This window comes from Bacteroidales bacterium, assembly GCA_035299085.1.
GTDB lineage: Bacteria > Bacteroidota > Bacteroidia > Bacteroidales > UBA10428 > UBA5072.
The window spans coordinates 1-47,586 of sequence record DATGXG010000040.1 but is presented as its reverse complement, the minus strand read 5'-3'; the positions used below and the strand labels follow the sequence as shown (position 1 = coordinate 47,586).

Here is a 47,586-nt window from a genome sequence, read left to right as displayed (position 1 = left end):
TTATAAATTTAAATACATAAACCTATCCCGAATAAGCATATGGATCGCAGAAGTTTCATCAAGGGTGCTGCCGTAACGGCAAGCGTGGCCGCAATGGCTCCAATGAGTTTAAAGGCTGTTCCTGAACCCGGTAAAAAGTATATATCCGATAAAGTTATTCTTGGCGATACAGGTATCCAGGTTTCAAGAATGGCCATGGGAACCGGAACAAACGGCTGGGCACAGAATTCAAATCAGACCCGCCAGCTGGGTGTAAGCGGTGTGGCTGATTTGCTGCAGGCTGCCTATGACAGGGGAGTGATCTTCTGGGATTCAGCTGATCAGTACGGCTCACATCCGCACCTGAAAGAGGCTCTGAAAAGGGTCCCCCGTGAAAAGGTTGTGATCCTTTCCAAAACCCACGCTTCCACCGAAGAAGAAATGAAGGCAGACCTCGACAGGTTCAGAAAGGAATTGGGCACCGATTATATTGATATACTCCTGCTGCATTGCATGGTGAACAAGGACTGGCCAAAAGAAAAAGCAGGTGCCATGGAAGTGCTCGAACAGGCACGCCAGAAAAAGATAATTAAAGCACACGGCGTTTCATGCCATACGTTGGAAGCCCTTAAAACCGCCGCTGAAACTCCCTGGGTTCAGATTGACCTGGCACGGATCAATCCGGCCGGCGTTTCCATGGACGATAAGGTACCCACTGTTGTACCCATCTTAAAGCAAATGAAACAATCCGGTAAGGTTATCATGGGTATGAAAATATTCGGTGTGGGTAAACTGATCGACCGCAAGGATGAATGTATTAAGTACGCGCTGGCACAGGATTATATGTCGTGCTTTACAATAGGTATTGAAAGTCTCGACCAGTTCCTCGATCTCGAAAAACGTTTTCCCGAATTATCCTGACGATTAAAAAATAGTTTATTTTTACGCTGTTTCTCCGAGTTTTCATTTCTAAATGTCAATCACATGAACTGAAAACCGATGGGTTCAGACGGAAACGACTGAGCCTCCCGATGGAGTCATTCCTGAATTTGGAAAGGAGATCAGTATGGAATACCTGTTTATTGCATTGCTATTTGTAATAGCATTCCTTTATTCTTCCGTGGGCCACGGCGGAGCCAGTGGTTATCTTGCTTTAATGGCACTATTCAGTGTTGCCCCGGTACTTATGAAATCCACTTCACTTACCCTCAACATCTTTGTTTCAGCTATTTCTTTCATAGCCTTTACAAAGGCAGGCTATTTTAAGTGGCGGCTCGTGTTGCCGTTTGTTGTATCATCTGTACCCATGGCCTTCCTGGGTGCATCTTTTCCTGTCCGCCCACAGGTATATGAAATGATACTGGCGGTATTCCTTCTGTTTGCAGTAGCCCGTATGTTGTTTGTGCCCGGCGCGATAACCGATAAACCTTCGGAACCTCCGGTGTTCATAGCGCTATTAATCGGAGCCGTGCTTGGCTTCTTTTCAGGTATGATCGGTATAGGAGGGGGAATTATTCTGAGTCCTCTGCTGATTCTTTTTCATTGGGCGAAAGTAAAAGAATCTGCTGCCGTTTCATCGTTGTTCATCTTTCTAAATTCTTTATCCGGTATGGCAGCCATTATGATGAAAGGTTTTCAGTATGATGAAAGGCTTGTTGTGTGGATTATTACAGGAATTCTCGGCGGAATAGCCGGCTCCTGGATGGGAAGCAAAAAGCTTCAGCAGGGAAAACTGAAATATATTCTTGCAGCCGTGTTGCTCATGGCCAGTATTAAATTGTTTGTATACTGAAAATGGAAGATTATTATTTTCCCCGGATTCTTTTGATTGCAGGTAACGGACGTGAATCAGGCAAAACAACGCTTGCCTGCCGTCTCATCAGCCGGATTGGTGCTATTGCCCCGGTTGTTGCAATCAAGATAAGTCCGCATAAACATGAAGGTTCAAACGGAATTTCAATAGTTGAGGAGGACAGCCGGACTTCAGGAAAAGACAGCGCCAGGATGCTTGCTGCAGGAGCACTCCAATCATTATATATCATGGCGGATGATAAGGAACTCACTGAACTGGTTCCGTTGCTGTCAGAATTGTCGGTAAACCATTATATCATTTGTGAATCGGGAGGGCTAAGACATGTGATTAAACCCGGGCTTTTTGTGATAGTGAATGAAAGCGGCCGGAAACAAATCAAAGCCTCACTGGAACCGTTAACAGCATATGATCATTTGTGGATGGATTTTAACGGGACGGCTTTTATTCCGGAAGAAAAAAACATATATACAGAAAACGATCAATGGCAGTTCAGAAAATGAGATCATACGAAGAAGCGCTTGAAATAATTAACCGGCTCCCGGTATCGCTTACAGCTGAAATGGTTGATTTAACCGCCTGTCTGGGAAGAGTGCTGGCAAAGAATGTATTGTCGGACACCGATATGCCCCCGTTCAATAAGTCGGCAATGGATGGTTACGCCTGCCGGTTTTCCGACCTTTCCGGGATTCTCAAGATAGTTGAGGAGCTTCCTGCCGGCAAAAAACCTCAGAAGAAAATCGGCCCGGGGCAGTGTGCGCGTATCATGACGGGTGGGATGATTCCGGAAGGTGCCGATTTTGTACTGATGAAGGAGCATGCCGTTATCCAGGGTGACCTCGTTCGGTGTGTTGTCGAACCGGGCAGCAGCAATATCTGCTGCCAGGGTGAAGATGTGAGAGAAGGTGATGTGGTTGTGCCTGCCGGTGCAAAGCTTCTTCCTGCACATGTTGCCATGCTTGCAGCAACCGGATGTATCATGCCTGAGGTGTATAAAACTCCTGAAGTGGCCATCATATCAACCGGAACGGAACTCACCGAACCGGATGTAAAACCCGGTTCCGGCCGGATCAGGAACAGTAACGGGTACCAGATTCTTGCACAATGCATCCAGTATGGCGCTATAACGAGTTACCTGGGAATTGTGGAAGACGAAAAAGATAAAATCTCCCATATCATTTCATCCGCCCTTGAATCATTTAAAGTAATCTTAGTTTCAGGTGGTGTGTCGGTGGGCGATTATGATTATATTCCTGATGTGCTGAAAGAACTGGGTGCCGAAACATTGTTTCACGGACTTAATATGAAGCCGGGCAAACACTTTTTGCTTGCCCGCAAAGAGGACAGGTACATTGCCTGTCTTCCCGGAAACCCCGTTTCGTCATACGTTATATTTGAAGTTTTTGTAAGACCTCTTCTGAACCGTCTTACCGGATGCATAGAACCGCTCAGAAGAATGCTGATGCCCCTTGAAAGCTCTTACAAAAGGAAAAAATCGGATAGCCTGTTTTTTATTCCTGTAAGAATCACCTGGCAGGGAACCGCCCTGCCGCTTGAATACCACGGTTCGGCTCATATCCAGGCTTACACTATGGCTGATGGAATTATGGAAGTTCCTGAAGGCATTTCAGAGTATTATAAAGGTCAATTGGTTTATGTACGACCAGTATAACCGACATATTCATTACCTGAGGATCTCGGTGACCGACCGCTGTAACCTGCGTTGCCGGTACTGTATGCCTGAAGATGGGATTCAGCTGATGAACCATGAGGATATCCTTTCCTTTGAAGAAATCAGGAATGTGGTTGAGGTGGCGGTATCAATGGGTATTGATAAAATCAGGATCACCGGGGGTGAACCCCTCGTCAGAAAAGGAATTGTTGATCTGGTTGCCATGCTGGCGTCGGTTAAAGGTATAAACGATCTGGCCATGACGACAAACGGCGTGCTGTTGGACAAATTCGCCGGGCCGCTTAAAATGGCAGGTTTGCAGAGGGTTAATATAAGTCTGGATACGACCGATCCTGAGCGGTACAGCTATATCACCAGGGGTGGAGAAATTGCCGATGTGTACAGGGGAATAGATAAAGCCCTTGAAGCAGGACTGACACCAGTGAAAATAAACTGTGTTACAGGCCTCAGTTCAACTGAAGAAGACGCACATCTGGTAAAGGAATTTGCCCATAAAAAGGGATTGGAAGTAAGGTTTATACGGCAAATGGACCTGAAATCGGGTGAGTTCTCAATTGTTGAAGGCGGTGAAGGCGGTAACTGTTCTGTCTGCAACCGATTAAGGCTTACTGCCAACGGAAGGATCAAGCCTTGTCTTTTCAGTGAAAATGAATATTCAGTGAGAGAACTGGGTGCTGAGAAAGCTTTTTCAGAAGCGCTCAATGCCAAACCACTGAAAGGCTGCTTTAACCGTAAAGGGGCATTTTATAATATTGGGGGATGAACACTGCCGTCATTGCGAGGAGCCAGAATATTGAATTCATTATGAAGTATGTAAATGCGACGAAGCAATCTGCACGAACAGGAAGGGCGATGCCAAAAGAGTCACACTTAGCAAGGGTTTTCCTGTGCTGGCAGATTGCTTCGTCGCCATAAATATTATTATAATCAAGAATCAGTCAAGCTCCTCGCAATGACGGCTTTTACTAACACTAACAGACAAACAGACTATGAAGCTATCCCATACAACCGAAACAGGAAAAGCCCGCATGGTGGATGTGGGCAATAAGGTTGTGGTAAAGAGAATTGCCAGGGCCACGGGATTTATCAAAATCAGTGATGAAGCCCTTGCTCTTGTCAAAGATAATGCCATGATAAAAGGCGATGTACTCACTGTTGCTGAAATTGCAGGCGTTCAGGCTGCCAAATCAACGTCATCACTTATTCCCCTGTCGCACAACATCAGTCTGGATCATATTTCGGTGATCGCCTCCGTTGAAGAGGGCGGCGTGCAGATCATCAGCGAAGTTTCATGCACGGGCAAAACGGGTGTCGAAATGGAAGCCCTTTCTGCCGTTAGCGTGGCACTGCTTACCGTTTATGATATGTGCAAAGCAGTGGATAAGCAAATGGAGATTGTTACCATACGGCTGATTGAAAAGAAAAAATCCGCAATCATTGCATAACATGGAACCTATCAAAGTTGTTTCGGTAAACATTTCGAAACAGAAAGGAACGGTCAAAGAACCGGTTGAAAAGATTGAGCTTAATGATAAAGGCATAGTGAGCGATGCCCATGCCGGTTCTTGGCACAGGCAGGTCAGCCTGCTGGGGCTCGAAAGCATTGAAAAAATGAATCAGGCCTTCGGCAGACCTTATCATTTTGGTGAATTCGCAGAGAATATCACCACGTTGGGTTATCCGTTGTTTTCAATGCACCCCCTCGACAGGCTGACAAGCGGTGACCTCGAATTACAGGTAACCCAGATAGGGAAGAAATGTCATGGCGACAACTGTGCCATATTCAGGCAAACCGGGGATTGCGTGATGCCCCGTGAAGGCATATTCTGTCGTGTAATCCGTGGTGGTACCCTGAGGCCGGGTAATGAGCTGATTTACGAGCCCAAAACTCTTGTTGTTAAGATTGTCACTCTGAGTGACCGAGCATATTCCGGAGAATATGCCGATGAAAGCGGACCGGCAATTCATGAAATGATGCGGAAATATCTTGAATCAACCGGCAGGCCTGTATCTTTCGAACTTAAAATTATCCCGGATGAAGCGGATGTACTAAAAGAGCTTTTAAGCGGGCATATTACAGGCAAAGCTGATTTCATCATTACTACAGGTGGTACCGGCATTGGTCCACGCGATATCACACCTGAAGTGCTAAAGCCGATGCTCGTTAAGGAAATACCGGGTATCATGGAACTGATCCGAGTAAAATACGGCATGCAGTTTCCAAATGCCTTGCTGAGCCGCAGTATTGCCGGTGTGGCAGGGAAAAGCCTTATCTATGCCCTTCCGGGAAGTCCCAAGGCCGTACGTGAATACATGGCCGAAATATTGCCGACAATGGAGCACTCACTGATGATGCTTTATGGAATTGACAAGCACGGGAAATGAAAGGATAACCGGTATCGTTCTTGCCGGTGGCAAAAGCAGTCGCATGGGAACCGACAAAGCCCTGTTGCTATACAAGGGGATGCCTCTTGTAACTCATGCTGTTTCATTACTCAGTCAGGTATGTTCAAAAGTTATCATCAGTGCAAATAAGACCGAATATGCATTCACAGGTTGTGAAGTATTCCCCGATGAGTTTTCAATAAACGCATCAATGGCTGGGATCTGGACGGCCCTTTTACACTCTATAACAGAATGGAACCTTGTTTTATCGTGCGATATGCCGCTCATTGACCCGGGTTTCATGCGCAGTATGCTTGACAGGAAAGCCGGTTACGATGTAGTTGTTCCTGTACATGAAGACGGAAGCCTCGAGCCATTGTGCGCATTATATAATAAAAGAGTTATAGATGGATTAAACCGTTGTTTGTCGGAAGGACAATACAGCATGCGGGATTTCATTATGCAATCGACATACACGTTGATTCACACGGGAAGCAGCCGGCCGATGTTTTTGAATGTTAATACCGAACAGGATTTTATCTTGCTTAACAAATCCTGACGACGTATCTTTATAGGCAAAACCACGCATTATGGAACTCGGCCTTCTTAAAGCCATAGTGATCATCTTTGCTCTCTCGACCGTGGTGAATTATGTATTCTCGAAAATTAAAGTTCCCACCATCCTTGGTTACCTGATGACGGGCATCATTGCCGGCCCATATGCCCTTGGTATCATAGGTGAACATAACAATATCAAGCTTGTATCCGAAATCGGAGTGGTAATGCTCCTGTTTAGCATCGGAATAGAATTCTCACTGAACCATCTTCTGAAGATCAGGAAAATAGTCTTTCTGGGTGGTTTCCTGCAACTTGTTTTTACGGTTGTGGTTACCATGTTCATAGCCCGGATGTACGAATTACAATGGAAGGGCTCTCTTTTCATGGGTTTCCTTGTGGCGCTGAGCAGCACCGCCATAGTGCTTAAAATATTGCAGGAGCGTTCGGAGTTAACCTCCAATTACGGGCGCACTGTTCTGGGCATCCTGATCTTCCAGGACCTGCTGCTTGTTCCGCTGCTTTTGTTTACACCTATCCTTGGCGGACAACATGCTGAAACGGGTTCTTTGTGGTTTCTGGCGCTGAAAGCTGTGGCTATTGTAGTATTTATTTATGTCGGGAATCGCTGGTTGATGCCAAGGCTTCTTCATGCCATAGCGCTTACGAAAAACCAGGAACTGTTTATGATGGCCCTGCTCCTGATTTGTCTCAGCGTAGCTTTTCTTACGGCAAAGATGGGTATGTCGCTTGCTTTCGGTGCGTTCCTTGCCGGGTTGATGATTTCTGATACCGATTACAGTCAGAGCGCATTCGGAAACCTTATACCACTCAAAGATCTGTTTGTAAGTTTCTTTTTCATTTCCGTCGGTATTTTGCTTGACCTGCGGTTTGTGGCTGATCATCCGGGCCTGGTTATTCTGACCGTCTTCCTTGTTGTGTTTTTTAAGTCAATTCTGGCTTCAACCACGGCATTTCTGCTGGGACATACATTCAGGGGTACCATCATGGTGGGTATTGCACTGAGCCAGGTCGGGGAATTCTCATTTTTGCTGGCCTCACTAGGATTGACATACAGTTTGCTAACCCCATTCCATTACCAGTTATTCCTTGCAGTGGCGGTGATTTCAATGGCACTTACCCCGCTGCTGATGAAATTTTCACGACCTTTTTCCGAATTCCTTCTCAGGCGTCTGAATCTTCCGAAAAAGGTGGTGGAAGGAATTTTTCCGTTGCCGGAAATCGATATTCCTGAAATCAGGGGGCACCTTGTTTTTATTGGAAAAGATTCAAGAGCATTGAACCTGGCAAAAATGGCGAGACAGTTTAAACTCCCCTACGTTTCAGTAATTTTTGATCCCGAAGAGGTGCGGAAACGCCAATTAAAAGGTGAACATGTGGTTTATGGCGATGCAGTAAACGAGCCGATTTTACTGAAAGCGTATACCGATAAAGCAGATATTGTAGTCATTTCAATAGGGAATATGATAACGGCGATGGCTGTGATTGAAAATGTAAGGACTCTTAATGCCAATGCCTATATAATAGTTCGCACCAAGCGGGTTGAAGACATTGAAGATCTATACGCAGCCGGTGCCAATAAAGTCATACCCGAGGAATTTGAAACCTCAATCGAGTTGTTCGACAGGGTGCTGGCAAAACTGCTGATACCACGCCGTGAGATCGATCAGCTGATTAACCGCATCCGCAATGATAATTACGGGATTTTCCAGGAGAAAAACGGCAAATCGGACCTGGCAACGTTGAAAGACCTGGCGAACATTGAAATCACCGCGGTAAAGGTGGATGACAGATCTCCGGTTATAGGAAAAAGTCTTGTTGAAATGCAGCTCCGCAATACATACGGGGTAACCATAGCAGCCATGGTGCGCCGGAAAGAACTGTATGACAATCCCGACCCGGAAACACTGATTGAAAAAGGAGATCTTGTATATCTGATGGGAAGGCCGGAAAACATCCTGGATGCTGCCACGTTATTTGAAAAGAAGAGACCGGTATCAGAAGTAATGACTAAATCAATTGAATCATGAAAGTCACAGTGTGTCGTGAAGCGCATTTCAATGCGGCTCACCGGATCTATAATAAATCATGGGATGACCGGAAAAACGAGGAAATATTCGGATTATGCAGTCTCCCCAATTACCATGGCCATAATTATGACCTTGTAGTGAAACTCACCGGGGAAGTGGATCCTGAAACGGGTTACGTTTTTGATATGAAGAAACTGAAGGATATAGTGGATGAACATGTTGTAAACCGGTATGATCACAAGAACCTTAACCTGGATGTACCCGAATTTGCCGATACCATTCCATCCGCTGAAAATATTGCCGTAAGCATATGGAACATAATCCGGCAGCAAATCAGCAAAGCCTACACCATACAGGTTGTGCTATACGAGACTCCCCGTAATTTCGTGGAATATTCAGGCGATTAGTATGAAAATACTGAATAACCTGCAAAAGGGTATTATCTGGTTAATGATCATTCCGATCCGCATTTACCAGTATGCGATTTCGCCTTTGTTGCCCAAGACCTGCAGGCATATCCCCTCCTGTTCGTCATATGCCATTGACGCTCTGAAGATTCACGGCATTTTCAAGGGCAGCCTGCTGGCCATCTGGCGCATTTTACGATGTAATCCCTGGGGCACACACGGGTATGACCCGGTGCCACCGAAGGGGAAATGGTATTCAGCAATCGGGCGGCAGAGACTTTAGGGACGATTGTGACGATAGGGCCTTAAGGACGCTCCGTTGTCAGCATCCGGCATCCAGTCACCAGCCACCAGTCACCAGTCACTAATCACTAATCACTAATCACTAATCACTCTTCTTACATCCCTGAAAGGCGAGTACGCTTAAAATGCCCAGCAGGAGGAAGCTGTTGGCGACAATGAAAAAGTTGGCTTCATGCCTTACGCCGAGTAAATTATTGCCGAGAAGAAGGGAGACTGCTCCGAGAATCATTAGCATCAAGGCCAAAATAGCACAAATCCAGGCTGACAGTTTTAATAATTTCATGGTGTGAAATGTTAAGGTGAATATTAGGATATTGTGGTTGCAATTCGTTTTAATTCGGTCACAATTTGTTCCATGGCTGCAGGATTCAGCCTGGCTCGTTCTATACTGTCGATTATCACTTCGTCATTATCCTGTAGAAGCGGGTACCAATCGCCCGGTCTTTTCAGATCGCCCTTCAGCCTTGGAACAATGTGAAGATGAAGGTGCTCAATCGTTTGTCCCGCCTCAGGTTTTTCCTGTATTGACCAGTCGAATGAATCGGTATTGAAGGCTTTCATCAGGATTTTCACTGCTGTCCGGGCTGTTTCAAAAAAACGGTTAAGAGCCGTGTTATCTAGCGCCATAATTGATGTATAATGTGTGGCAGGGATAACGAGTGAATGACCGGGGAGTACAGGAGCGATGTTATATATTGCAATGAATTCGCCGTTCGAATAATAGGCAGATTGTCTCACTGATTCACTACAGAACGGGCAGCCGGTCATTTTTGATTCTTTCATCATTTTACTGCGAACAAATTCAGAAAAGGCAAGTTACATTAAAAAACGATATTTTTGTAATTACCTGTAATTTAAACTGTAGAATGCCTGTAAAACAATTTGATGCCATTATTTTCGATCTTGACGGGGTTATCATAAACAGTGAAGATCTGCATGCAGAAGCCAAGAGAATTACTCTGAACCGGTATGGCATTGATTATCCAGAAGGCATCTTCAATGAATTCAAGGGTAAAACCGACATGGCCTTCTGGAAATATGTATCGGCTGAACTTACGATCCATAAATATACAGCGGAAGAGATGGATGCATCCAAGAGAAAAACCTATTTCGGAATCATCCATGGGATGAGGCTTGTGGATGGGGCAATGGACTTCCTGGAACACGCCAGGAAAATGTTCAGACAAACGGCTGTCGTTACTTCAGCCACCAAAGCTGATCTGATGGCGGCGGAAGAAAAATTCGGGTTCCTTAAGTGGTTTGATGTGGTGCAGATGGGAGAGGATACGCAAAATCACAAACCTCATCCCGATCCCTATCTTATGGCCATCAGGAAACTTAATATAAAGCCTGCACAAGCGTTTGTTATCGAAGATTCTCCGAACGGGGTGCTTTCGGCAAAGGCAGCCGGCTGCTATGTGACCGGCATAACAACCGGATTTACAGAGGCCGAACTTACAACCGCCGGCGCTGATTTAGTAGTCGGATCATTTGCGGAGATCATCATCAACCTGAAATAACCTGACAGCGTCCGGAGGACCTGTCAGCGTTAGTTTCTTAGCATTATCTTGATACAGAAATCACTCTGATAGGTCTTTAAGATTCTGTCAGGTCATACTTAAACGACGCTGACAGGTCCTCCGGACGCTGTCAGGTCTTTCGTAACGTTTCTATTCCTCAGTTTCAGCTTCTTTCGGTTTCAGGAGCATGAAATCATTAAGCACCACTTCCGTAATAAATCTTTTCTTCCCTTCCTTATCCTCCCAAACCCTGTGTATAAGTTTTCCTTCAAGTGCAATGCCGGTTCCTTTCAGGAAATGCTTTTCGATCGTTTTCACAATCGGTCCCCATGCGACAATATTATGCCATTGCGTTTCGAGGATTTTCTTGCCGCTTGAATCACGATATGATTCACTGGTGGCCAAAGAAAACTTTGCCATCGACCTTCCGTTATCAAAGGTCCTGATTTCGGGGTTCTGACCGAGGTTACCGATCAACTGAACTTTGTTGCGTAAATTGTTCATAATACGTAAATTTAGATGTTAAAAAACTGTTGGTTTTAAGAGTTCAATTTGACAGTTCAAAGTAACCTACAGCCGGCGCGGTTATTCGGTTAATACGAGTTTATTGTCGTTTATAAGCGAAAGTAAATGTTTGTACACGTGTACAAACGATTATATATCAGAAATCCAATATGTTGCGTTATGGAGAAACACTGTCTTGAATGCGGCGAAATCCTGCATGGCCGCACCGATAAGAAATTTTGTTCCGACGCTTGCCGGAATACTTACAACAACAAGCTGAAAAGCGTGGCAGGCAGCCAGTATGTAAGAAAAATAAATGGTATTCTGAAGAGGAACAGGAATATCATGGCCTCCCTGAACCCTGAAGGGAAAATCAGGCTACACAGGTCACGGCTTGTAAAAAAGGGTTTTGACTTTGGCTTTATAACCAATATCTACACCACACGAACCGGAACCGTGTACTATTTCTGTTATGACCAGGGTTATTTACCCCTTGAAAATGACTTTTATATGTTGGTAAGCAGGAAGGAAGATTAGGGTTTGAAAAGTCTTACCGGAGCTCTTCCAGCTTTATGCTGGAATTCGGCAAAACATTGCGGGGCGCCGGCTTGCCCAGTATCCTGTATGCCAGGTAACGTTTGCAGTTTTTATATTTTTTGTTAACCTGCAGGCAATACAGATCGCGGTATGTGAGACCTACAATTTCGTTATGAGTGAGATCGTTGACGTACACGGTACAATCTTCAATTATTGGACAAGTACAAGTTTTTTCCATAGTGTAATTTTAAATTAAACTCCTGTAAGTTCCTTGAACAGGAACCTGGCATTCTTTAATCGTTCTTCCAGGATTTGGCCTTTGAACAGGACGTCTTCATCATCTTGTTCAAAGCCCCAATATACAACAAACTCCTTCATGTTGTTCCGGGAGTCCAGCATTTTTAACATTTCCATCAGTCTTTTCATGGATGCCGTATTGAAATAATCCACTTCAATTGAAAAGTGAATGGTTTCAGCATCAAGTTCTTGTATCCACCGGATGAGAGGTTCATAAAAACCGGCAGCATCAATCATAAGAGATCTTCCTTTTATTGAAAGCACGCCCGAAGGATTGAAATCCACAAGGGGTGAGTAATTGGAAGGGGGCAATGAAATGATCTCCATGGGATAATGAAATGTTCAATACAAGTATATGAAATAAATGTATTCTGCACTTTTTTTTCTGATGAAACGAACGATTTCAATGATAACAGATTTATTATCGTTGAGTAATTGATGAATAGGGAATGAAATATAAAAAAACCCCGGTATTTCCGGGGTTCTTTTTTTACTTTTTCAGAAGGTCTCTGATTTCTGTAAGCAGTTTTTCCTCGGTAGTGGGTGCCGGAGGAACAGCTGGTGCTGCCTCTTCTTTCTTTTTAAGGCTGTTCATACCTTTAACCAGCATGAAAATAGCAAATGCCACTATGATAAAATCAATAATGGTTTGTACAAACACACCGTAATTCAGGGTAACTGCCTGTACTGCATTGCCGGCCGCATCGAGGGTTGCAGGTTTCAATACGGCTTTGAGTTCTGTGAAATCGACTCCGCCAATGGCAAGGCCGAGCGGTGGCATAAGCACATCATTTACGAGAGAACTCACGATTCTGCCAAAAGCAGCACCGATAATGATACCGACAGCCATGTCAACTACATTGCCTTTCATGGCAAACTGCTTGAATTCCTGTAAAATTTTCATTGGTTGTTTCTATTTAGGTTTAAAATTGAACGGACAAACCGATTGCAAGCACTTCCTTGAACTGGACTTTGGAATTGTATTCCTCGAAAACACCCGGATCAACTTCCTTTCTGATCGTTATATCCTGGTCGTATAACAGCTGTGTAGAAAGCGTGGCGGATATGTATTTATTTACCTTGAAAGAAAGCATGGTTTCCCAGTTCACATCCACAACACCGAAGTCCTTCAGGTAATTGGTGAACAGATCAATCTTGGTCTGCAGGGCTACGTTTTCCATCAGGTTTTTCTGATAGGATGCCCTTATATATCCTCCGAATTCAGCCTTTGTGTGGTCACCCGGGTCTACGCCGAATGCACCGGCTTCGGCCGGTACGTCATCACTAACAATTGTCAGCTTATAGGTGAGCGGGGCAAAGAACAGGGTAAAATTGGGCAGCGGTACATAATCGAGTCCGACTGCAAACAACAAATATCCCGGCGAAAGGAAGTCGGAGATTTTTACACTGTCGTTCGGGTAATTGTAACCGGTTGCCATTTGTGTTCTGAAATTGAACAGTCCGGCTGCATATAGTTTGTTTGTTAATTCCCGGCCATACTTGGATGTAAGATCGATCCGGTCATCGGTTTTCCACCAGCCGGTTGACTTCTGTTTTAATGTTCCGTATCCTAAAATCAAGTAATTTTCCCAGAGTGTTTTTTCCTGTTTATTGTGTGCATATATATTCAGCAGGCCGTTAACAGCCATAGAACTCTGACCTCCGGCGGCCCAGTTTGTCAATGAAGTCTGCGCGGTACTTATATTTACCACACCTCCTTTTTTCCATCCGATAAGGGTATCGGCTGTTCTTGTTTTAAGTGTTTTTTCGCCGTCTATCACCTGGCTGAATGTCACTGAAACAAAACATAACAGGATAAATAAAACAATAGATTTTTTCATAGTTGATTAGCTTGGTTAGTAACTTGTGATTTCCGAGTAATCAAAAATACCTAATTTCTGAGATATGTTAATATGCATTCCCGAAAACATCCGGAAATCCTTAACCTTCCTTTTCTATCAATAACGTAAGTCGCACAAAATCACCCACCCCAAGTTGTTCAGGCCGATTCTGCAGAATAGGATCTCCCGGATCATCGGGTAACAAACTTTTAACTGAATTCCGGAGGGTCTTGCGGCGCTGGTTAAACGCCGTTTTCACCACTTTCTTAAATAACTCTTCGTTGCAACCGAGCTGGTTGTTTTGATTGCGGGTAAGCCTGATTACAGCCGACTGCACTTTGGGAGGAGGGATAAATACCTGGGGAGGAACTGTAAACAGGTATTCGATGTTGTACCAGGCTTGCAACAGAACACTCAGAATACCATAATCCCTGCTTCCTGGTGGTGACGCCAGTCGCACTGCCACTTCTTTCTGGATCATGCAAACGGTTTCCTTAACAAGGTCTTTATTTTCAAGAATTTTAAAGAACAGCTGACTTGAAATGTTATAGGGAAAATTGCCGATCACTGCAAAAGGTTCATCGTAAATCGAACTCAGATCGGTTTTCAGTGCATCAGCCCTTATTATTTTATCAGCGGAACCAGGAAACCGGCCCTGCAGGTAGTCAATTGATTCGTTGTCAATTTCAAGAAAGCGGATTTCTTTATTTTGCAATTCAAGCAAAAATTCAGTGAGCACTCCCATACCCGGACCAATTTCGATCAGATTATTGTAGCCGTTCCATGTTAATCCGGCAATAATTTTCCGGGCTATGTTTTTATCGGTCAGAAAGTGCTGACCAAGGCTTTTCTTAGGTTTAACAGGGATCACGCAATGGTTTTGTACAAAAATACCTAAATTAGTGAACTGAATCCGAAGTGTATGCATTATAATTTTGATGAAATCGTTAACCGCGAGCAAACCGATTGTGTAAAATATGATCTGCGAAAAGTTGTATTCCGGAATGATTCGGTGATTCCGATGTGGGTGGCTGATATGGATTTCAGGACACCTGATTTTGTTATCGGGGCGATTCAGAAAAGGCTTGAACATGAAATTCTCGGTTACAGCATTACTCCGCATTCCTATTTCGATTCCATAGTTCAGTGGAACCTGCGCCATCACCAATGGAAGATCCAGCCGGGATGGATATCCTTTTCCCCGGGTGTGGTTCCGGCCCTGAGTCTGCTGATCATGACATACACCAACCCGGGCGATGGCATTATCATTCAACCGCCGGTGTATTTCCCTTTCTTTTCAGTAATCAGGAACCAAAACAGGCTGCTGGTTGAAAATCCGCTCCGCCTTGAAAACGGCCGGTATGAAATGGATTTTGATGACCTTGAAAGTAAGATCGGCAAAAATACCCGGATGATGTTTCTGTGCAGTCCCCATAACCCCGGAGGAATGGTCTGGCCGGCTGAAACTCTTAAAAAAGTGGCCGAAATCTGCATCCGCCACAATGTGCTTCTGATTTCTGATGAAATACATTCCGACCTGGTTTATCCAGCTTACAAGCATATTCCCACTGCCGGGCTTTCCGGTGAAATAGCAGCAAACACAATCACCTGCATGTCGCCCAGCAAAACGTTCAACCTGGCAGGGCTTTCATCGGCATATCTTGTCATTTCAAATCCTGAACTGAGAGAGCGTTATGAGAAAATGCTCGACCTGGTGCACGTGGGCGCAGGTAATATCTTTGGTTATGTTGCCACCGAAGCCGCCTATAATTACGGTGACGACTGGCTCCGGCAGCTGATGCAATACTTGCAGGGAAACCTCGACTTCCTTTCGGCATACATAAAAAGGCACATCCCATTGATCAAAGTGATGGTGCCTGAGGCCACCTATCTGGTGTGGCTTGATTGCAAAGGATTAGGGATGGGACCGGAAAAATTGAAATCGTTCATGATTCACGAGGCCGGGCTTGGTTTTAATGATGGACCCCAATTTGGCAGGGAAGGAGAGGGGTTCCAGAGGATCAATATCGGTTGTCCCCGTGTTATCCTTGAGCAGGCACTGCAAAAATTATCCTGCGCTATCGACAAGTATTTAAAAAAATAACAAACCTTTTTTTGAAAAAGTAGTAAGAGAATAGGTCAGTCATTTTTTTATTTTTTTTAAATTTCTTAAAGAAATAAAAACAGTCATCACCATGAGACTAAAAATCGCTGCCAAAATCGGATTGGGTTTTGGTATCATAACCGTTGCTGTTATCATCAATGCATGGGTTACAAGTAAAACACTTGAGAAGAGCCGGAATATCAATGAAACCATAATGAACGTGTACACTCCTTCGCAGGAGTATATTTCGGAATTGTACACGAAGATCAGCGACTCCCGTATGCTCATCAAATCATGGGTTTCAATTGATCATATTTCGGATACACCCGATAAGCTCAAACTGAAATCCCTCCATGAAACCGATTACAAAATGGTGATGGATACCCTTAAACAGTTAAGTCAGTTATGGGATAGTGTCAATTTCAGAAAGCAATTGTATCATATCGACTCGGTGATCGTGGATTCGTTGTTCCCGAAGCATCAGTACATCATGAGCCAGTTGAATTCACTTGAAAAATATGATGATACCTTTATCGTATTTGAGGTAACCCCCATGACTGAAGAAGGTGGCGATGTTATGGTTCTGACGCACAGAGTTCTTCAACAAATTGACAAGTTAAGAAAATCACAGGATGCCATCGTTGAAAAAGGCCGCCAGGAAATGCTTTCTACTTTCAACAGGTTTCAGAACTGGATATTCATTATGGGTTTGATCCTTGTTGTGGGCGCCATTATTGTAGGCGTACTGGTTATTAATTCACTTGTGGTTCCGATCAACCGCACCAAAAACATACTGCAGTCAATGGGCCGTGGTGTTCTTCCCAAAGACAAGCTTGAAGAAGGTACCGATGAACTGGGCCAGATGGCCGGTGCGCTGAATAACCTTGTAAAAGGCCTGACAAACATTTTCAACTTTTCTGTCGACATTGGTAAGGGCAACTTTGATTCTCATTTTGAACCGTTGAGTGATGAAGACGTATTGGGTCATTCTTTGCTTGAAATGAGAAACGAACTGAAAAAAGCCGCCGATGAAGAAGATCGCCGCAAAGAAGAGGATGAACACCGGAACTGGGCAGCACAGGGCGTTGCTAAATTCAGTGATATACTCCGTACCAATACAAATGACCTGGGCGAACTTTCCTATAATATTATAAGCAATCTCGTAAAATACACGAATTCCAACCAGGGCGGACTTTATATCGTCAATGACAACGATAAGAACGACTTGTTCATTGAAATGAAAGCCAGTTATGCTTTTGACCGCCGGAAATTTATAACAAAGCGCATTGAAATCGGTGAAGGACTTGTCGGCCGTTGTTACCAGGAAAAAGAGAGAATCTATCTTACTGATATCCCGCATGACTATATGAAAATCACTTCAGGTCTCGGCGAAGACAGTCCGAAAGCCCTGTTGATTGTTCCTCTTGTATATAATGATGTGATTTACGGTTTGATTGAAATCGCCTCTTTCGAAAATTACCCGGCTCATGTTATTGAATTCATTGAGCGAATCGGTGAGAGCATTGCGGCAACCATTTCGTCAAGCAAAGCCCAGATACAGACTGCTCTGTTACTTGAACAGTCGCAGCAACAGGCCGAGGAAATGTCTTCACAGGAAGAAGAAATGAGGCAGAATATGGAAGAGCTGAGGGCTACACAGGAGCAATCAGCCCGACGTGAAGAAGAATTGAGCCGGGAAGTGAATGATTTAAGAAAACGAATTAAAGAACTTACTCAATAAAAACAGGGATGCGTCCTACACTTTTAATCCTGGCTGCCGGGATGGGCAGCCGTTATGGAAGTCTGAAACAAGTTGACCGATTTGGTCCGTCAGGGGAAACCATAGTTGAATATTCAATTTACGACGCCATCAGGGCAGGATTTGAAAAAATCGTGATGGTAGTGAGACGTGAATTCGTTGACGACTTCAGGGAAATTGTTCTTAAGCGGGCTTTTAAAAAGGCGGATATTCAATTTGTTTACCAGGAACTCGGTAATCTGCCGGCTGGTTTTGCGCTTCCCGCTAACAGGGTAAAGCCCTGGGGAACCGGCCATGCTGTGCTCATGGCCGCAGATGCCATTAACACACCGTTTGCAGTGATCAACGCGGACGACTTTTATGGCGCCGGTTCATATGAAGTGATGGGTAAATTCCTGTCCGCAGAACAAAAGGGCCCTATTGAGGAATATTGCATTGTGTCATACCAGCTCGACAATACCTTATCGGAATCAGGATCGGTATCAAGAGGCGTCTGCCATGTTGATCATGACGGGTACCTGACAACCATTGCAGAACATAAAAAAATAGCAAGGAACAGCGACCAGATCACCGGCGACCTTGAAGGAAAAGCTGTCTCATTTAACGGGAAGGAACCTGTTTCCATGAATCTTATCGGGTTCAGGCCAAGCATGTTCACTCATCTTAAAAAGCAGTTCTCAGAATTCCTGAAAAATAATATTGAAAAGCCCGATGCAGAGTTTTATATTCCTTTTGCCATGAACGAAGTGATTCGTTCGGGTGATGCAAAAGTTAAAGCCCTGCATACAGATGAAAAATGGTTCGGAGTTACCTATAAAGAAGATAAACCCCTTGTGATGAACAGTCTTCAGAAGCTGGTTGAAAAAGGAGTTTATCCAATGGACCTTTGGGCATAGTTATAGGTAAGTCGTGAGCTCAGCGTAAACGCTCAGCAAGACATAACTGAAGTGTTGTTCTGCCAAACCCGGTAATCGCTTGAAACACTCAAACGTTATATATTATGTTCCGGAAAAAGGTATGCTGGATGTTTCTCTTTGCAGCATTATACTTGGGTTCAGGTAACACATGTCATGCCCAGGAGGAAAAGCTGAAATCAATTTTTGTTTATAATTTTACGAGGTATCTCGACTGGCCTCAGAAACCAGGAAATTTCCTGATTCTGATCTTAGGAAAAACCCCTTTGGCAGCTGAGTTATCCGATATTGCCCTTAAGAAAAAAGTTGGCAATTCCCAGATTGAAATCCGCACAATTAATTCAGTACATGAAATCGAAGACTGTCACATTCTGTATGTAACCGCTTCTAAGACTGATAATTTACCCTTAATCGTTCCTTTATCAAAAAACAAGAATTTCCTGGTTATAACTGAAAAAGACGGAAGCTGCAAAGAAGGATCCGGTATCAATTTTATTAATAAGGACGGAAAACTAACTTTTGAAATATCAAAAACGAATGTAGAGAGCTGCGGGCTTACGGTTCTCTCGTCCCTGTTTTCTTTAGGCAAGGTTGTAAATTGAAAGACTATGAAAAACAGCATAAAATCACTCATTCAATACGGTTTCTGCATACCTGCATTTATTCTGATTCAGGGCTTAAGCAGTGTCTCGGCCCAAACGCTTGACAGTGCACAAATCGCAACGATGACAAGAGAAGAAATCCGGCTTCTTACAAAGGACCAGTTGCTTGATTTAAGTATGGAAAACCTGGTGTTCCTTGCTGAAAAAATGGGAATTTCAATAGATGAATTATTGAACCTGAAAACCAGTGTGGCATCCAAAGTGATATTAACACCGCGTGAAACTCCCGGTATTGTTTCCTTTATTACAAAAGAAGAAATTACCAATTCAGGAGCCAGGGATCTGATTGATGTATTGCGGATGGTTCCGGGATTTGATTTCGGCTATGATGTGCAGGGAGTAGTCGGGGTCGGATTAAGAGGAAATTGGGTGCATGAAGGTAAGATCCTGATGATGATTGACGGTTTACCGGTTAATGAGTTAAGCTATGCAAACATTCCGTTCGGTAATCACTTTCCGGTGGACCAGATTAAACGGATTGAAATCATACGCGGGCCCGGATCAACTATGTATGGAGGCACGGCTGAATTGGGTGTTATAAATATTATTACAGATGAAGGATCGGATCTGAATGGAACAAGGGTTACAGGCACATATGGCATTAGCGGAAATAATACAGCGAGGGACAATATAAATGTAAGCACCGGTTTCAATATCGGAAGCTGGGACATAGCAGCACATGAATTTATCGGCAAAGCCAACCGCAGTGATCAGCCTTTCATTGAGTATATCAGCAATCATGATAATATAATTGACCTTTCCGAAGGAGGAAGTGAGATTAACACAAGGCAGATCAATTTTTCAGCAACGAATGACACTTTCAGTTTCCGGTTTATTTATGATGATTATAAAACACAATATAATTATTTTGAAGACAGTGCTACAGGTAATAAAGCTTCGGTAAACGAATTCAGGAGTGCGCTGGGTGAGATAAAATACAATTATCACATCAATAATAAACTCAATATAATTCCCTCATTAAAATACAAATACAACAGGCCTTATTTTGAAAAAGACTACTGGAGAAATTTCAGAATCAACAGGCTGGCAGGTTCGTTAATGTCGAATTATTTACCCGATGATAAAACAACCCTTGTAGCAGGTATAGAATATTATTCTGATTACGGTCACTGTATAGAGGATTCAGGTTATTTCTTTTCGGATTCAAGCCGCAACCTGAGACTGAACAACCTGATCCTGTATGCCGAAGGAATCCGGAAAATGGGTAAAGTTAATATGGTAGCCGGTATCCGGGCGGAACATAACAGTAAATACGGATGGGCTGCAGCCCCGCGAATAGGTCTGACGGGTGTTTTTGGTAAATTTCATTTTAAGGCTCTTTTCAGCAGTGCATTCCGGTCACCCGCCATTGGCAATATTGACGTAGCAAACAGTATCAGGCCTGAGAAATCGTATATCACCGAAGTTGAAATGGGTTACAGGTTGAATAACAGCATGTTCATCACAGCCAATATTTTTGATATAGCCATTAATAAAAGCATCATGTATTTTGATAATGGCGGTTGGGATCCGGGAACCGACTGGGGGTACAAAAACACCGATAATTCAGGAAGTGACGGAATGGAAATTGAATGGAAGGTTATTCATTCAAAGGGCTATTTAACCCTTAACTATTCATATTATACACAGGCTTTCCGCAAAATTCCCGAATTATATGCAGTGCCGGGTCACAACAATGATGCACTTGCACTGGCAAGGCAGAAACTGGCACTTAATACAGGCATAAACCTTGGCCCGCACATGACTTTGAATCCATCCGCAGTCCTGATCGGAAAGAAATACGCATATACGGATGTTGACAGCGAAGAAAATCCATTGGTTAGTCCGGTTGGTCCTGACTATCTTATCAATTTTTCACTCGTTTATCATGATTTACTGGTGAAAGGATTAGATATTTCATGTGCAGTTTTTGACATACTGAATGAAAAGCCACCGTTCATACAGCCCTATGATGGCGGATTCTATCCCTTTCCGGGAAGTTCAAGAGAATTAGTGTTCAGGATTATGCTGAACAGCCAGATGCTCGGGGATCGCTGATCTACAATCCCAATTCGTTCTGAATCTGCTCGAGCGCTTTTCCTTTCGTTTCAGGGAACAGGAAATAAACGACAAAGAACTGAAGCAGCATCATCAGGGCGAAAAATATAAAGGCGAAGCCTGTATTTAATGGATTTCCCGAAGCAATTACAGGGAATACCCATGAAATCAGGGCGGCAAAAAGCCAGTGGGTAAGACTTCCGAACGACTGTCCTTTAGCTCTTACTTTATTGGGGAATATTTCGGATATGAAAACCCATATAACGGCACCCTGTGAGGCGGCGAAAAAGGCTATGAAACCGATAAGTCCCGCCAGTACTGCAGCACCTCCGAAACTCTTTACAAGGAATCCTAGCGACACCAGCAGGAGCATAAACACCATGCCAACAGAACCTGTAAGAAGAAGTTTTTTACGCCCGATCTTATCAATGATCATCATGGCAATCAGTGTAAATACAAGGTTTGTAAAACCTACCGATACTGAACGGAATAATGACGAAGTGCGGTCAAGTCCAGCCATTTCAAATATCCTGGGTGCATAATACATAATGGCATTGATACCTGAAAACTGGTTAAAAAAGGCGATCAGAAAAGCAAGCAACAGGGGTAATTTTAGTTTCGCGGAAAACAATTTCTCTGACCGGATATGTTTTTCAGAAGTGATGGACTCTTCGATAGCAGCTATTTGAGCATCGATATTTTTCTCTCCCAGTTTTCCCAGCGTTTCAACGGCAAGGGCTTTGTTCTTTTTCATCATCAGCCACCTTGGAGTTTCAGGAATCAGGAATAACAGGAGGAAAAATATGGCAGCCGGAAACGACTGAACGCCCAGCATCCAACGCCAGCTTGTCTGATCGGAGACGATGGCGATAATATAATTTGAAAGGAAAGCAAGGAGGATGCCGGTTACCACATTAAGCTGGAATAACGCCACAAGCCTGCCACGCTTTTCAGCCGGTGAAATTTCGGCAATATACATAGGACCGATAACCGATGACGCACCTACTCCGAGTCCTCCAAGGAACCTGAAGATCACTATGCTGATCCACTGGTTAGAGAGGGCGGCTCCCAACGATGAAAACAAAAAGAGAATAGCTATGAAGGAAAGTACTTTTTTACGTCCGAAATGATCAGCAGGCTTGCTGGCAGCAATGGCACCGATAATGGTACCTATAAGTGCGACAGCAACAGTAAAACCGTGCCAGAAGCCGGTAAGTTGAAATAATTCCTGGATTGCTTTTTCAGCACCTGATATCACTGCAGTATCAAAACCAAAGAGAAATCCGCCTAATCCTGCGATCCAGGCGTTTCGGGCAAGGTAATTATTTTTCATCCGGTTGTATTTTACCGGAAAGATAGCAAAAAAAAAAGACTGTAGACTATAGGCTGTAGACTATAGGTGATTGCTCATCCCAAAGCCTACAGCCTATAGCCTACAGCCTACAGCCTATATTGTCATTCCCTGGTAAACCTTTGATCGTTCGATCGGTTTTATAATGCCGTGATAATTCAGCTTACCGTGACTCAGACCGGATATGGAAGCGTTAGTATTTGAACCCGGCGAGATATTAAGTGAAATATCATAGGTTCCAAGAGTTGTATTTGCCATAAGTCTTATCCAGTACCCATTTTTATTGCGTCCGGTTTTCTGAACATCAAACCGGGAGATATGTCCCCTTGTGGTTACACCGCCCATACCGTTTGTACCGCCGATACCGGTAGTTGAAGCAATCTGCATCACAATGTCGGATGAATCCACTATAATGAAATTGATCAGGCTGTTTACCATGATACGTTCCCCTGTCTGATTGCTTAAGTAATCCGCTTCGAGTACAAACCTCTTTTTTGCCACAAGAGAATCAACCATGCGGGCGACTTCCACGTCGTGAATGCGCCGTAATTCAGTTTTTTCCTCCTTTGTCAGTTTCCTGCTGCTTTTTGTTTCAAGAGCTTCTTCCTGCTGTGCAAAAGTAAAGACAGCCAGGAATGACAACAATACAGAAACTATTATCTTTTTCATACTTCAATCTGTTAATGTAATTCGAAATAAATACATGAAAATGAGAACGACATATATGATAATCAAAATATATGCCACTAAAATAGTCTGAAGCTACATTTTTATAGGTACTAATAAGTACCTTTGATGACTTCGATTATTACCCGTAAATGGCCGATATTATTCATTTATTACCTGAATCTGTTGCTAACCAGATTGCTGCCGGAGAGGTTGTGCAACGGCCTGCTTCGGTGATTAAGGAACTGGTTGAGAATTCAATTGATGCAGGCAGTTCACAGGTAAAGGTAATTACAAGGGACGGCGGAAAATCACTAATCCAGGTTGTCGACAACGGATGCGGCATGTCGGAGACCGATGCCCGTATGAGCTTTGAGCGCCATGCCACTTCAAAAATACGTGAGGCCAATGACCTATTTGCCATCCGCACCCTGGGATTCAGGGGTGAAGCCCTTGCATCGGTTGCTTCAGTGGCCCAGGTGGTGCTCCGGACCCGCAAACACGATAGCGACCTGGGTGTAGAACTGGTAGTTTCAGGTTCTGTAGTTGAATCGCAGCAACCTGTAAATTGTGCGCCGGGAACCAGCATGGCTGTCAGAAATCTGTTTTTCAATGTTCCGGCCAGGAGGAAATTCCTGAAAACAAACAACGCGGAACTAAAGCACATTATTTATGAATTTCAGCGTGTAGCTCTTGCCAACCCTGATATTGAATTCGTTCTTGAACACAATGAGGATGAAATATACAATCTTCCTAAAAGCAACCTCAAACAGCGCATTGTTCATATTTTCGGAAAGGCGATCAACCAGAATTTAACCGATATCAATACGGACACAACCATAGTGAGAATTTCAGGTTTTATCGGGAAGCCTGAATTCGCCCGCAGATCACCCGGAGAGCAATTTTTCTTTGTCAATGGCAGGTATATGAAGCATCCGTATTTTAATAAAGCGGTTCTCAGTGCATATGAAAAAATATTGCCTCCTGAAACCATTCCTTCGTATTTTATATTCCTTGATGTGGATCCCGACACCATCGATATTAATATCCACCCTACAAAAACAGAGATCAAATTTGAAAATGAACTGGCCATTTTTCAGATCCTGATGGCTGCTACCAGGGAGTCCCTTGGAAAATTCAACCTGATGCCTTCCATTGATTTTAACACGGAAAGTTCGATGGATTTCCCTGTTTTCAGAAACGACCGACCCCTTGTAAGTCCCGAAATAATGTTCAACCATTCGTATAATCCCTTTACCGAAGAGCAAAAACGGACGAGGGTCGGCAATGACGAAGATAACCTGCGAAACTGGGAAACCCTGTATGTACAGAAACCTTTACCTGCAGAAGAACAGCAGGTTCTGCCTGTGGAGGACGGCAGTCATACAGATTCACTGATTCAGTTAAAAAACCGGTTCATACTCACACCGGTAAAATCGGGACTGATGATGATTGATCAGAAGCGGGCCCATGAACGAATCCTCTTCGAGCAATACCTCAGGTCATTTGCCATGAATTACCCGTTGGCGCAGCGAACCTTGTTCCCTGAAACCATTGAGCTTGACCAGGCGGATTACCTTGTACTTCGTGAAATCATGGAAGACCTCCACACCATTGGTTTCGATATCCGTGATTTTGGCGGAAATACAGTGGTTCTTGCGGGTTATCCGGCCGACAGCAGTTTTGAGAACGCCCGTGAACTGCTCGAAGTATTTCTCGAACAGTTTAAAAGCACCGCAAGCGATATTAAAGTCAATGTCCGTGAGAGAATTTCACGATCAATGGCCATAGCCGGCTCAGTTGGCTATGGGGAGACTCTTACACGCAAGGCTATGCAGGAACTTGTTGATGCGTTATTTGCCTGCGAAAGTCCCGGCTACTCTCCCTCCGGCAAACCCATAGTGGTGATTACCGAAATGGAAGAGATTGAGAAGAGGTTTAAATAATTATCTTTTTGTTCACCACGGTATTGCCTGTGTTCAGCCGGATGATGTATACACCCCGCGGTAAAGACGGCATCTTAATATTCCCTGTATTCTTTCCCGTCATTTTTAACCGTTCGTTCATTACCAGTTTTCCATCAACTGAAAAAATAGAAACGCGTTCGGGTAGATTCCGTGTTGTATTGAAAACAAAGAATATTTCCCGATCTTTAGTGTATACCGTGAAGTTCATATCCTGATCCATCACCTCATCAGTACCTGTTGAAAGCGTCGATTGAACTACCGGTCCGGCAATTTCCGAAAGTCCGCTGAAATTGTAGCTGTATACGGTGTACTCGTATACGGTTTCTTCTTTAAGAGGACTGTCGATCAACTGATTGTCATTTACCTGCAAATTAAAGACGGTGTCCGAATTATTTGATTTATCGGTTCTCGTCAAGACATAACCCACACAATCAGCACATTTATCCCATTTGACAATTAACTTGCTGGCAGGTGAGTTTACGGAATTTCTGACCGATAAATTTGCAGGCCTGGCGGGAGCGGGTATAAATTCGTAAAATGTACTCGGTTTCCCTTCAAACGGAATATAAAGATCCCTGTCTTTTAAATGAATAATTACCGCGCAGAAAACCTTCCTTACCTGGTTGTTAGATTCCAGCATGGTTACCGGAATTTTAAATTCAAGTGCATGTTCATTTATGGCTAACGAGTCAATGGCCGCCACAGGTTCAAAATTTCCTGATACATACCTGAAAAGGCCGTCTTTCGTTAATTTGAAATCGAATCCCGAAGATGACCAGATCATCGGATTTTCACCTGTATTCAGGTTTTCATCCGTATTAAAATAAATGGAAAAATCAATAATTGAGTCGCCCGATAGGATTCCATCCAGGTATCCGTCGCTTGTATTGTGTAGTTTCAAAAAGCAATCCTTACCTTCTGAAGAAATGCCGGCTGAAGGAACTACGGCATTCCAGTCATTTTCATCGGCATTAACCGAAATTTCAGGATATCTGTAGTTGCAATCAGCGGTTACTATGTTTTTAACCTGTGAATATTCCGAGCGTTCATTTTGTATGAGCCGATATGCCCGGTAATAATAGTGTGTATTTTCAGATAAGCCGTTATCACTGAAACTGATATTTCCTGATAAACCTGAAAGAGTAGCCAGTATTGTGAAATCATCAAGAGGGTCCGTGCTTCGTTCAACGATCACCTGTGAAGCTGAATCTCCGGTTTGCGGGGCAAGGCTAATGATAGCATTCCGGCAATAAGAGGTAACATAAATGGATGGCGAAGGTATATTTGCATTCTGGTCAATGGAATACGAACTAAAATAGTTTTCTCCTGAATAGTCATTGCCCGATGCGTTCTGGTTGATGTGCAATGTATGGTTTAGCCGGTTCATACCCAATGAATTATTCCATAGATAATTGTTAGCGAGCCGTATGGAATAATCAGGATTAAAACGGAGCATATATCTTGGATCAGGCAGGCTAAGGTAAACATCATAGTCACCTTCAGCCATGAATGAAGGTATTCCCACCTCAGCACTTATCTCAAAAGGTACATTCAATTCCTTTTTCCTGATTTCATAGTTTATTCGTGAAAAATACAATTGCCCGGTGGTTTTGTTTTTTAAAACCACTTCCGCATTTCTTGGGTTTACCGGATTTGAATATCCGCTGTTCTGCAGGTTAAATTTCAATTTAAAAGAGCCGTTTTGCCTGGCGGAATCCTGAATTTCCGCATCAACAAGAGAGTATCTGTATCCCAGGTTTCGCAGCATATCATTATAACAGCCATTTTGCTGCCATTCATTGATTATGGGACCGTAATAATCATGGTTAATAAATGTCCAGTGGAATCGCTGCATCTCACTAACACTGGTATCACAGTTTGACCGGGGCGGAAACCAGTCGCAGGTTTCTCCTCCGAGCGTTGTATATTTACTGTCCTTTTCAAGATATTGTTTTTCAATCCTTATGTTTCTGTAACTTCCCACATCGTTTTCTGATGAAACGAAACAATCATTGTGATGCGAAATCCTTGATTTGGGTGTGCCTGAATACGCTTCATCGGCTGTAACAGGAATCGAATCAAAGATGCTCATTTTATAACCAACGTAGCGCAACTGAATCATCCTGTCGGCAGGAACTGCATCAAGAAGGGAATTGACGAGATCTCTTCTTTCCTGTAAATCGGCAGCTGTAATGTTGTTAGGCGATCCGGTGGCAAAATGATCGGTATAGTACCATTCACCCCATGCCCCGATGAATCCGGCCTGAACTATAAAAATTACATCGGAATTATCAGTAAGTATCGGTTTTAACTGGGCTATGTGTTTTTTTACCTGGTCAGGCGTTGCATCGCCGTAAGGAGCTGCCATTGAAGCGGTGTAGGCAAACCTGACAATGGCCTTAATCCCGGCTTCCCTTATTTTACTGAAATCCTCCCTTATTTTGTTCAGGTAAGCCTCCGATATAGGAGTGTTTACATAGTCATACAGGTAAAAAATCCGGTAAATCAATGTATATCCGCTTTCACGGTATGATTTAAGTGTTTCTGCATCCAGAGTGCCGGTAGAGCTGTTCCTTTCCGTATACCTGTAAAAACCTCTTTCGGGATTAGCAAATACCGAATCATTTTGAGTGTAAGTGTAAAAGCTTAATTGCTGGGCATTCAGGATGTCTGAAATACCAAGCGCCAACACTAAACCGACCAGAATTTTTATTTTTAGAGAATGCATATGACCCATGGACTTATTATACAAAGTAAACCGTTTTTGAATTCATTCCAGAATTGATGTCAGGTAAGGTTTCCCTTCCCGACATCAATCTGACCCTAACCTTAACCTATATTATTTCAGCATAGTGTAAGTAGCCGGAACTGCTTCGGTTTCTTTCGGAGGTATTGTACCTACATTCGACCAGTTATTATCGCTGTTGGAGAATAATACACGGATTACGTTGCCTAATGCAGGCTGTGTAAACATATCCTTCATCAGAGAGAATTCAATTGCTTTTTCCTCACCCACTGCCACATAATTTGAAGATTCATACATGGCATTTGTGGTAATGAAATCTTCCCAGGGCCAGTTGGAATCGGGTCCGGTTGCGGTTTTTAAAACAGAGCCTGCATTTACACCTTCCCAGGGTTCTACAACGGCTTCCATCAGGTACTCAATTCCCGGTGTAGTAAACCAGTTCCAGTATCCCCAGCCGGTTTCCGCATTATTATCGGCATCAATGTACATCTGTAAAACCTGGCCTATTGATGAAGTGCCTTTCACGTAAAAATAAAGGAAGCTTTTGCTGTCAATAGCCTTAGCCTGTATAAGCGTTCTGCCTTCGCCGTCGGGAAAGGACAGGATGTCGGGAACATCGGCCCAGTCTTCAAAATTGCCGTCAATCGTAATAGGCTGTACTTCGTTTACATCCACATCGTAAGTTACGGTTGCGGTGCCACCGGAGCCTTTTACTTCAAGGGTTACGCTGTATGTGCCATAATCGGCATAAGTATGTACCGGTGACTGTTCGGTTGATGTGTTTTCATCGCCGAAATCCCATGAATACGTAGTGGCATTTGTAGATGCATCGGTGAAAGTTACCTGCAGATCGTCCACTGTGTAGTCGAATTCAGCCACGGGCTTAGGGTCATCATCCTTTTTGCAGGATGATACAAGGGTAAGAACTCCTATCGCAAAGAACAGGAAGAGATTGCGAGAAAATTTGTTGGTTTTCATAATCCTTAATTTAAAAATTTAATATTCTATTTTAAGTCTGGTTATTTAAGCTTTTTATAATGAGGTATTCTATCCAGTTCAGAAACCTCTTTAATTAAACAGGGTCCGTTTATTATTTTGCCCTTATCATCCACCCATTTTCCGGGAGGGATTGCAACTTCCCTGTAATCCGATTTGGTTACGAACGGAGCCACAAGCAACCGGTCACCCAGCAAAAACTGATCGCTGACTTCAGCGTACCCGCAATGCGGGAAAACATACTCCATTGACCTGACAACCGGTTCCCCGCTTTTTGCTGCTTTTTCCGCCAGTTCAAGGATCAGATCGGAATATTGCATTCTGATGGCTATGGCTTGCTTAACTGCATTGAAATGCAGACTATCCAGCACTCTCCATGGAGCAACCGAAAACTGCATCATGGGCATGAAGACATGGCACTGGGCCGAACGTACTATTAATTCCTGGTCCACTTTATCAAGGTTCACAAACGATCCCATTTCACCACCGCCGATCATATCGGGACAAGTAAACGGATAGCCCATGATTCCCTGAAGGAGGATGTCGGGAATTAAAGACTGCAGATCTTTCCAGCTGTGACTTTTATCCCTGAGCCTTTGAGCCAAAGGTTGGCCGCCCATTTTCCAGGTAGCCCTGTATTCATTTAACGGAAATGCCCGTCCGATTTCTGAGAAAAGTTCAGTTTGCCGGTTTGGTGTAATATTCACCGTTGCAAGGCCATCCACATAGTATTCCGGATCACCGGCGTCAAATTTGAAACCGTCAATCCCATATTCATTCTGCAGGTAATGCAGCTGGTTTATTAACCATTCTTTTGCGTAAGGATTAGTCAGATCAAGAACCGAACTGTATCCGTTCCACCAGTGAATCATCTTTGTCTCACCCGATGTGGTCCGCAAAACTGCCTTTTTAGTTTCAAGCATTCTGCCATTTTCACTGTCAGCGCTTATAAAAGGGCATATCCAAAGCATAACGCGGAAGCCCATGTGGTGAAGCGAATCCATCATCGCCTTTGGGTCAGTAAATCGGCCGGGGTGAAAGTCCCATTTACCATAATCTTCCTGCCAGTTATCATCAATCATGATCACACCGGGAGGCAAGCCCGTTTTGATAATTTTCGAAGCATAATTGAGAACGTCCTGCTGATTCTGGTTATGCAACAATTCTATCCAGGTGTTATACTGTGGATTTTGAAACATGATTTTTGCAGGCAACGCACCGGCAGGAGGAAAATAATTCTGAGAGGCATATAAAAAAGCTCCCCGCAAGTTATCTGCCACCTTCTTCACAATGCATTCGCCACTGGATGTTGTTAGAAAGATGCTGTCATTTCTGACCTCTGCGGCGAATGGATCCTCGGACCATATTATTCTTCCCTGATCAGAAAGGAGCAGAGGCTGAGCCTGGTTACCATAGAGGTTTCCGTTTAAATCGGCCTTATACCCGCTTTTTAAGGGCTGGATGCTCCCATGGCTTATAATTCCCATCCACCAGTGTTCATTCTTTGCTATCGCAATATTTTGCTGAGCGGATGCGAGCGACAGAATAAACAAGCCCGAAACCACCAAGAGTATACCGTGTTTGTATAGCTTTCTGTTAGTCATTTTGAGCGCAGGCCGGATTGTAGATTGTTTCAGCTAATGGAATATAGAAGATCTGGCGCGGTCCGTTGTAAGGATATATTTCAGGTTCTCCGTTCACATTCTGCGCTGACGGGTAACTCCTGTCCAGGTCTATCTTATTTCTCAGAAGATCATCCCTTCTCTGTCCTTCAAATGCAAGTTCAATCCTTCTTTCTGTAAGCACGGCATCCAATGCATCCGTGTAACCATGAGTGGCGGTAAGGTTAGATAATGTAACCAGCTCTTCTCCTGAAAGCCCTGCTCTTTCGCGGATTGTATTCACATCATCAAGCGCCTGGCCGTTCATGTTTAAATGTGCATAAGCTTCCGCCCTGTTCAGGTATATCTCCGAAAGCCTGATGTATGCCGGTGAGCAAAGAGTAGGTCTGCCTTCTATCTGGTATGAAAATTTATTGATATAGAATTTTTTAAAAGTTGTTCCCGGATAGATTGCAATGGAATGATCCGCATTGTAAACGGTATCGATAAACTCATTCCGGATATCATGGGGATACCTGGCCACCAGTTCATGATAGGATTGTGAAGGATACACTTCGCCCCATCCTTTTCCCCTGCTGTCGCCATTGTACATTGAACCCAGCGATGCATCCAGTTTATCCTCATCGGGACCGTAGTAAATGATGAACATAGCCTCAGATGAAGAAGGCGTATTCCACATAGATGTTATATAGGAGTCGTGAGGGGCCAGGGTGAATGGACTCTCATCGATAACTTTGTTGGCATAATAAATTACGGAATCGTATTGGCCGGTAAACAGGAATGCCCTTGACAGAAGGCCAAGAGCAGCCCATTTATTGGCATATTTTTTCGATTCGTCAATGGTGCCTTCCCTCATGATCATCAGTTCAGCTGCCGAATGCAAATCGGAAATAATCTGTTTGTATGTTTCACCAACGGTTGCCCTGGCCTTGGCATCCGTTTCGGACGGACTTAATCTCAGTATGATTCCGGGATTTTCGTCACCGTGCGAGGGTGGAAATGAAAATACACGTGCCATGTCGAAAAAAGCCATAGCCCTGTAAAAATAGGCTTCGCCCAGATACTGTTTTATTTCTTTTCCCGAAGTGGCATCGATTTTAACCTTGTCTATAATGTTGTTGGCCTCCATTACGATTTTATAACCCGTATACCACAGGTATGATGTATTAAGCTGATCCGGTATATGTTGCCGGTTAAACGAATACCATAGGTTATCGACTGTGCTTTTGGTTATCATCACATTGTCCGAAGGAAACTCCGTGAGATGGTTAAGGTGCCTGATATAGATATTTCTGGGATCGTTTGTAAGCTGTTCCTTCATCATCATTAGGCAGCCGTTTGCCATTCCTTTTACTCCACTCGGATCGGTCGCCAGCGATTCGGATGTCAGATCGGAATAGGGAACCAGATCAAGTTCGCAGCTTATGAAAAGTGGCAGACAGAAAAGGATTAGTAAACTGATTATGTATCCTTTCATTTTACCGGTTTTCTTGTTTATAAATGATTTCATTTTTCAAGGATTTTTAGAAACTGATTTCGATACCTGCATTAAATTGCCTGCTGATGGGGTATTTGAACGAAGACACGCCCGGTAGCAGCCATGAGCTCGTAAACAAAGGAACATCCGGATCCATTCCAGTGAATTTCGTCCATGTTTTCAGGTTATCCACCATGAGGTTAATCTTCATCGAGCTGATTTTAACTTTGTTGGTGATGGATGACGGCACCTGATAGCTCAGAGTGATATTCCGGATTCTTAAATAACTGCCAACTTCGAGGTAGCGTGAAGAATATTCATGAGCATTGTTATTTCCTCCGATTACGGGTTTCGGATGCGTGGCAATGTCTCCGGGTTTTGCCCAGCGCGACATTCCGGGCTGCAATTTGTAGGCATTCACATTCAGGTTGGCTCCGTCATTGTCTAGCTGCTGACGGGTAGCATTGTAAATTTTATTGCCTGAAACAAAGGAGAATGCGGCAGAAAGCGAAATGCCTTTATATCCTAAAACGGTTCCGAAACCACCCGTGAATTTTGGGAAAGGAGAGGCAACCGACTGGAATGTGGCTTCATTATAGGATGAGGTTTTTTCAGTGCTTACCACTTGCCCGTTGGAATCGTAAATAAGCTTTTCCCAAAGGGGATTTCCGTTGTCAGGATCCACTCCCAGCCATTTAGGCATATACCAGTTAAAGGCAGGTTTACCCGGCTCAAGGATTTGCCGAAAAGTCTCTGCAGAAACAATGATATTATTAACACCCTGCTTATCGGATAATTTAACAAGCTCGTTATGGTTGGCTGAAATATTAAAGTTTAAATCCCAGGTAAAACCATTTGTACTTAACACTGCACCATTGACTGAGAATTCAATTCCTTTGTTTTGTATTTCACCCACGTTCTTCCACTGGTATTCAAATCCCTGTGAACTGGGGAGAGGATCCTGGAATAATAAATCCTGTGTACGCGTGTTATAATAGTCGATGTTAAACTCCACTTTCCGGAATAATCCAAGGTCCAGACCTAAATTGAAGGGATGGCTTGTTTCCCAGGTAAGGTTATAATTGCCCATATTGGAGGGGTAATAGGCTGTCTGGTCGTTATATATATATCCGCCGGAATAGGAAGGGAAATAGGGGTAATAATTGTCGTTCGGAAAGGTTTCATTCCCAACTGCACCGTAGCTTGTTCTCAGTTTCAGATAATTCACCGAAGGCAACGATTTCATGAAGTTTTCTGCAGTTACAAGCCATGATGCGGAGGCTGTGAAGAAGTTTGCATATTTCGAATCGGGGGAGAATTTTGAAGAACCGTCTCTTCTGGCCGAAAGGGTAAGAAAGTATTTTTTTTGAAAGTCGTAATTCAACTGTGATAATACCGAAAATGTGGATACTTCAGCTTTTGTTCCCACTGCTTTTTCAATTGAACCGGCTACGCCAAGAACTTCCTGTCCCGGCAGGATTCCATTTCCCACTCCGCCATAACCTGATTCAATCGTGTATTTTCCGCCTTCAACCCCGGCCAGTCCGCTTATGTTGTGGGGACCAAATGCCTTTTCAAACTTAAGCAGAGTCGTATTTCCATACGAACGTCCGAAATTGATCGAATTCAATATTCGACCGTCAACTGCTGATCCTTCATATGACAAAGGAGATTCAATCTCTTCGTATTTACCATAGCTTCCCGAGGCGGATGAGCGTGTCTCAAGTTTCAGCCATTTGGTAAACGTGTAGTTGATTGTGAGGCTTCCTGAAAAATCGAGCCCGTAATTATCATACTTATTGTATTGCAGTGAATGATAAGGGTTATTTGTGACATTCGAATACCAGCCGGCTTTTTTGATATCATATACGGCATCTCCGTTTTCGTCATACGGAAGGTCCCACGGCATAAGCCTGAAAGCACCCTGTGCCAGTGACCAGTGCGGATAGCGTGAATAATTGTATGAACCGGTTACATTGGTTGTCATTGACAAACGCTCTGAGAAAGCATGTTTTACTTTTGAACGGACGCTGATTCTTTTATAATTTGTGGATTTGAGCGTTCCCTCGTCATTCATATAATCGAATGAAAGAAAGTAATTGGTCGCTTCATTTCCGCCCGAACCGCTCACGTAAGCGGTTGTCATGTCTGATTCCGTGTAGGTATTTCCTATCCAGTCATAGTCTCTTTTCAAAAGTTCTTTAGGCCGGATAATTGAGAAAAGAGTTGAAGGGTACACCGATTTATGGTAACTATAAAGTTCCTGGCTGTTCATGACCATGAATTTTCCGAATTCGGGTTTTTTAATGCCCCTGGTTATTTTGGCCGTTATCATGGATTTATTCCTGGAACCACTTTTAGTTGTGATGAGGATAACACCCGCAGCGGCTCTGGAACCATACAAGCCGGTTGCTCCGGCATCCTTGAGCACCGTGACGCTTTCAATATCATTCGGGTCATAGGAACCACCAATAATTCCATCAACTACTACCAAAGGTCGCTGTGATGAAAAAACCGATCCTACACCCCGGATTCGAATATCCGCTGACTGCCCGGGCTGTCCTGATGAATTCTGTACCTGTACGCCTGCGACTTTTCCGACGAGCATTTCTTCAATGCTGTTTGTGGTTACCTTATTAATGTCGTCAGCTTTAAGGGCGACCACAGCACTTGAAATTTCAGTTTTCTTTTTATCGGAATAAGCCATAACCACAATTTCATTCAGAACTGTGTTTTCGGGAATGAGAATAACGTCAATCGTTTTTTGGCTGTTAACTGTTATCTCTTCCTTCTGGTATCCTATAAAGCTGAAAATAAGCTTATCCGTTGCGGCATTTACCTTTACCGAATACTGGCCGTTAATATCAGTGACAGTTCCGTTGTTAGTACCGGCTATCAGAACTGTTGCTCCGACCACCGGTTTGCTTTCGTTATCTGTCACCGTACCGCGAATGACTGATTCCTGGGCAATAACCTGCAGGAGAGTAAGCCCGCATAATACCCCAGTAAGAATGATATTCCTTAGTATTACACTATATTTCATTTCTTTGAATTTTGGATTGTTTGATTCATGCATTTATGAATAGGTAAAGAAGAATGATGCTTAGGAAAATGAATAAGAAAAGCAACACATAAACTTTTGAAATTCGCTTGAAGAACCGTTCCATGCCATTACAGAGTTTCATAGTAAAAAGACCACATTCAAATGTATTTAAGACGGTGCGAAAGTGCTTTAATATATGTAACCTGCCTTTTAGCGGATGTAACATTTTCATTTGATTTTGTAACGAAAGCTTTTAATAAATCCCTGTTCGCTTTGGAATTCGGATATATCCTATAATTTTGAAACAGTTTACCGTTATGAAAAGATTCGTACAGCTGTTATTCCTACTGTGTGCTTGCCTGGTTACCAATTACGGACAGCAACCAAGTCTCAGGCTTGAAAACCTGTCAATTTCACAGGGTCTCTCTCAAAGTGAAGTGAATTGCATCAACCAGGACAGCGATGGTTTTATCTGGATTGGAACATTGAACGGGCTGAACAAGTATGACGGGTATGATGTGACCATTTACCGCCGGAATACTGAGATACCGAACAGCATAAGCAATAATTACATCCAGTCGATTTTCGAGGATAATGCCGGTAACCTGTGGATAGGTACTCTGGGTGGAGGATTAAACAGGTATGATAAATTTAAGGACAGTTTTACCCCTTTCAAACATGATGCAGCGGATCCGAAAACTATCGCCAACAACTATGTCAGTTTCATTACACAAAGTAAAAGCGGCGAATTGCTGATTGCTACCCAGCATGGTTTGTCGGTGCTTGATGATCCAAATTCCGATGTCAGACCACCGGCTTTCAGGAATTACCTTGATTTTGAAATTAATGCTGTCCTTGAAGATGAAAATGGAATTCTCTGGCTGGCAACCTGGAATGGATTGTACAAGACCAGTCACAAAAAAGGTCAGACTCCGGTTATACTGGCTCATTATACACACAATCCCGAAAATAGTGGCAGCATAGCTTCGAATGATGTGCTTTCGCTTTTCAGGGATAAGCAAGGGAATATCTGGATAGGAACCAATAATGGCCTGGATAAACTGGTCCGCAACCGGGATGATTCAGATAATGGAGCAACTTTCACCCATTATCAGAACAGGGCGGGATGCAAGGATTGTTTACCCAACAACCAGGTGTTAGCCCTATATGAAGATAAATCGGGTAAGCTGCTGATAGGTACCCGGGGCGGAGGATTAAGCTATTTTGATAAAACCACAGGAAGATTCATTACTTACAGGGCGAAAAAGTATATTCCCGGTTCCCTGAGTAACAATTCGGTTAAATGTATTTTCGAGGACCGCAGAGGTGTGTTGTGGATCGGAACACTGGGAGGCGGTGTGGACAAAATGGATTTGCTCATGAAAAAGTTCAGCACCTATGAGATCACACTGAACAATGATCCTACTCCAAGCAATTTCATAAGGGCAATTTATGAGGACGAAGATAATCTATTATGGATAGGCACACTTGACGGAGGATTGTACACGTTTGACCGAAGAACTGAAACATACAAGCAACTCAGCCTGCTGGACAATGAAAATGAATACGGCACTAACAAAAGTGTTGCAAGGCACTCAATTTACGGTAAAAATGTTTTTTCAATAATAAGGGGGAATAAAGATGAATTATGGATCGGGACCAATGGCGGTGTCAATATCCTGAATAAGAAAACGGGATTGTTCAAACACCTTATCCGTGATTATCAGAATCCGGACAGCCTGATCAGTAATTCCGTATTTGCGATAGTTAAAGATGATGACGGATCGTTCTGGGTGGGCACCTGGGGAGGTCTTCATCATTACCTGTCGGGAGAAAAGGGCTCTAAGCCGCGTTTTGTGAGATATACAAACTCTGCCATTGATTCAACAAGCCTTTCCGATAACATAATCCGTCATTTATATAACGATCCTTTGAATTCCGATATATGGGTTTCCACCATGAACGGGGGTCTTAACCGGCTTGTCAAATCAGGTAATGATATCAGATTCATACGGTATAGGCAAAACGGCGATGATCCGTCCGGAATCAGCAGCAATGAAGTAAACATGGTTTTACGTTCGCATGCCGGTGATTTATGGATTGCCACAAGTGACGGATTAAATAAGCTGGTTCCGGGCAATGATCCGTATCATTGTTCATTTATAAAATACCGCGAAAAAGACGGGCTGGCCGGTAATAATGTACTATCTATCCTGGAAGACAACAATGGAAATCTTTGGATAGGTACCAATAAAGGGCTGTCGAAATTCAATCCGGCAGTTCCGGAATTCAGCAGTTTCGATCAGAATGACGGACTGAAAAGCAATGAATTTTCGGAACATACCTGCTTTTTAAGCCGTTCAGGGGAAATGTTTTTTGGCACCGTTGAAGGATTTAATTCCTTTTACCCGGATAGTATACGGAAGAACAATAATATACCCACTACCAAAATTACCAATCTGCTGATATTTAATCAAAAAGTTCCAATCGGCAAATGGAAGAAAGATCGGGTAATCCTTAAGAATTCAATCACACAGACTAAAGAAATAGTACTTTCTTACCGGGATAATGTTTTTACAATTGAATTTTCAGCCCTGCATTTTGCTTCTCCGGCCAAAAACAGGTATGCCTATAAAATGCAGGGATTTAATGATGACTGGCTTTATACCGGTTCGGGAAACCGAAAGGCAACATTCACCAACCTGAAAGGCGGGAAATATACTTTTATGGTTAAAGCCACCAACAACGACGGCACTTGGCAAAAAGAACCGACAGTGCTTAAAATTCAAATCACACCGCCAATATGGAAATCATGGCCATTCTTCATTTTTTATATATTTGTTCTGATAGCTATTGCCCTGGCTATTTATAAAGAAGTAAGCATCAGGGAAAAGCTTAAGTCGGAAGTAGCCCTGAAAAACCTCGAAAAAGAAAAAGCGGAAGAGCTGAACCAGATGAAGCTCCAGTTTTTCACCAACATCTCACATGAATTCAGGACGCCCCTTACACTCATCATTTCACCGGTGGAAGATCTGATCGGAACAATTAAAGGAAACAGTTTCTTAAAGGGACAACTGCAGGTAATCTACCGGAACGCAAAATACCTTTTGCGGTTGATTAATGAGCTGATGGATTTCAGAAAAGCAGAAACCGGGTCATGGAATATAAAAGCCAGCCGGAATGATGTGGTAAGCTTCGTACGCGACGTTTTTTCATCCTTCAGTGATATTGCCGAAAAACGGAATATTACTTTTCTTTTCAGATCCGATTTGGATGAAATGGACATCTGGTTCGACCGGGAAGTACTGATCAAAATTCTAAACAATCTTATTTACAATGCCTTCAAATTCACTGCCGATGGCGGCCGGATTGAGATAAGTATTCGCAGCAAAAGTTCAGAAGCCCTAAGTGCTTTCCAATATTCCTACGAAATTAAGAACGATGATAAAACCCTTGAAGAGTATATTTCAATAATCGTAACGGATAATGGGGTAGGCATATCTGAGTCCTCTATTGCCAATATATTTAACCGGTATTACCAGGTAGGGAGTTCCGATTCGGTAAGACACATCGGTTCGGGAATCGGGCTTGCGTTGACAAAAAACCTTGTATTGCTAAGCAGTGGTGAAATAACGGTTTCAAGTGAAAGGAACAGGGGTACTCAGTTTGTGGTTCGCCTGCCCATTGGCGATGCGCATCTTGATGCATCCGAAAAGACAACAAATGAAACCGATCCAAACATTGATATAAATTCACAATTAACCGAAGAGACTCAGGAAATTCAGAATCTTGCCGACGAAGAAGGCGATTTCAGGGAATTGTCGGAAGGGCCTTTAATTCTGGTTGTGGAAGATAACAGCGATATGCGGCATTTTATCAAACAGAACCTGGAAAAAAAATTCAGGGTTCTTGAAGCTGTGGACGGGAATGAAGGGTTTAAACTGGCAACTGAAAACATTCCCGACCTGGTTGTAAGTGATGTGATTATGCCCGGGATGGATGGTATTCAATTATGTAAAAAACTCAAAAAAGATATTCTCACCTCCCATATTCCGGTTGTACTGCTTACCGCGCTTTCTGCGATCAGTAACCAGATTGAGGGGCTTGAAACCGGGGCGGATGAGTATATATCAAAGCCCTTTAATTACAGGTTATTTGAGATTCGCATCCGGAATTTGATCCAGTCAAGGAAAAAACTTCGTGAATGCTTTGGGCGGGAAATTGAAATTGAATCCAAGGACTTCACATTGAACTGGCGTGACCAGGAATTTATGGACCATGCCATAAAACTTGTGAAGGAAAAGATTGCCGAGCCGTTGCTGAGTGTCGACAGCCTTAGCAAAGAGTTAGGCATGAGCCGTATCCATTTACATCGCAAATTAACGGCACTCACCGATCAGACACCAAGTGAATTCATAAGAACTATCAGGCTTAAAGAAGCCGCCCGTTTGTTAAGCCAAAACAGGCTTACAGTTTCCGAGATTGCTTACCAGGTAGGTTTCACAGCTCCGTCTTACTTCTCTACCTGTTTTGTCAAGCAGTTCGGCGTTTCGCCCAGTGAATATCTTTCAAGATTCGTTAAGTAAATTGCGGATCCTGAACCAGCGGCTGACCGCGCAGTTCACGCCCTATCATTTTATTGATGGCCGGCACAAGGAAAGCAAACAAACTCATGATCCCGATTGCAATTCCTGAAATAATAAAAGCGTTGGTGATGCCAATGCTGTCGGCAATATATCCGGTGGCTAGCAGGCCAAGCATAGCCGGGAGCAGGGTAATACTGCCATAAATTGAAAAGACCCTTCCGAGTGCAGCCGGTTCCACCATAGTCTGCAGTACCACGTTAAAGGATCCCGAATAAACCGACATGGATATACCGCCGAATGCCGTTATGATGGCAAAGAAAATAAATCCCGAAGAAGGCAGTATTCCTGAAAACAGGAAAGACAATCCGAGCAGGAAGTACATAAGGTTGATCAGGATGATCTTATAATTTTTAAGTTTATTAATGCCTAACAGCGCCCCACCCAATAGCATCCCGATTCCCCATGAAATTTCAACAATACTCATATGATAGGTGGTTCCTGAGAAATGATTCAGTGTCATAAGCGGAAACAGCGCTGCCACCGGCATAATGAAAAACATGGCAAGAACGGCAAGTATAAAGATCCATAACAGTCCCGGTTTACTGTATATTTCGCGCAGACCTTCTTTCATTTCATTAAGAACATGGGGTTTCAGGTTTTCCTTTTTTACCGGGTCGGGTATATGAACCATTATTAAGGAAATTATAGCAATAACGGCTCCTGCCACATCAATCATAAGCACCCGGGTAAGATCAAGCAGGCTGATAAGCAGGGCTGCAAGGGCGGGACCGGCAATTGTGCTGACCGACTGGATTATGTTGTTTATTCCTGAAATACGCATTAACTGGTCTTCAGGTGCCAGGAGCGGCACCGAAGCCTGCATGGCGGGTACGTGAAAAGCACTGCCCGCCGATCTCAGAGCCAGCAATATATAGAAATAACTGATCCTGGTTTCACCGGTGTAAAACAATACAGCAATGACAAGAGTACAAATCGCGATAAAAAGATCCGCAAAGATCATTGTCAGCTTACGGTTCCACCGATCTACAAAAACGCCTGTAAACATTCCCAGCAACAGCTGCGGGAGAAGGGATGCGATGATGGCATAGGCCAGTACTTCAGCTGATCCGGTTTTCAGGCTCAACCAGAACATAACGGCATAACCGACAACGGAGCTGCTCAGCGTTGAAAACAGCTGTCCCGTCCATATAATGGCAAATGTTCTTTTCCAGTTACCCATGGTGTAATAACTCAAAGGTAGTGGAAAGGTTCGGAAGTTCGGAAGTTCGGCCGAGGTTCTACCTCGGTCGGTTATATCGTTTCAGGCTGAGCCTGAATAGAAGTGTCAGGGAATCAGGCAGAGCCTGATAGGATATATCGACTAAGGCAGAGCCTTAGCCAAACGCTATTTCTCCGACAACTCCGGCATATCCTGGAATTCAATGCCGCGATCGGTCATTTTTACCGGGTGTTTTGTGTTGTAGCGTTCAAGATAAACGAGAGGCTTCGTAGCGAAATCCGTTTTACGGTCGTGCCTGTAGGCACTGTAAAGTTCCTGGTCATCTGAAATAAGCTCCTTGAGACTCTTCACTGTAGGCATCACAATGGTGTCGTTTTTTACATGGAACAATACTTCCTGAACCTTTTCGGTACTTGTAACAGTTGAGCCAATTGTATAAAGGCTGAACGCCTGTGCCAGAATATTGCGATGGTAGCTCTGGTGATACCGAAGAATTGAAATAGCGCCGAACTGAAGCAATTCATAAGGCCGGCCATGATATGAGAAAAAAATGCCCTTACCGTCATTGTAACCAAAAACCTCGCTCATTTTCATCACCTTCTTATAACCCATGTCATCGGTAAATGAAATGAACCAGGCGCTGCGCTCTTCAGGATAAAGATAATAATCAGGAGCATAATCAACTACCTCAAAATTGCAGGATATCGAAGGAGTATTGTTCAAAAACTCGGTAACATCAAGGTAAATGCCGCGGTTCAGTGTTCCACAGCCCTCTGGAATAGTCTGTTTTGCAGTATTGCGCTGAGAGAAAATGCTGGTGTGGATTAACAGGATAGCCAGTAAGGAGAAAAGCAGCTTTTTCATAGGTTTTGTTTAATGAATCCATTGACAATACGAGGATTCATGGGGTTGATGTTGGAAAAAGTTGACTAACGGACTATTCTGTTAGGTGAACGAATGTTTTATGAAAGGAAAGAACCGGATTCATTTTCTATGCCGGAACAGGAGCAGGGTGGCATTTCTGGTTTCCCCTTCATTGGTCACCACCATGTCGCCGTTTTCAAGGAAAGACAATCCTTCTGCTTTACTAAACAGCGACGGGTCAAGCAGTTGAATATTCTTTATAACTCCGTCTTTATTAAAGATGAATAACATGTGGTCAACAGACGACAGAACATATAAATCATTTGTCAATGGATTGAAATCGATATCGGATGGCCTGAATTTAATGATTGCCTGTTGATTTCCCTTTTTTGTTATTTTTGAAGGTACCCCGATTCTGTTTTTTACGGCAAATTGCTGAAGTGTTTTTACATTAAAGCTGAAGACCGGCTGTTCGGATAAAAGTTTTGAATCTAAATCAAAACTATATATTCCCCTGAAATTTTTAAGTCCGGATCCGTTTCCCAGTTTGCTTTTTGAACCGATCAACAGCCGGTTCGATGTTGAATCATAGCATAATCCTTCGTTATCACCTGCCATAATTCCGGTAACCAGTGTATTCACAACGGGAGACGAACGGTAATCCTCAATTTCATAAAGGGTACCGTCACTCCTGAGAATATAAAGTGATTTTTGTACACGGGCTATCCCTTCAAAGTCACCGTCAATTCCAAACGGAAGTTGCCTTCTTATGCGTCTTTTTGCAGTGTCATATATAAAAACGATTCCATTCTCATCCTGTATGCAGGCAAACTCAGTGTCCGACAGCGGTGCAATTCCGGATATCTCACGCAGTGAATCAGGCAGGACAAACATCTCATCAGGCTCATCCAGGTTATAACCCTGTAAAATATCCGGGGGTTGTGGCGAAGCACAACCTATGAAAAACAGAGAATATACAATGATAAGCAAAAAGTATCTCATTAGTCAACTTACTGTTTAACCGGTTCAAAACGGGCCACCCAGCCGCCTCCGTTCATGAGCTTTACATTCAGTTTATCAGTGGAAGTCACTGTTATTACCGATTTTTTATAATCAGTTGCATCACGGTCTGCATTCACACCGTCGCTGAAAATTTCAGCCGTATAGCTTCCCGAACCCAGGAATGAACAGTCAATCGTCAGTTCCCTTGGTGTCCAGTCGGTCATAGCCCCGGCATACCATACATTGCCCTTTTTGCGGGCAACGGCAACATATTCGGCCACCTTGCTTTCAAGGGGAACAGACTGATCAAATGTTGTGGGTATTCGGGTAATGAATTCAGTGCATTCTTTTTCGCGCATGTAAATGGTGGGATTATCGGAAAGCATTTGCAGCGGAACCTCAAAGACTATGTACATGGCCATTTGTTGAACACGGGTCCCCTGGGCCATCGGGTTGCTGTTAACAGGCCTGAAGTTTTCACGGCTTGCGTTTCTCATCGCCCCCGGTGTATAATCCATCGGACCTGCCTGGTTGCGGATGAAGGGCAATGTAACGGCATACCGCGGACCGTTCGGATTAGCCCATTTGTAATTCTCAAGTCCATATACCCCTTCTATTCCCACCACATTCGGGTAGGTCTTCTGCAATCCTGTAGGTTTATAAATCCCATGGTAATCCACCATCAGCTTATTCTGTGCAGCTTGTTTCGCTATCTCATAAGTGCTTGCAACGGCAAGCTGGTCATCCCTGTCGAAAAAGTCAATTTTCATCCCTTTGACTCCTATGCCGGCAAAGAAAGGAAAAGCCTTATCCTTCTGAGCCATCACATCCTGCCATGAACACCATACAATCAGCCCAACTCCTTTTTGTTTTCCGTAATCGATGACCTGCTGTATATCAATCTCTGGAATAGGTTTTGTAAGGTCACCGGGAACATTCCATCCGGCATCGAATAATATATATGAAATGCCGTACTGTGCCGCAAAATCAATGAAATATTTATAGGTTTCCGTGTTCATACCGGCCCTGAAATCAACATGCGAAATATTGAGGTCGTTCCACCAGTCCCATGCCACCTGTCCGACTTTTACCCATGATATATCATTGAGCCGGCTTTCGGATGCGAGTTTCTGAACGATGTCAATATCCAGTAAATCCTTATCCTGTTCGCTTATAAAAACAGCCCGCCAGGGAAGATTCAGCATTCCTGGTCTTTTGGCAATGTAGTCAGCAGATTTTGAAGGTATGATATTAAGGCCTTTAACATATGTTTCAAGCGGGTATGGAGCAAATACCCCCTCAAATCCCTGGTTGGTCGGATTAGTACGAACATACATACCCGGGTAATCCTCGAGATCAACCTCAAAAATTTCAGCTTTCTGATTCGATCCTAAGTCCACAAGAACAGGCAGAAAGGCGAGTGTGTCTTTGGGAAACCGTGAAAAAGTGATTTCACTGTACTGGTTTTCAAACGATGAATTGAAATTTTTTCCGTCACGGCAGTCGCGCTGAAAAGGAACGAAAATCTTGTAATCACCGGCGAAATTAAAGTTTACTTCTTCATTCTTTATTGTGACATCACCGGGGATTGTCGTGAAGAATTTATAGGCTACAGCATCATTGTAAACCCTGAAAATCAATCCGTAATTTCCCCTGCATTTTAAAATAAGCTGATTGCAATGATCGGTTACCTGGGCCTTGCGGTAGTGGACAGGGTTGAAGGTGAAATTTATTTCTTCATTTGTTGCCGAAACAACCTTGCTTCGTTCACCCAATACTTCTCCGGTTCCAAGCGTAATAGATATCGGGGACGGGGTGATGATGCTCTTTCCCTTGTCGGTAACCGACCATTGAAGCTTATCTCCTGTCTGAATGCTGAGCACAATGGTTCCGTCAGGAGATTTAAGCTGGTATTTGCCTCCCTTTTGGGCATAAACACCGGCAATCAGAAGGAAACATACAGTCAGGATCAGGATTCTTTTCATAGGATTTATTTTTAGGTGGTATAATTTAATTTTAAATTTAAGTGATTTATTGAATTCAGAAACCGTTTTTTATGAACTCCTGAACGATTACCCTTTCCTTAAATTCGATCATGATAAAATACATCCCGGGCTTCAGGGATGAAATATCGATTCCTGAACTATTATGCCCTTTTTTCAAAAGAATCTCGCCATGGAGGGACAAAATGGAAATGATTGGATCTTCCTTTGTTATTTCTGAATTCAGATAAAGAAAACCGGATACAGGATTTGGATAAAGCAGGGATCCTGTAACCCGTTCAGCCTCTTTGACTGCCACCGGAACAGTGTTTACCTGTATGGTAAAATTCTTATAACTATTTACGCCGCAGCCGTTGGTATAAGTAACCCTCACTATACATGAGCTGTCGGCCTTAAACTTTAGATCGCGTGTTTCTGCTGTAAACGCCCCGCTCCATTTCCATGTTCCTCCTGCAGTTGCCTGCGGACTCAATGTAACAGAGTCTCCTTCAAATACGGTGACATTGTCGGCCGAAATAAAATCGTTGTTATTAACACGAATGTACGGCGTGATGGGGTTTGAAGGACAAACCACTGTGATATAAAAATTCTTCCTGGCTGTTTTTCCGCATGTACTGACGAATTCACCTGAAACCATACAAGTGGTGTCCGGCACAAAGGTGATCTCCCTTGTAGTGGCATCGACAGCCCCGGTCCACCTCCATGTTCCGCCTGTTAACGGTTGCGGTGATATTTTTACGATCGAACCATAGTTGATCCGGATACTGTTCACCTGTTGCCATCCGCCGTTATCCACCCGGATGTACGGTGAAATGACAGGAGGAGGACATGCATCAGCAAGGTTAAAAGAAACTGAGGTTATGGCACCGCAGGTATTCCTGAATGTTGCAACAGCAGAACCCGATTGGTTGAATACAATCTGCTTAATAGTATCATTCCCCTGGGTAATATAACCCGACCACGTCCATTTTCCGCTGTCGGCTGCGGCCACTTTCAGCCAGGCAGTGTCACCCGTTAATAAAGTTAATTTTTTACTCTGCAGCCATGAACTGCCGTTTTTTTTTACATCCGCCGTCACTGCTGAAGGTTTACAGGCCGAATCCCATCCGTAGGTTGACACTATATCCGGCAGTTCGTCTTTAGTGATAACCAGGTAATGTTTGTATACTTTTTTCAGGTATGCAGTGTCAACACCCTGCAGCCATGTGGTATGCCATTCCATCCACCAGCTCCACATGGCATTCTGAGCCAGGCAAAGATCCGGATCAGGGGGGATTCCACATTCATGATAAGCAATAGGAAATTTATCATTTGTTATGGTTTTAACTGCAATGTACATGGTAGCCTGGGAGCCGTTGCCTGCATCATAAATATCGGCTCCTCCTATATCCACGTATTCATCGCCCGGGTACCAGGCTGCATCAGGCTGGCCTGTATAACAAAGCACCCAGATCAGGTTATTCAGGCCACGGTCATGTACAAAGTAATTATACATGGTTATCCAAAGTTTTTTGAATTTATCGGGGCCCTGCTTACCCCACCAGAACCAGTTGCCGTTCAGCTCATGATAGGGTCGCCATAAAACCGGAACATGGGCATCGCGGATGGTTTCAAGCAGGTCCGCCTTTATTTTCAGTTCGCTCCAGAATGAAGTGTATTCAGGAGTGCCTTCGATAAAGCATTTATCGATATCAATGGCAACCTTGCTGTTTTCATAACCTTCGCCTACTCCGGGGGCGCCCCAGTGCCACATGATTGTAGGTATTCCACCTGATTTCCACCAGTTGACCGCATTCTGCACTTCCTGCGCGTTCGAACTCTGATGAATAAAATCGACACCCATTACAGCAGGCTGCTTGCCTGTAATATTTTTGATATAAGTAAGCTCATTGATACCCCATGGGGCGTACATCTGACCCGAGAGAATCCTGTCGCCCTTCATGTCAAGCAGATACCGGTACAATGCCACAGCCTCCGCCGACGGGTTGGGCGTACATAAGGTATCATCAACCGCATGCAATGTGAAAGGTATGACCAACATCCAGCCACAGCAAATCCAATAAAACACAACTCTCTTCATTTCAACTTCTCCAATTTAAACAGTATTCAGTATTCGGTGTTTGGCGTTCGGTATTCCTAACAGACTAACAGACTACAGATTAACAGACTACAGACTAAGAGGCTACAGAGCATGCAATTCGATGATTTTCACAATCACTTCAGCAGCTTTCTCCATTGACTTTACGGGAAGAAATTCATATCGGCTGTGAAAATTGTGACCACCTGCAAAAATGTTAGGGCAGGGCAAACCCATGTAAGATAGCCTTGATCCGTCGGTTCCGCCTCGTACGGGGATTACTTTCGGAACCATGCCGCATGATGAAATGGCCTTCCGTGCCAGGTCCACAATATGAAAAACGGGTTCGATTTTTTCTTTCATATTGTAATACTGGTCAATCAAGGTGAGCTTCACGGTTCTCGAACCATACTTCAGGTTAAGATGGTCAATTATTTTTATAAGGAAATCTTTTTTCCGGTTGAATAATTTCTGATCATGATCGCGAACGATATAATTAACAGTGGCATTGTCTACAGTGCCTTTGATATCGGTGAGGTGGAAAAACCCTTCATATCCTTCGGTATG

The 47,586-nt window shown here is 43.6% G+C and carries 41 protein-coding genes and 1 riboswitch; of the genes, 20 read left to right on the top strand and 21 right to left on the bottom strand.

The annotated features are described in order from the left end of the window. Window positions 1-39: 39 nt before the first annotated feature. The 11 genes from VK179_13215 (at window position 40) to yidD (ending at window position 9,163) form a co-directional block, all read left to right on the top strand. Window positions 40-900, top strand: coding sequence for an aldo/keto reductase (locus tag VK179_13215; protein ID HLO59700.1), 861 nt, complete (start codon window positions 40-42; stop codon window positions 898-900). 20 nt (window positions 901-920) lie between these two features. Then, window positions 921-1,055, top strand: a riboswitch (molybdenum cofactor riboswitch). Continuing rightward, window positions 1,046-1,771, top strand: coding sequence for a sulfite exporter TauE/SafE family protein (locus VK179_13210; GenBank protein ID HLO59699.1), 726 nt, complete (start codon window positions 1,046-1,048; stop codon window positions 1,769-1,771). Its footprint overlaps the riboswitch before it by 10 nt. 2 nt (window positions 1,772-1,773) lie before the next feature. Next, on the top strand, window positions 1,774-2,292 hold the full coding sequence (locus tag VK179_13205; protein ID HLO59698.1) for a hypothetical protein: 519 nt from the start codon (window positions 1,774-1,776) through the stop codon (window positions 2,290-2,292). After that, window positions 2,274-3,461: a gephyrin-like molybdotransferase Glp gene (gene glp, locus VK179_13200; protein ID HLO59697.1), complete on the top strand. Its 1,188-nt coding sequence runs from the start codon at window positions 2,274-2,276 to the stop codon at window positions 3,459-3,461. The genes VK179_13205 and glp overlap by 19 nt, the downstream gene beginning before the upstream one ends. Continuing rightward, a complete protein-coding gene (locus tag VK179_13195; GenBank protein HLO59696.1) occupies window positions 3,445-4,245 on the top strand; it encodes a radical SAM protein in 801 nt (266 codons plus the stop codon). Before glp ends, VK179_13195 begins: the two co-directional genes overlap by 17 nt. A gap of 226 nt (window positions 4,246-4,471) precedes the next feature. After that, window positions 4,472-4,927: a cyclic pyranopterin monophosphate synthase MoaC gene (gene moaC / locus VK179_13190; GenBank protein HLO59695.1), complete on the top strand. Its 456-nt coding sequence runs from the start codon at window positions 4,472-4,474 to the stop codon at window positions 4,925-4,927. A 1-nt stretch (window position 4,928) separates the two neighbouring features. Then, window positions 4,929-5,867 (top strand): molybdenum cofactor synthesis domain-containing protein, encoded by a 939-nt coding sequence (locus VK179_13185; GenBank protein ID HLO59694.1) that lies wholly within the window; start codon window positions 4,929-4,931, stop codon window positions 5,865-5,867. Beyond that, entirely contained in the window at window positions 5,842-6,426 is a 585-nt protein-coding gene (locus VK179_13180; protein HLO59693.1) for a molybdenum cofactor guanylyltransferase, read from the top strand. The genes VK179_13185 and VK179_13180 overlap by 26 nt, the downstream gene beginning before the upstream one ends. A 31-nt stretch (window positions 6,427-6,457) precedes the next feature. Further along, window positions 6,458-8,473, top strand: a complete 2,016-nt coding sequence (locus VK179_13175; protein ID HLO59692.1) for a monovalent cation:proton antiporter family protein — start codon at window positions 6,458-6,460, stop codon at window positions 8,471-8,473. After that, on the top strand, window positions 8,470-8,880 hold the full coding sequence (locus tag VK179_13170; GenBank protein ID HLO59691.1) for a 6-carboxytetrahydropterin synthase: 411 nt from the start codon (window positions 8,470-8,472) through the stop codon (window positions 8,878-8,880). Before VK179_13175 ends, VK179_13170 begins: the two co-directional genes overlap by 4 nt. Window position 8,881: 1 nt before the next feature. Beyond that, window positions 8,882-9,163, top strand: coding sequence for a membrane protein insertion efficiency factor YidD (gene yidD / locus VK179_13165; protein HLO59690.1), 282 nt, complete (start codon window positions 8,882-8,884; stop codon window positions 9,161-9,163). 102 nt (window positions 9,164-9,265) lie between these two features. On the opposite strand, the gene VK179_13160 is transcribed toward yidD, so the two are convergent. Both VK179_13160 and VK179_13155 read right to left on the bottom strand, forming a co-directional pair. Continuing rightward, window positions 9,266-9,466: a hypothetical protein gene (locus VK179_13160; GenBank protein ID HLO59689.1), complete on the bottom strand. Its 201-nt coding sequence runs from the start codon at window positions 9,464-9,466 to the stop codon at window positions 9,266-9,268. Window positions 9,467-9,489: 23 nt separating this feature from the next. Then, on the bottom strand, window positions 9,490-9,966 hold the full coding sequence (locus VK179_13155; protein ID HLO59688.1) for an HIT family protein: 477 nt from the start codon (window positions 9,964-9,966) through the stop codon (window positions 9,490-9,492). A gap of 83 nt (window positions 9,967-10,049) precedes the next feature. Here VK179_13155 and VK179_13150 point away from each other — a divergent pair, with 83 nt between their 5' ends. Next, entirely contained in the window at window positions 10,050-10,703 is a 654-nt protein-coding gene (locus VK179_13150) for an HAD family phosphatase (GenBank protein ID HLO59687.1), read from the top strand. A 150-nt stretch (window positions 10,704-10,853) separates the two neighbouring features. Here VK179_13150 and ssb read toward each other — a convergent pair whose 3' ends face one another. Then, window positions 10,854-11,207, bottom strand: a complete 354-nt coding sequence (ssb, locus tag VK179_13145; protein HLO59686.1) for a single-stranded DNA-binding protein — start codon at window positions 11,205-11,207, stop codon at window positions 10,854-10,856. Between the two features lie 180 nt (window positions 11,208-11,387). Between ssb and VK179_13140 the strand changes: the two genes are divergently transcribed. Continuing rightward, window positions 11,388-11,744: a DUF2116 family Zn-ribbon domain-containing protein gene (locus tag VK179_13140; protein ID HLO59685.1), complete on the top strand. Its 357-nt coding sequence runs from the start codon at window positions 11,388-11,390 to the stop codon at window positions 11,742-11,744. Between the two features lie 13 nt (window positions 11,745-11,757). Here VK179_13140 and VK179_13135 read toward each other — a convergent pair whose 3' ends face one another. From VK179_13135 to rsmA, 5 genes are all read right to left on the bottom strand, one after another. Next, window positions 11,758-11,982, bottom strand: coding sequence for a hypothetical protein (locus VK179_13135; GenBank protein HLO59684.1), 225 nt, complete (start codon window positions 11,980-11,982; stop codon window positions 11,758-11,760). 14 nt (window positions 11,983-11,996) lie between these two features. Further along, window positions 11,997-12,368 carry a DUF1987 domain-containing protein gene (locus VK179_13130; protein ID HLO59683.1) on the bottom strand — a complete coding sequence of 124 codons (372 nt, stop codon included), beginning with the start codon at window positions 12,366-12,368 and terminating at the stop codon, window positions 11,997-11,999. A 163-nt stretch (window positions 12,369-12,531) separates the two neighbouring features. Then, window positions 12,532-12,945, bottom strand: a complete 414-nt coding sequence (gene mscL, locus VK179_13125; protein ID HLO59682.1) for a large-conductance mechanosensitive channel protein MscL — start codon at window positions 12,943-12,945, stop codon at window positions 12,532-12,534. 19 nt (window positions 12,946-12,964) lie between these two features. Then, window positions 12,965-13,882 (bottom strand): DUF3078 domain-containing protein, encoded by a 918-nt coding sequence (locus VK179_13120; GenBank protein ID HLO59681.1) that lies wholly within the window; start codon window positions 13,880-13,882, stop codon window positions 12,965-12,967. A gap of 100 nt (window positions 13,883-13,982) precedes the next feature. Further along, window positions 13,983-14,753, bottom strand: coding sequence for a 16S rRNA (adenine(1518)-N(6)/adenine(1519)-N(6))-dimethyltransferase RsmA (gene rsmA / locus VK179_13115; protein HLO59680.1), 771 nt, complete (start codon window positions 14,751-14,753; stop codon window positions 13,983-13,985). A gap of 51 nt (window positions 14,754-14,804) precedes the next feature. On the opposite strand from rsmA, the gene VK179_13110 reads away from it, so the two are divergent. The 5 genes from VK179_13110 to VK179_13090 all read left to right on the top strand — a co-directional run bounded on the left by VK179_13110 (window position 14,805) and on the right by VK179_13090 (window position 21,379). Then, window positions 14,805-15,986, top strand: coding sequence for a PatB family C-S lyase (locus tag VK179_13110; protein ID HLO59679.1), 1,182 nt, complete (start codon window positions 14,805-14,807; stop codon window positions 15,984-15,986). Between the two features lie 91 nt (window positions 15,987-16,077). Then, window positions 16,078-17,727, top strand: coding sequence for a GAF domain-containing protein (locus VK179_13105; GenBank protein HLO59678.1), 1,650 nt, complete (start codon window positions 16,078-16,080; stop codon window positions 17,725-17,727). Between the two features lie 8 nt (window positions 17,728-17,735). After that, window positions 17,736-18,641, top strand: a complete 906-nt coding sequence (locus VK179_13100; GenBank protein HLO59677.1) for an NTP transferase domain-containing protein — start codon at window positions 17,736-17,738, stop codon at window positions 18,639-18,641. Window positions 18,642-18,745: 104 nt separating this feature from the next. Next, window positions 18,746-19,261, top strand: a complete 516-nt coding sequence (locus VK179_13095) for a YfiR family protein (GenBank protein ID HLO59676.1) — start codon at window positions 18,746-18,748, stop codon at window positions 19,259-19,261. A gap of 6 nt (window positions 19,262-19,267) precedes the next feature. After that, window positions 19,268-21,379, top strand: coding sequence for a TonB-dependent receptor (locus VK179_13090; GenBank protein ID HLO59675.1), 2,112 nt, complete (start codon window positions 19,268-19,270; stop codon window positions 21,377-21,379). A gap of 1 nt (window position 21,380) precedes the next feature. On the opposite strand, the gene VK179_13085 is transcribed toward VK179_13090, so the two are convergent. Further along, window positions 21,381-22,736 carry a sugar porter family MFS transporter gene (locus VK179_13085; GenBank protein ID HLO59674.1) on the bottom strand — a complete coding sequence of 452 codons (1,356 nt, stop codon included), beginning with the start codon at window positions 22,734-22,736 and terminating at the stop codon, window positions 21,381-21,383. A 90-nt stretch (window positions 22,737-22,826) separates the two neighbouring features. Then, the gene (locus VK179_13080) at window positions 22,827-23,399 is read right to left on the bottom strand and encodes a DUF4251 domain-containing protein (GenBank protein ID HLO59673.1); all 573 of its coding nucleotides are present in this window, start codon (window positions 23,397-23,399) and stop codon (window positions 22,827-22,829) included. A 149-nt stretch (window positions 23,400-23,548) separates the two neighbouring features. On the opposite strand from VK179_13080, the gene mutL reads away from it, so the two are divergent. Then, complete coding sequence (mutL, locus tag VK179_13075; protein HLO59672.1) at window positions 23,549-25,342, top strand: DNA mismatch repair endonuclease MutL; 1,794 nt, start codon at window positions 23,549-23,551, stop codon at window positions 25,340-25,342. Here mutL and VK179_13070 read toward each other — a convergent pair. The 5 genes from VK179_13070 to VK179_13050 form a co-directional block, all read right to left on the bottom strand. After that, the gene (locus VK179_13070; GenBank protein ID HLO59671.1) at window positions 25,335-28,091 is read right to left on the bottom strand and encodes a DUF4832 domain-containing protein; all 2,757 of its coding nucleotides are present in this window, start codon (window positions 28,089-28,091) and stop codon (window positions 25,335-25,337) included. The genes mutL and VK179_13070 overlap by 8 nt on opposite strands. 111 nt (window positions 28,092-28,202) lie before the next feature. Next, window positions 28,203-29,087 (bottom strand): PKD domain-containing protein, encoded by an 885-nt coding sequence (locus VK179_13065; protein ID HLO59670.1) that lies wholly within the window; start codon window positions 29,085-29,087, stop codon window positions 28,203-28,205. Between the two features lie 41 nt (window positions 29,088-29,128). Then, window positions 29,129-30,709 (bottom strand): glycoside hydrolase family 31 protein, encoded by a 1,581-nt coding sequence (locus VK179_13060; protein HLO59669.1) that lies wholly within the window; start codon window positions 30,707-30,709, stop codon window positions 29,129-29,131. After that, a complete protein-coding gene (locus VK179_13055) occupies window positions 30,702-32,237 on the bottom strand; it encodes a RagB/SusD family nutrient uptake outer membrane protein (protein HLO59668.1) in 1,536 nt (511 codons plus the stop codon). Before VK179_13055 ends, VK179_13060 begins: the two co-directional genes overlap by 8 nt. 13 nt (window positions 32,238-32,250) lie before the next feature. After that, the gene (locus tag VK179_13050) at window positions 32,251-35,247 is read right to left on the bottom strand and encodes a SusC/RagA family TonB-linked outer membrane protein (protein ID HLO59667.1); all 2,997 of its coding nucleotides are present in this window, start codon (window positions 35,245-35,247) and stop codon (window positions 32,251-32,253) included. Between the two features lie 317 nt (window positions 35,248-35,564). On the opposite strand from VK179_13050, the gene VK179_13045 reads away from it, so the two are divergent. Further along, a complete protein-coding gene (locus VK179_13045; GenBank protein HLO59666.1) occupies window positions 35,565-39,833 on the top strand; it encodes a two-component regulator propeller domain-containing protein in 4,269 nt (1,422 codons plus the stop codon). Here the strand turns inward: VK179_13045 and VK179_13040 are convergent. The 6 genes from VK179_13040 to VK179_13015 form a co-directional block, all read right to left on the bottom strand. Then, the gene (locus tag VK179_13040; GenBank protein ID HLO59665.1) at window positions 39,826-41,073 is read right to left on the bottom strand and encodes an MFS transporter; all 1,248 of its coding nucleotides are present in this window, start codon (window positions 41,071-41,073) and stop codon (window positions 39,826-39,828) included. The genes VK179_13045 and VK179_13040 overlap by 8 nt on opposite strands. Window positions 41,074-41,238: 165 nt before the next feature. Continuing rightward, window positions 41,239-41,937 (bottom strand): hypothetical protein, encoded by a 699-nt coding sequence (locus tag VK179_13035; protein HLO59664.1) that lies wholly within the window; start codon window positions 41,935-41,937, stop codon window positions 41,239-41,241. A 120-nt stretch (window positions 41,938-42,057) separates the two neighbouring features. After that, the gene (locus tag VK179_13030) at window positions 42,058-42,939 is read right to left on the bottom strand and encodes a hypothetical protein (GenBank protein HLO59663.1); all 882 of its coding nucleotides are present in this window, start codon (window positions 42,937-42,939) and stop codon (window positions 42,058-42,060) included. 8 nt (window positions 42,940-42,947) lie between these two features. Then, entirely contained in the window at window positions 42,948-44,924 is a 1,977-nt protein-coding gene (locus VK179_13025; GenBank protein HLO59662.1) for a glycoside hydrolase family 97 protein, read from the bottom strand. A 55-nt stretch (window positions 44,925-44,979) separates the two neighbouring features. Further along, window positions 44,980-47,022 (bottom strand): glycosyl hydrolase, encoded by a 2,043-nt coding sequence (locus VK179_13020; protein HLO59661.1) that lies wholly within the window; start codon window positions 47,020-47,022, stop codon window positions 44,980-44,982. Window positions 47,023-47,124: 102 nt separating this feature from the next. Further along, the coding region (locus tag VK179_13015; protein ID HLO59660.1) for a M20/M25/M40 family metallo-hydrolase at window positions 47,125-47,586 on the bottom strand (462 nt) is incomplete at its 5' end.

What these genes read in the sequence shown, in the direction of transcription:
- VK179_13045 (HLO59666.1), top strand. Translation starts at nt 35,565, where the DNA reads ATGAAAAGATTCGTACAGCTGTTATTCCTACTGTGTGCTTGCCTGGTT.
- VK179_13040 (HLO59665.1), bottom strand. Translation starts at nt 41,073, where the DNA reads ATGGGTAACTGGAAAAGAACATTTGCCATTATATGGACGGGACAGCTG.
- mutL (HLO59672.1), top strand. Translation starts at nt 23,549, where the DNA reads ATGGCCGATATTATTCATTTATTACCTGAATCTGTTGCTAACCAGATT.
- VK179_13100 (HLO59677.1), top strand. Translation starts at nt 17,736, where the DNA reads ATGCGTCCTACACTTTTAATCCTGGCTGCCGGGATGGGCAGCCGTTAT.
- VK179_13020 (HLO59661.1), bottom strand. Translation starts at nt 47,022, where the DNA reads ATGAAGAGAGTTGTGTTTTATTGGATTTGCTGTGGCTGGATGTTGGTC.
- VK179_13175 (HLO59692.1), top strand. Translation starts at nt 6,458, where the DNA reads ATGGAACTCGGCCTTCTTAAAGCCATAGTGATCATCTTTGCTCTCTCG.
- VK179_13050 (HLO59667.1), bottom strand. Translation starts at nt 35,247, where the DNA reads ATGAAATATAGTGTAATACTAAGGAATATCATTCTTACTGGGGTATTA.
- VK179_13130 (HLO59683.1), bottom strand. Translation starts at nt 12,368, where the DNA reads ATGGAGATCATTTCATTGCCCCCTTCCAATTACTCACCCCTTGTGGAT.
- glp (HLO59697.1), top strand. Translation starts at nt 2,274, where the DNA reads ATGGCAGTTCAGAAAATGAGATCATACGAAGAAGCGCTTGAAATAATT.
- VK179_13205 (HLO59698.1), top strand. Translation starts at nt 1,774, where the DNA reads ATGGAAGATTATTATTTTCCCCGGATTCTTTTGATTGCAGGTAACGGA.
- VK179_13180 (HLO59693.1), top strand. Translation starts at nt 5,842, where the DNA reads ATGGAATTGACAAGCACGGGAAATGAAAGGATAACCGGTATCGTTCTT.
- VK179_13215 (HLO59700.1), top strand. Translation starts at nt 40, where the DNA reads ATGGATCGCAGAAGTTTCATCAAGGGTGCTGCCGTAACGGCAAGCGTG.
- mscL (HLO59682.1), bottom strand. Translation starts at nt 12,945, where the DNA reads ATGAAAATTTTACAGGAATTCAAGCAGTTTGCCATGAAAGGCAATGTA.
- VK179_13170 (HLO59691.1), top strand. Translation starts at nt 8,470, where the DNA reads ATGAAAGTCACAGTGTGTCGTGAAGCGCATTTCAATGCGGCTCACCGG.
- VK179_13105 (HLO59678.1), top strand. Translation starts at nt 16,078, where the DNA reads ATGAGACTAAAAATCGCTGCCAAAATCGGATTGGGTTTTGGTATCATA.
- VK179_13025 (HLO59662.1), bottom strand. Translation starts at nt 44,924, where the DNA reads ATGAAAAGAATCCTGATCCTGACTGTATGTTTCCTTCTGATTGCCGGT.
- VK179_13110 (HLO59679.1), top strand. Translation starts at nt 14,805, where the DNA reads ATGCATTATAATTTTGATGAAATCGTTAACCGCGAGCAAACCGATTGT.
- VK179_13055 (HLO59668.1), bottom strand. Translation starts at nt 32,237, where the DNA reads ATGAAATCATTTATAAACAAGAAAACCGGTAAAATGAAAGGATACATA.
- ssb (HLO59686.1), bottom strand. Translation starts at nt 11,207, where the DNA reads ATGAACAATTTACGCAACAAAGTTCAGTTGATCGGTAACCTCGGTCAG.
- VK179_13035 (HLO59664.1), bottom strand. Translation starts at nt 41,937, where the DNA reads ATGAAAAAGCTGCTTTTCTCCTTACTGGCTATCCTGTTAATCCACACC.
- VK179_13185 (HLO59694.1), top strand. Translation starts at nt 4,929, where the DNA reads ATGGAACCTATCAAAGTTGTTTCGGTAAACATTTCGAAACAGAAAGGA.
- VK179_13155 (HLO59688.1), bottom strand. Translation starts at nt 9,966, where the DNA reads ATGAAAGAATCAAAAATGACCGGCTGCCCGTTCTGTAGTGAATCAGTG.
- yidD (HLO59690.1), top strand. Translation starts at nt 8,882, where the DNA reads ATGAAAATACTGAATAACCTGCAAAAGGGTATTATCTGGTTAATGATC.
- VK179_13150 (HLO59687.1), top strand. Translation starts at nt 10,050, where the DNA reads ATGCCTGTAAAACAATTTGATGCCATTATTTTCGATCTTGACGGGGTT.
- VK179_13095 (HLO59676.1), top strand. Translation starts at nt 18,746, where the DNA reads ATGTTCCGGAAAAAGGTATGCTGGATGTTTCTCTTTGCAGCATTATAC.
- VK179_13080 (HLO59673.1), bottom strand. Translation starts at nt 23,399, where the DNA reads ATGAAAAAGATAATAGTTTCTGTATTGTTGTCATTCCTGGCTGTCTTT.
- VK179_13030 (HLO59663.1), bottom strand. Translation starts at nt 42,939, where the DNA reads ATGAGATACTTTTTGCTTATCATTGTATATTCTCTGTTTTTCATAGGT.
- VK179_13065 (HLO59670.1), bottom strand. Translation starts at nt 29,087, where the DNA reads ATGAAAACCAACAAATTTTCTCGCAATCTCTTCCTGTTCTTTGCGATA.
- VK179_13060 (HLO59669.1), bottom strand. Translation starts at nt 30,709, where the DNA reads ATGACTAACAGAAAGCTATACAAACACGGTATACTCTTGGTGGTTTCG.
- VK179_13135 (HLO59684.1), bottom strand. Translation starts at nt 11,982, where the DNA reads ATGGAAAAAACTTGTACTTGTCCAATAATTGAAGATTGTACCGTGTAC.
- moaC (HLO59695.1), top strand. Translation starts at nt 4,472, where the DNA reads ATGAAGCTATCCCATACAACCGAAACAGGAAAAGCCCGCATGGTGGAT.
- VK179_13090 (HLO59675.1), top strand. Translation starts at nt 19,268, where the DNA reads ATGAAAAACAGCATAAAATCACTCATTCAATACGGTTTCTGCATACCT.
- VK179_13210 (HLO59699.1), top strand. Translation starts at nt 1,046, where the DNA reads ATGGAATACCTGTTTATTGCATTGCTATTTGTAATAGCATTCCTTTAT.
- VK179_13120 (HLO59681.1), bottom strand. Translation starts at nt 13,882, where the DNA reads ATGAAAAAATCTATTGTTTTATTTATCCTGTTATGTTTTGTTTCAGTG.
- VK179_13140 (HLO59685.1), top strand. Translation starts at nt 11,388, where the DNA reads ATGGAGAAACACTGTCTTGAATGCGGCGAAATCCTGCATGGCCGCACC.
- VK179_13160 (HLO59689.1), bottom strand. Translation starts at nt 9,466, where the DNA reads ATGAAATTATTAAAACTGTCAGCCTGGATTTGTGCTATTTTGGCCTTG.
- VK179_13070 (HLO59671.1), bottom strand. Translation starts at nt 28,091, where the DNA reads ATGCATTCTCTAAAAATAAAAATTCTGGTCGGTTTAGTGTTGGCGCTT.
- VK179_13195 (HLO59696.1), top strand. Translation starts at nt 3,445, where the DNA reads ATGTACGACCAGTATAACCGACATATTCATTACCTGAGGATCTCGGTG.